This window comes from Leucobacter sp. cx-42 (genome assembly GCF_014529985.1).
Taxonomy (GTDB): Bacteria; Actinomycetota; Actinomycetes; order Actinomycetales; family Microbacteriaceae; genus Leucobacter.
This window is the reverse complement of the sequence record NZ_JACVMU010000006.1, coordinates 283,814-336,841: the sequence shown is the minus strand read 5'-3', so window position 1 is coordinate 336,841 and position 53,028 is coordinate 283,814. Positions and strand designations below refer to the sequence as shown.

Sequence of the window (53,028 nt, the reverse complement as noted above, 5' to 3'; positions counted from 1 at the left end):
TGGAGACCGCCGTCAGGGTGGCTACGGTGATCGTAACCGTGATGATCGTGGTGGCGAGCGTCGTTTCAACGACCGCGGTGATCGTAAGCCGTTCAACCGCGATGACAACCGTGGTGGTGACCGTCGTTTCAACGATCGTAATGATCGTGGTGACCGCAAGCCTTTCAACCGTGATGGCGATGATCGTCGTTCGTTCAACCGTGACGATCGTGGCGATCGTAAGCCGTTCAACCGTGAAGGTGGAGACCGCCGTCAGGGTGGCTACGGTGATCGTAACCGTGATGATCGTGGCGGCGAGCGTCGTTTCAACGACCGCGGTGATCGTAAGCCGTTCAACCGCGATGACAACCGTGGTGGTGACCGTCGTTTCAACGATCGTAATGATCGTGGTGACCGCAAGCCTTTCAACCGTGATGGTGGAGACCGCCGTCAGGGTGGCTACGGTGATCGTAACCGTGATGATCGTGGTGGCGAGCGTCGTTTCAACGACCGCGGTGATCGTAAGCCGTTCAACCGCGATGACAACCGTGGTGGTGACCGTCGTTTCAACGATCGTAATGATCGTGGTGACCGCAAGCCTTTCAACCGTGATGGCGATGATCGTCGTTCGTTCAACCGTGACGATCGTGGCGATCGTAAGCCGTTCAACCGTGAAGGTGGAGACCGCCGTCAGGGTGGCTACGGTGATCGTAACCGTGATGATCGTGGTGGCGAGCGTCGCTTCAACGACCGCGGTGATCGTAAGCCGTTCAACCGCGATGACAACCGTGGTGGTGACCGCCGTTTCAACGATCGTAATGATCGTGGCGGCGACCGTCGCTTCAACGACCGCAACGACCGTAATGATCGTGGGGGCCGCCGCCCTTTTGACCGTGACGGCCAGGACGAGCGAGGCGGTGATTACGGCCGCGGTGGCACCCGCGGTGGTAACCGCAGCGACCGTGGTGGCGCGGATCGTGTCTTCACCGAATCAGAGCGCCTCCAGCACTCGCTGCGCCCCGTTCGTGCGGAGCACGAAGATCCGCAGATCCCTGACTCGATCACCGAGCGCGATCTGCACCCGGCAGCACGCGTTGAGCTGAAGACCCTCCAGGCGGAGACCGCCGAGAAGGTCGCGCGACACCTCGCAATGGTTGCACTGCTGATTGACGATGATCCTGCGCTCGCTCACGAGCACGCGATTTCGGCAAGCCGCCGTGCAGGCCGTATCCCGGTTGCGCGTGAGACCCTCGCGATGACCGCATACCGTACTGGCGATTTTGCGCTCGCGCTGCGTGAGATCCGCACCTTCCGTCGCCTCAGCGGCCGTGATGATCACATCGCGATCCTGGTTGATTCGGAGCGCGGCATGGAGCGCCCCGACAAGGCGATCGAGGCTGGCCTCGCGGTTGATGCAAGCAAGCTCGATACCGAGCAGCGCGTGCACCTCGCGATCGCAATGTCGGGCGCACGTCTCGATCTCAACCAGACTCAGCAGGCACTGCTCGAGCTGGAGATCCCTGAGCTCAACCCGAACCGTGCGTTCTCGTGGAGCCCCGAGCTCTTCGGTGCGTACGCAACCGTCCTCGAGGATCTTGGCCGGGCTGAGGAGTCCGCGAAGTGGTTCGCTTATGCCGACCGCGCAGCAGCTGCTCTGCACGAGCATGCTGCCGGCTTCGACCAGCTCGAGGTCTTCGAGATCGTTGAAGAAGAGCCCATCGAGTTCGATGACGACGATGCGTACGCAGCAAACGACTCGGAAGAGGGCGCGGATCGCGACAGCGACACCGATGCTCCAGCCGATGACGCTGACGATGCTGACGAAGCAGACTCAGCGGCTGACGCCGAGGCCGCACCCGCTGTCGACGCTGACGCTGATGTTTCTGCAGACAACGCTTCGGCTGAGGCCGAGGAAGAGGCTGAAGCTGAGACCGAAGACGACTCGATGAGCATCGAGGACGAGGTCGCTGAGCTTCTCGCTGAGGCTGGTATCGTCGACACCGCTGGTGACGACGCCGAAGCTGACGAGGACGACGCCGACGAGGCATACGCTGAGGCGTACGTCGAGGCCGAGGCTGAACCGGCTGCAGAGCCCGCAGTTGAAACAACGGAAGAGGAAGCGGCTGAGCCCGTAGCTGAGGCAGCTACTGAAGCAGCAGCTACCGAAGCGCAGAACGACTAACGAGTCGCCTGACTCCTAGGAAGGGTTATCGTGGGGATGTTTAGCCGACGCGGCAAGATGATTGACGCGCCAATTACTGGTCGTGATGCGATCCTGACCGATCTCGACGGTGTCGTGTACCGCGGCGCTGGCGCGATCCCTGGCGCGGTTGAACACCTCAATCGTGCGGCTGAGTCGATGCAGATCGGCTACCTCACGAATAACGCTTCGCGCACTGATCGCGACGTGGCAGCACACCTGCAGAGCCTTGGTCTCAAGGCCGCTGTGGATCAGGTTGTCACGTCGCCGCAGGCTGCAGTGACCGTGCTGCGCGAACGCGTAGCGCCTGGTGCGCTCGTGTTCGTGATTGGCGGCGAGGGCATCATGGATGAGCTCGCGAAGGCGGGCTTCCGCACGACGCGCAGCGCAGACGATAACCCCGATGCCGTTGTCCAGGGCTTCGCTCCCGAGGTGGGCTGGACCGAGCTGGCGGAGGCCGCATTCGCGCTCGCTGATCAGCCTGGTCGCGATCCGCTCCCGTGGGTCGCAACTAACACCGACTGGACGATCCCGGTCGCCCGTGGTCTCGCGCCAGGTAACGGTACGCTCGTCTCGGCGGTACACACCGCGGTCCAGCGCCTTCCTGAGTTCGCTGGAAAGCCAGAGCGTCCCATGTTTGAGACCGCTGCAAATCGCTTCGGTGCGAAGAATCCGCTCATGCTCGGTGACCGCTTGGACACTGACATCAAGGGCGCGCACGAGGCTGGTATCGCCTCGCTGCACGTGCTGACAGGGGCGGATCGCCCGAAGCAGCTCGTTGCCGCCTCGCAGGACATGCGACCCAACTACATCGTGGCTTCGCTCGCGGAACTGTTCGAGCCGTATCCCGCGACGGAGATCCGCCGTGATGGTTCCGTCAGTGTCGGTAGCGCTCGCGTGCGCATGGACGGCCACATAGCGAGCGTCGTCGACGAGGGCGACAGTGCAATCAATCTGCTGCGTGCGGGGTGTGGTGCGATCTGGAACTCGGGGCTCGCGATCTATGGTCTGAAGGTTCCCGAGATCATCTACGAGGACAACTGGCGCTTTTAAGCTGTAATGACAAGAATCCCGCTGGGGAGGCTACCAAATTCGGTAGTGTCCCCAGCGGGATTTTTGTGTTTTACGGGTGAACCCGAAGTGTGAGCTAGGCCATGCCGGCGAGCTCGAGCACAATCAACGCACCGTTCAGCACGACGATAGCGGCCGCAATGACGATACCTGCGATCCGCAATGGAAGCTTGTTTACGTACCTGCCCATCAGTTCGCTCTTTCCGGTGAGCGCAACGAGCGGGATGATCGCGAACGGTAGGCCAAAGGAGAGTATGACCTGGCTGATGATGAGCGACCAGGTTGGGTCGATACCGAAGCCCAGAATGATGAGGGCAGGCAAGAGTGTCACGATCCTGCGGACGAGCAGGGGGATCCGCACCCGAAGCAAGCCAGCCATGATCTCGGCGCCAGCGTAGGCGCCGACCGAGGTTGATGCGAGGCCGGACGCGAGGAGCCCGATGCCGAAGACAATCCCGACGCCAGCACCAAGGTGCGTTGAGATAACGTTCGCGGCGCCGTCAATCGTGTCAGTGCCATCGACACCTTGCAGGCTTGCTGCAGCGAGTACGAGCATGGCAATGTTCACGCCACCAGCAAGAATGAGCGCGAGGAACACATCGACCTTTGACGCCTTGAGCAAGCGCTTGATGAGGCGCGGATCATCACCAGACTCGGCAATCGTTGCGCCGTGGCGATCGCGCGACAGCGATGAATGCAGGTAGATTGCGTGCGGCATAATCGTCGCACCGAGCATGCTCGTGGCAAGCAGGAGCGACTGGACGTCAGCGAAGCGGGGAACGAGACCAGCGACAAGCTCGGTCGGATTGATGTTGACGAAGAGCAAGCCGCCGACGAAGCCAACGGTGATCACGATGAGCATGAAGATCATCACGCCCTCGAACTGGCGTTGACGCTTGCCCTGCAGCATGAGGATGAGGATCGACAGAATGCCAACGAGGATGCCGCCTGGCAACAGCGGAATGCCAAAGAGGATGTACAGCGCAAGTGCACCGCCAATAACCTCGGCGAGATCGGTCGCGGCCGCGACGAGTTCGGCCTGCAGCCAATAGAGACGCCGACTGGCGTTTGACAGACGTTTGCCGAGTAGCGCGGGCAGGCTCTGCCCAGTGACGAGACCGAGCTTCGCGGAAAGGTACTGCACGATCGCTGCCATAGCGTTCGCAAGCACCAGCACCCACAGCAGCAAATAGCCATACTCGGCGCCAGCCGACATGTTGGCCGCGACATTGCCAGGATCGACATACGCGATCGCCGCAACGAACGCGGGGCCAAGGAGCGCGAGCAGTCGGTTCGGTGATGTCCGAATCTCGACCGAAGATGTGCGAGGCATGCACCAAATTGTATTCCATAGTGAAAAGTTCATTGTTCGGTTCGACGAACTTATTTTCCGTATGGCGGAAATTGGCCGCCTTCTGGCGCAACACATGCCCAGTGTCAGTGGTCAGAGATAGTCTGGAACACATGAGTACGCAGCAAGAATCCGGGGTCGTAGACACGGCCGAGGCTGTCGAGCAATGCGCCGAGCAGGTCGCGGTCATTGAAGCGATGCCGCTTGCCGAACGAGCAGCCGGGTTTGAGCAGATGTATAGCGCGCTGGTGACGGAACTTGAGCGTAGTGATGTGGGTGCTGAGTAATGACTGACGGAACAACCAATCTCCAGCGCTCTGCTGTGTGGGAGGGTGACGAAGCGCGCCTCGATCGCGTCGTAGCCGAGCTTGGCCTCGCACGTTCGCGCAGCCGGGCTGGTGAGCTCATTGCCGAGGGTGCGGTGGCGTGCAACGGAGTGCAGGCACGGAAGGCCGGCCTCAAGGTTGCGGCGGGTACCGAGGTGACCGTGACCGGCGAAGACCGCTTCGTGAGTCGTGGCGCGCATAAGCTCGTTGCGGCAATCGCTGAGTTTGGGCTGGAGCCCAAGGGCCGCGTTGCAATGGACCTCGGTGCGTCGACCGGCGGCTTCACGCAGGTACTCCTCGAACACGAGCCCGCGGTCGTGCTGGCAATCGATGTTGGGCATGACCAGATGGTTCCTGCGATCGCAGCTGATCCACGAGTGCGATCAATCGAGGGGTGCAACGCTCGCGAACTCACCGCAGCGAGCCTTGCCGAGCTTACGGGCGAGACTGAGCAGCCGAGTCTCATCGTTGCAGATCTGTCATTCATCTCCCTGACGCACATTCTGCCGGCCATTGCACGCTGTGCGAGCGATGATGCAGAAGCTGCCGTGCTGGTGAAGCCCCAGTTCGAGGTTGGGCGCGTGCGCAATGGCATTGTGCTTGACCCTGAGCAGTGGAAATCTGCGATTCGCAAGGTGATGAGTTCAGCGGCAGAACACGGCTTTGTTACGCGGGGAATCGCGCACTCACCGATTCTGGGTGGCGAAGGCAACCGCGAATTTCTTTTGTGGATCGCGCGCGGTACGCCCGGCGATCAGACAGAATGGGATGCGCGGATCACCGAGCTGTGCACGGTGGCCGCTGATCGCAGTGAAGCGGCAACCGGGAGGGCCAACTGATGACACAGGCACCAGTGCGACGTATGTTGATTGTCTCGCACACGTTTCGTGAAGAGGCAGTGAGTGCGACGGTAGAGACGGTGCGACGACTTCGCGAGCGCGACGTCGTGCCCGTGCTCACCGCAGATGATCAGGCAGAGTTTGCGCCGTACCTTGCCCCCGCGCGCACTGAGGTACTCGGTGTTGACGCCGAGATCGAAGACCTTGAGGTTGCGATCGTGCTCGGTGGCGACGGCACCATTTTGCGTGCGGCTGAGGTGCTGCGCGACTCGGCATGCCCCATCGTTGGCGTGAACCTCGGCCACGTCGGGTTCCTCGCTGAGATGGAAATGCACGACCTTGAGTTCACCATCGATTCGGTGTTGCAGCGTCGCTATACCGTTGAAGAGCGACTCACCCTTGACGTGCGTGCTGAGCACGAAGGCGAGACGATCGCCGCGACCTGGGCGCTCAACGAAGTCAGCGTTGAGAAGCGCCGTCGCATGCTTGAAGTTGCCACCGGAGTTGACGGACGTCCCCTGACCTCGTTTGCCTGCGACGGCGTCGTGGTGGCAACTCCCACAGGGTCAACCGCATACGCGTTCTCAGCTGGTGCGCCAGTCGTGTGGCCCGGCGTGCAGGCGCTCCTCATGGTGCCGATCGCTGCCCACGCACTGTTCAACCGTCCGGTGGTCACCGGGCCAGACTCGACGATCACCGTCGAGATCCTGCCAGAAAACATTGGCCCTGGCGTGATGTGGTGTGACGGGCGTCGACGCACCGAACTGCCCGCAGGCTCGGTGGTGATTGTGAGCCGATCCGCGCAAACCGTGAAACTTGCTCGCCTTGACGAATCACCCTTCTCTGAGCGTCTCGTGCGGAAGTTCCACCTGCCAGTAGAAGGCTGGCGCGGCCATGGAGGGCGAGCTGCATGATTGAAGAACTGCAGATCCGCGATCTGGGAGTTATCGCAGAGACCGTCCTGCCGCTCGGGCCGGGCTTCACCGCCATCACTGGTGAGACGGGTGCCGGTAAGACCATGGTGGTCACCGCGCTCGGTCTGCTGATGGGTGAGCGCGCAGATGCGAGCAGCGTTCGTGCAGGCGCATCGCAGGCGCGCGTGAGCGGTATCGTACGCGTTGACGCAGCTGAGTTCCCAGACGTTGCATCGATCGTCGACGAGGTCGGCGGTGCGATTGAAGACAGCGAGCTCGTGCTGAGTCGCACCGTGAACGCCGAAGGACGAAGCCGCGCGGTCGCTGGCGGAGTTGGCGTACCGGTTGGTGCGCTTGGACGCCTCGCCGAGCAGCTCTTTGCCGTGCACGGCCAGTCAGAACAGTTGCGATTGAAATCAACGGCCGCTCAGCGTGAGACGCTCGACCGCTTCGCGGGTTCGGCGCTCGCCGCAGTCGCCAAGAAGTACCGTGCTGCGCACGATGAGCGCACCAACCTTGAGCGTCGCATCACTGAACTCCGTGAGACGCGTGACGCCGTGACTGCTGAGGCGAATCGACTGCGCGAAGAGCTTGAGCTCATCCAAGAGGTCAACCCTGAGCCAGGCGAGGAACGCGAGCTTGCCTCCCGCATCGAGGTGCTCGCCAACGTCGAAGCACTGCGCGACGCCGCAACCGCTGCGCAGAACGCCGTGGCGAACGAAGGCGACGATCCGATGGCGCGTGACGCAGCAGGCCTGATTGATGATGCGTTGCACCATCTTGATCGAGTGACCGGCGTTGATCCGCGTCTCGACGCCGTGGCAAATACGCTGCGTGAGGCACGATTCCAGCTTGCTGACGCTGGCCGTGACCTCGCTGAGTACGCAAGCGATCTCGACGAGGAAGGCCCCGCAGAACTCGAACGGGCGAACGATCGCATGTCGGCGCTCAAGCGAGTGCTGCGACTCTTCGGTGAAGACACGGAAACGGTCCTCGCATACGCTGAGACGGCAGCACAGCGGCTGGCTGACATCGAGGGTGAGGGGAGCTCTGAAGAGGCGCTCACGGCGCTTCTCGACGAATGCCGCGTCTTGGAAAGCGAGCTGGCGGCAAAGCTAACTGAACTCCGCTCGAAGGCCGCAACGAAGCTCCGTAAAGGAGTCACCGCAGAACTGCGGCAACTCGCCCTCCCAGACGCAGACTTCATCGTGACGGTCGAGCCTCTCGGCTCGTTCGCGGGACACGGTGCTGATGAGGTGCAGTTCCTACTGAGCCCACATCCGGGTGCGACGCCGCGACCGGTCGCGAAGAGCGCCTCTGGCGGCGAGCTCTCACGTGTCATGCTTGCGCTTGAAGTGGTGTTGGCAGGCGCAGATCCCGTGCCCACCTTCGTGTTTGACGAGGTCGACGCTGGCATCGGCGGCGCGGCCGCAATCGAGATTGGGCGCAGGCTCGCTCGTCTCGCGCAGACCTCGCAGGTCATCGTGGTGACGCATCTTGCTCAGGTCGCAGCGTTCGCGAACAACCACCTACAGGTCGTGAAAGACTCCTCCGGTGGGTTCACAGAAAGCAGCTGCACTCGACTTTCAGGCGAAGCTCGAATCGATGAAATGGCGCGGCTGCTGTCGGGGCTTTCGAGCTCCGAAAGTGCCCGCGAACATGCGACAGAGCTCCTCAATCTTGCCCCTTGAGTCTCGCAAGTCCTCTGATAATCTGACGCTATGAGCAAGCTATTCGGACACAAGAACGAAGACGCAACTTCGCCGAGCGAAGAGACGATCGTGGAGCCCACGTCCGAGGCAACGCCGGGCGTCGTACATGCGAACATCGAAGAGATGGACGCAGATACGCGTGAGCTGTACCGTGACGCACGCTCGGCTGCGGTTGAAGCGAAGGCAGACTCAGAGGACAAGCGCAATCGTTTTGTCACGATGCGCAGCCCCTTTGTGCTGGGGTTCACGATCACCCTCGGTGTGCTCGTCGCGATTCTCGTCGGAGACATGTTTGGTCAGCTCAGCACCATCATCATGTACGTCGTTGCGGCGCTCTTTATCGCGCTCGGCCTCGACCCCGTAGTTCGTAAGTTTGAAAAGCGTGGCATGAAGCGCCCCGTCGGCATCGCCGTCGTGTTCCTGGGGTTCATCGCGATTATCGCGACCATCCTGGCAATTGTGATTCCGATGCTTGCGCACCAGGTGAACCTGCTGATTCAGAGCGCACCTGAGCTGGTGACAGACATCACCGCCAAAGCCTGGTACAAGGACATCAACGAACGCTTTGGTCAGTACGTTGACTTCCAAGCACTGCTGAAGTCAGGTCAAGACCTGATTAGTAAGCCTGAAAACTGGACTCAGGTCGCCGGCGGTGTGTGGCAGGCCGGCATGGGCATCGCGAATGGTCTCACGGCAGCGCTCATCATTCTGATCCTGAGCCTCTACTTCCTGTCCTCAATGCGTTCGATCAAGCGTGGGTTCTACACCCTCGTACCGCGCAGCAGCCGTGCAAAGGTGATGGACATCACTGAGCAGGTTGCGGGCTCAGTAGGTGGTTACGTCAACGGCATGGTGCTGCTTGCGCTCATGAACTCAATCCTGGGCTTCATCATGATGCTCATTGTCGGCGTTCCGTTCGCAGGACTGGTGGCCGTTGGCGTATTCATCCTCGCGCTGATCCCACTCATCGGCTCGGTTATGGCGACCGTTCTTGTCGGAATCGTGGCGTTGTTCAACTCGCCCATGACTGCACTTATCGCCGTAATTTATTACCTCGTCTACATGCAGATTGAGTCGTACGTGTTCACGCCGAAGATCATGAACCGCGTCGTCGCGGTTCCCGGCGCACTCGTCGTCATTGGTGCCCTTGCGGGCGGTACTTTGCTTGGTTTGCTTGGCGCACTGATCTCGATTCCGGTGACGGCATCGATCCTCATGATCATCAAACAGGTCTGGGTCCCGCGCCAAGAAAACCGTTAATTCGCACAACTGTCCAGTACTCCCCAGAATCAGCTGATAGGATCAAAGCCCGTGGAAGCAGAGCTAAACGCGGAACAGCGTAAAACGACCAAGCACATCTTTGTCACCGGTGGCGTCGTATCGTCACTCGGCAAGGGTTTGACGGCAGCTAGCCTGGGCAACCTGCTCACCGCGCGCGGTCTGCACGTGGTTATGCAGAAGCTTGACCCCTACCTGAACGTCGATCCGGGCACGATGAACCCGTTCGAGCACGGCGAGGTATTCGTTACCGACGATGGCGCAGAGACCGATCTTGATATCGGCCACTACGAGCGTTTCCTCGGTATCAACCTGTCGCGTGCCGCAAACGTGACGACCGGCCAGATCTACTCGGACGTCCTCGCAGCTGAGCGTCGCGGCGACTACCTTGGCGCAACCGTCCAGGTCATCCCGCACATCACCAACGAGATCAAGCGCCGTATGCGTCTCCAGGCTGAGCAGGATCCCCAGCCCGACGTCATCATCACCGAAATTGGTGGCACCGTCGGCGACATCGAGTCGCAGCCGTTCCTTGAGTCGGCACGTCAGGTTCGCCACGAGCTTGGCCGCAAGAACGTCATCTTCGTACACGTTTCGCTGGTCCCCTTCATGGGTGCATCGGGCGAGCAGAAGACCAAGCCGACCCAGCACTCGGTTGCTTCGCTCCGTTCGGTGGGAATCCAGCCTGACGCGCTCGTCCTTCGCAGTGACCGTCCCGTCACCAAGGAAAACCTCTCGAAGATCGCACTCATGTGTGACGTCGAAGAGGGCGCAGTGGTGAACGCGATTGACGTCAAGAGCATCTACGACCTGCCGAAGCTGTTCAACGACCAGGGCCTCGACCAGACCGTCGTTGAGCACCTCGGCCTCGCTGATCGCGCACCCAAGGTCGACTGGGCAGCATGGCAGCCCGTACTCGACGCGGTACACAACCCGAAGGGTGAGGTCACGATCGGCCTCGTCGGCAAGTACATCGATCTTCCTGACGCGTACCTGTCGGTGACCGAGGCGCTCCGTGCAGGCGGCTTCGCTCACGCGACCAAGGTCAACATCAAGTGGATCCCGTCTGACACTTGCGAGACCCCCGAGGGCGCTCGTGAGCAGCTCAGCGGTATGAACGCAATCTGTGTGCCCGGTGGCTTCGGTATCCGCGGCATCGAGGGCAAGCTTGGCGCACTCCGTTTCGCTCGCGAGAACGGCCTGCCCGCTCTCGGCCTCTGCCTCGGTATGCAGGCAATGGTCATCGAGTACGCACGGAACGTTGCTGGTCTCGAGGGCGCATCGTCCACCGAGTTCGATCCCGACACCGCAATTCCCGTCATCGCAACGATGGCAGAACAGCACGCACACATCGACGGCGGCGACCTCGGTGGCACCATGCGCCTCGGTCTCTACGATGCGAAGCTCGCTGACGGCTCGCTTGCGGCCGACCTGTACGGCTCGACCATGGTCGAAGAGCGTCACCGTCACCGCTACGAGGTCAACAACCAGTTCCGCGATCAGATCGCTGCTGCTGGTCTGAGCTTCTCGGGCACCAGCCCCGATGGCGAGCTCGTTGAGTTCGTCGAGCTGCCCCGCGAGGTGCACCCGTACTACATCGCAACCCAGGCTCACCCTGAGCTGCGTTCGCGTCCGGGCAAGCCCCACCCGCTCTTTGCTGGCCTGGTAGGCGCAGCTATCGAGCGCCGTGAGGCGACGCACCTCTTCGAGGTGGAGAACAACGGTGGCGCAAACGCCTAACCCCGAACTCGGGGCGTCGTTCGACGGCTCGCTCGTAGACGCACCCGCACGTGATGTGCGGGTGCTCTCGAGCGAGCTCGTCGCGAACGGCTATGTGTGGGATCTGCGCCGAGATCGATTCGCCTATGGCGATACCGAGCTCGTGCGGGACTACATTGATCACCCCGGCGCTGTCGCAGTCGTTGCACTCGATGACGCCGGACGGGTGCTGCTCATCCAGCAGTACCGACATCCCATCGCGCACCGCGACTGGGAGCTTCCCGCAGGTCTCATGGACGTCGCGGGGGAGCCCGGCCATCTGGCCGCCGCCCGCGAACTCGCAGAAGAAGCCGACCTCGCTGCTGAGCGCTGGGACCTGCTGATCGACCTGTTCTTGACCCCTGGCGGATCATCGGAGGCCATGCGCATTTTCCTCGCACGAGATGTGCACCCCACCGAGCACACCTTCGAGCGTGAAGCCGAAGAGGCCGACATGCTCACGGTATGGGTGCCGCTCGAGGACGCCGTCCCTGCGGTGCTTGAGGGGCGCGTCAAGAACGCGGTTACCGCAGGCGGCATCTTGGCTGCGGCAACCTCACGCTCACTCGACTGGTCGACGCTGCGTCCTGCCGACACCGCATGGCCCGCGCGCGACACCGTGCGCGGCGAACGCTCGAAGTAGCACCGATGGCGGTCACCTTTGACGCGGCGGCCGAGCGTTGGTTGCGCCATCTGGTCATTGAGCGTGGCCTGTCCGAGAACACGTTGAAGGCGTATCGTGCCGACCTTGCTGCGTATGGCGACTGGCTCACGTCCGAACAGATCACCGATCTCGCGCGGGTGACGCCAGCGCTGCTCTCTGCCTTCGTGGTCAGCCTGTCTGCCGGCGGAGCAGGCGATGCCGGGGGATCCGCGCCCCTGTCGCCAGCGACCGTCACACGCCGCACGTCGACCGTGCGTGGGCTCCATCGGTTCCTCTTCGAAGAGGGGGTGCTTGCGGAGTTTGCTGGCCGCGGAGTTCGCACGCCGAAGAAGGCCCAGCGGCTGCCGAAAGCGCTCACGATCGATGAGGTCACCGCGCTGCTTGAGGCGACGGGCGGTGACGATCCCGTTGCGCTGCGCGATCGGGCCCTGCTTGAGCTGTTGTATGCGAGCGGTGCGCGAGTGAGCGAGGTTGCTGACCTTGATCTCGACGATCTCGTTGGTGGGCATGCCGCTGGTGACGCGTGGGCGGACCCGACCCGCGTACTCAGCGAGGGCGGCTTCTTGCGTGTGACGGGCAAGGGCTCGAAGCAGCGGATCGTGCCGTACGGCCGCCATGCCGGTTCAGCGCTGGCTGCCTATCTGGTGCGCGCGCGTCCGGCGATGGTTGAGCGCGGCAAGGGGACTCCTGCGCTGTTCGTTGGCCCCCGCGGTGCCAGGCTGTCGCGGCAGAGCGCCTGGCTGGTCATTCGCGCGGCGGCGGATCGTGCCGAAATCACTGCAGAGGTCTCGCCTCACACGCTGCGTCATTCGTTCGCCACCCACTTGCTTGCGGGCGGCGCCGATGTGCGCACGGTCCAGGAACTCCTTGGGCATTCCTCGGTGACAACCACGCAGATTTACACGCAGGTGACTCCGGATACGTTGCGGGAGCACTACGTGATGTCGCATCCGCGGGCGAAGTAGATGCTGAGAATGACCATTTCTGGCGGATCGAACTGGTTCGCGACACCGAAATACACGCCGTGATGCAACCTTCAAATGTCAGTGGCCAGCGATAAGCTGGAGCCGAATCACGACCCCCAAGGAGAGTGCACGATGGCGAACAAAGGCGAGCTTGGACCAACCGGCCGACCGGTGCGTGTCATTACGCCGCCTGAGTTCCTTGAGACGCACGGTCCCGCGCGCATCATCGCGATGTGCAACCAGAAGGGTGGCGTCGGTAAGACAACAACGACCATCAACCTGGGTGCGGCGCTCGCGCGCTACGGCCGTCGGGTGCTCGCGGTAGATTTCGACCCGCAGGGTGCACTGTCTGCAGGTCTTGGCGTACCCGCCCATGAGGTCCCAACGATCTACGACCTCATGCTTGGCAAGATCAAGAACCCGCACGAGGTCATCCAGAACACGGCAACGCCCGGCCTTGACGTGATTCCCGCAAACATCGACCTGTCGGCTGCAGAGGTGCACCTCGTGAGCGAGGTCGCCCGCGAGCAGATCCTCGGTTCGGTACTGCGCCGCGTTGCTGATGACTACGACGTTATCCTCATCGACTGCCAGCCTTCGCTCGGCCTGCTCACGGTGAACGCGCTGACTGCGGCGCACGGTGTCTTGATTCCGCTCGCGTGTGAGTACTTCGCACTCCGTGGTGTCGCGCTGCTCATCGAAACGATTGAGAAGGTGCGTGATCGCTTGAACCCCGCGCTCGAGCTCGACGGCATCATCGCGACGATGTACGACCCGCGCACACTGCACGCACGTGAGGTGCTCGAGCGCGTGGTCGAGACCTTTGGTGAGAAGACGTTTGACACCGTTATTGGCCGCACAGTCAAGCTGCCTGATGCTTCGGTCGCGGCCCAGTCGATTCTTGACTATGCACCCTCGAATGCGGCAGCCGAAGCGTATCTCACGCTGGCCCGTGAGATCGTGCAGCGCGGCATAGTCGCATGACCCAGACTGGCGCTCACATGGACACACACGCTGAGACGCCAGACACTCTTTTGCCGGGCGCTCAGACGGGCGCAGCAACGTCGCTGCCGGCAACTGCAGATGATGGCGGCTTCCGGGTAAGTCTTGAGGTTTTCGACGGCCCGTTCGACCTGTTGCTCAGCCTGATCGGTAAGCACGAACTCGACATCACTGAGGTTTCGTTGAGCCTCGTCACCGACGAGTTCATCTCGTACCTTGGCACGCTCGAAGGGCAGGGGCTCATCGAGCTTGATCAGGCCTCCGAATTCTTGGTCGTCGCGGCGACCCTGCTCGACATGAAGATCGCGAGCCTGTTGCCACAGGGCGAGGCCGTCGATGCCGAAGACATTGCGCTGCTTGAAGCGCGCGACCTGCTGTTCGCACGGCTGTTGCAATACCGTGCGTTCAAGCAGGCGAGCGCATGGTTCTCGGGGAAGCTCGCGACTGAGGCCGGGCGGCACCCACGGCAGGTGCCCCTTGACGCAAAATACCGAGGCAAAGGCCCCGAGTTGCTCTGGACTTTGACGGTGCAAGACTTCGCCGCAGTCGCGACGCTGGCGTTTACGCCGCGGGCAATTCCCGTTGTCGGGCTCGACCACCTGCATGCTCCGCTGGTGTCGATCCGGGAGCAAGCAGCAATCGTTGTGGCAATGCTGCGAAGCGACGGAGCACTGAGCTTCCGCCACCTCATCGCGGGGATTGACACATCAACTGAACGTGGCGTGATTGTGGCACGGTTCCTCGCGATCCTTGAACTGTACCGGCGCGGTTCGGTGCTCTTTGACCAGGCAGAACCCCTTGGCGACTTGCACGTGCAGTGGGTCGGCGAGGAGTGGAGCGACGACGAACTCGCTACCCTGGGAAGTGATTATGACTGACGAACACCAGACCCCGACGGAGCTCGCAGCAGCTCGTGAAACGCACACGCTTTCACAGCAGCTGGAGGCGCTGCTCATCGTGGCCGACAGGCCGTTGTCAGCAGTCGAGCTCGCGGCCGCCACAGATCACCCTGTGCGGCTCGTGCGATCCGCGCTCGCGGCCCTCGTGGCCGACTACAACGGCACAGATGAGACGCTCGCAAGCAGCGGCACACCTCGCGGCTTCGAACTACGCGAGACGGCAAACGGATTCCGGTTGTACGTGCGAGAAAGCCTCGACCCGATCGTGGCCGACTTCGTGCAGCAGTCAACCCCGGCCAAACTGTCGCAGGCGGCACTCGAAACGCTCGCTGTGATCGCGTACCGGCAGCCCATTACGAGGGGTGCAATCGCGTCGATCCGCGCAGTAAACGTAGACTCGGTAGTACGCACCCTGCTGGGCCGCGGGCTCGTGGAAGAGGTAGGGCTCGAGCCCGAGACCAACGCGACCCTGTATGGCACAGGTGACATGCTGCTCGCGCAGCTCGGAATTGATCACCTGTCACAGCTCCCGCCGATCGCGCCGCTCCTCGAAGACGGCACTGAAGGATTTGACCATGAAGAACTCTGACCGCAACGACTCGAACGACTTCGGTGGCTCGTTCACCGTCGATGGCGAAGCTGTCGAGGTCGACCTGGCCGAGTTTGGCTGGGAACCCCGTACGCCAGCAACGCCCAAGCCGGTAGATGAGCGCCCGCGCCTCCAGAAGGCACTTGCGCACGCTGGCATCGCATCACGTCGCGCCTGCGAGACGCTCATCACCAGTGGCCGTGTGACCGTGAACGGCGAGGTTGAACTCGAACTTGGCTCGCGCTTGAACCCGGGCGATGAGGTGCGCGTCGACGGTGTCGTCGTGCAGCTCGACGTTTCGAAGCGCTACTTCGTGCTCAACAAGCCGACCGGTGTCGTATCGACGATGGCAGATGAAGACGGCCGACCCGACCTGCGCGAGTTCACCGAGAAGATCGGCACCGCGCCTGCTGACCGCCTGTACAACGTCGGCCGCCTCGACACCGACACGAGTGGCCTGCTGATCCTCACCAACGATGGCGACCTCGCGCACGCGCTTTCCCACCCGAGCTTCGGTGTGCAGAAGACGTACATTGCGAAGGTGCGCGGGCGCGTGCGCCCCGGCACCGTGCAGCAGCTGAAAGATGGCATCGAGCTGAAAGATGGGCCGATCAAGGCGGATCGTGTCAAGCTGCTCCCCGATACGTCGAACAGCACGAACACGCTGATCGAGCTCACCATTCACTCCGGTCGCAACCGCATCGTGCGCCGCATGATGGCAGAGGTAGGCCACCCCGTACTCGAACTCGTGCGCCGCAGCTTCGGCCCGCTCAACCTTGGCACCCTTGGCCTCGGTGAACTGCGTGAAATGTCTGCAGCTGAGCGCGGCGCGATTCTGTCGGCCGTTGAAGACGGCGGCCAGAAGGAAACCGCGCGCAACAGCCGCGACAGCGAGAACACCGCAAAGCAGCAGGTGCGTAACAAGCGACGACCCATCACCGCTGGGCGCCCAGGCGACGGCGCAGGTGCGCGTGGCATGCGCGGCATCGCAGCGAAGGGCAACCCGCACGGTCGCGGCGGCGCAGGGCGCGGCAACAACGGTACTGGCGGCAACAACGGCGGCAAGAACACTGGCGGTGGCTCAGGCCGCCGTGACAACCGAGGAGGACCGCGATGACTCCAGCTCCCCACACCTTCGTGACCCGTGTGACGGGCACCGTGCACATCATTGGCGCGGGCCTGCTTGGCGCGAGCATCGGACTCGGGCTGCGCGAACGCGGCGTTGAGGTCACTCTCGAAGACCAGTCGCCCACCGTGGTCGCGCTCGCCGCAGACTACGGCGCGGGCCGTGCACGGGTTGAGAGCGATCCGCATCCCTCGATCGTGATCGTCGCGACTCCGCCCGATGTCGTCGCAGATGTCGTGGCAGGAGCCCTGGCACGCTTCCCTGAGGCAGTCGTCACTGACGTTGCCAGCGTGAAGCTTGCGCCGTTCGTTGAACTCAAGCGCCGCGGTGTCGATCTCACGAACTACGTTGGTTCGCACCCGATGGCTGGCCGCGAACGCGGCGGCGCGATCATGGCTCGCGCAGACCTGTTCACCGCTCGTCCGTGGGTCATCTGCCGTGACGAAGAAACCCCAGCGAGTGTGCTTTCTGCCGTTGAAGCGATTGCGCTCGACCTCGGCTCGGTGCTCCTCGAAATGACGCCAGAAGAACACGACCGTTCGGTCGGTCTGGTCTCGCACGTTCCCCAGGTGGTGTCGAGCCTGCTTGCTGCACGGCTCGTACCAGCACCTGAGCTGTCGATGAACCTTGCTGGCGCCGGCGTGCGCGACACCACGCGCATCGCGGCAAGCGACCCCGAACTCTGGGTACAAATTCTTGGCGCAAACAGCAAGCCGATCGTTGAGGTGCTCGACGCCTTCGTTGCAGATGTGCAGCAGTTTGCAGACGCACTGCGAGAAATTGAGGCGCCAGGCTCAAAGCGCCAGGTCGCAGACCTAATGGCGCAGGGAAATCTCGGCGTAAAGCGCCTCCCAGGTAAGCACGGATCGAGCGAAAGATTCACCGCAATTACGGTGCTCATCGACGATCAGCCTGGCGAGCTTGCCCGCTTGCTCACCGAACTCGGAGATCTGGGTATTAACATGGAAGACTTGCGCCTTGAGCACTCGCCGGGCGCAGAGATCGGATTCGCGGAGATCGCGGTGCTGCCAGAAGTGGCAGAACGCGCGACGACCGACCTTACTGAGCGCGGATGGAGGACGCTGTAATGACCGAAGCAATGCTCGTCGCAATTGACGGCCCCGCAGGCAGCGGCAAATCTAGCGTCGCTCGCAAGGCGGCGGATCGCCTCGGCTTTGGCATCCTCGACACGGGCGCGGCCTACCGCACGCTCGCATGGTCTGCGTTGCACACCGGTACCGATCTTGAAAATGAAGCCGCCGTGCTCGAACTCATGGATGCGTGGTCGTACCAGACCACGCTGCAGGGGGAGCAGCGCATTGGGGTCGAACTGTCGAGTGCTGACGGATCCGCGACCCACGACGTCACCAGTGAAATTCGCGAGCCTGCCATCAGTGGTCAGGTGAGCCGGGTTTCCAAGCACCCGCAGGTACGTGAGCGGTTGAACGAGATGTTCCGCGACATCGTTGCGAAGTCGGGTCTGCCCGGCGTCGTCATCGAGGGCCGTGACATCACCACTGTCGTTGCTCCGAATGCGCCGGTTCGCATTCTGATGACGGCGTCACCCGAGGTGCGCGCAACCCGGCGAGCAGGCGAACTGCCCGGCGCGACGCACGAGCAGGTGCTTGCAGACATCACCGCGCGTGATGCGAAAGATGCGCTCGTGGTGGACTTCCTTAACCCCGCTCCCGGGGTAACGCTCGTTGATACGAGCGATCTTGACTTTGAACAGTCGATTCAGGCTGTGATTGACATCGTAGAGGCCGTCCGTGCCTCGGAACAGGACCCCCGATGACGACCCAGAACGAACAACTGGATCCGGCAGGCGAAGAATTCGACGCCACCGAGATCGACGCAACCGAGGTCATCGTTGGTGAAGGCTTCGACTCGGAGCTGACCGACGAGGAGCGCCTGCGCAGCATGCGTTCGACCCTCGACACGTTTGACCTCGACGACGACGACAAGGAGGTGCTCTTCGGTGAGGACGGCGAGTTCCTCGGCTTCCAGGAAAAGCTTGCTGAGGCACTTCCCGTTGTCGCGATCGTTGGCCGCCCGAACGTGGGCAAGTCGGCACTGGTGAACCGTATTCTCGGCCGTCGTGAGGCAGTTGTTGAAGACATCCCCGGTGTGACCCGTGACCGCGTCACCTACACCGCTGAGTGGTCAGGCAAGCGCTTCTCGCTCGTCGACACCGGTGGCTGGGAGCCCGACGCAAAGGGCATCGACGCTTCGGTCGCAATGCAGGCTGAGATCGCTATCGAGCTCTGCGACGTTGTGCTCTTCGTCGTTGACTCGCGCGTTGGCCCGACCTCGACCGATGAGCACGTTGTGCAGCTCCTTCGCCGCACCAACAAGCCCGTCTTCCTCGTCGCAAACAAGGTCGACGACGCGGTGCTCGAGCCCGAAGCTGCTCAGCTCTGGTCGCTCGGCCTTGGCGAGCCCCGTGCCGTCTCGGCACTGCACGGCCGCGGCGCAGCTGACCTGCTCGACGACGTTGTGAAGGCGCTCCCTGAGGAGTCGGCTGTCGCAACCCCGAAGCTCGCAGGCCCCCGCCGCGTTGCGCTGCTCGGCCGTCCGAACGTTGGCAAGTCGAGCCTCCTCAACAAGGCTGCGGGCGAAGAGCGCGTTGTCGTCAACGAGCTCGCTGGTACGACTCGCGACCCCGTCGATGAGCAGGTTGAGATCGCAGGCCGCGTCTGGACCTTCGTCGATACCGCAGGTATCCGTCGCCGCGTGCGCCAGCAGAAGGGCGCTGACTTCTACGCGACCCTCCGCACCCAGGCTGCGCTCGAGAAGGCAGAGGTTGCCGTCGTTCTGATCGACGTCACCACTGAGATCTCCGACCAGGACCTCCGCATCATCGACCTCGTTCTCGAGTCGGGCCGTGCGCTCGTACTCGCGTTCAACAAGTGGGATCTGCTTGATGACGAGCGTCGTCGCTACCTCGAGCGTGAGATCGAGGCTGACCTCGCTCACGTCGATTGGGCACCCCGAGTCAACATCTCGGCACGTACCGGCCGTCACCTCGAGAAGCTCGTACCCGCGCTCGAAACCGCGCTGGACTCGTGGGATTCACGTATCCCCACCGCAAAGTTCAACGCGTTCGTCGCAGAGCTTACCCAGGAGAACCCGCACCCCGTGCGCGGTGGCAAGCAGCCCCGTATTCTCTTCGGCACCCAGGTGCAGAACCGTCCGCCCACGTTCGTGCTCTTCACGACCGGCTTCCTGGACCCCGGCTACCGCCGCTTCATCCAGCGCCGTCTGCGCGAGACCTTCAACTTCGAGGGCAGCCCGATCGTGCTGAACATGCGTATTCGTGAGAAGCGTCCCCGTCCGTAAGTGACGCGGCCGCGCCTCGTGCGCACATGAACAGAGCGGGTGCCTCAGCGATCAAGCTGAGGCACCCGCTCTGTGTTGTTTGTGGGCGCGTGCCCAGCGACGGGTATCCCGCTAGCTCCACAGCTCAGAGAACGCCACTTCACGGTCGAGGATGCGCTCCGCCGCGCGATGCCCCGACATGAGCGCAGCGGTCACGGTCGCTGGGTCATCAGTCCAGGTGGCCTCGCCGGCGAGGTGCAGCACATCGCCGACTGGCGTTGCAAGCAGATCGTGTTCTTCCGGGCGTGCACCTGGCGTCATGTATGCGTACGAGCCACGAGCCCACCGGTCGTCCTGCCAGCGGGTAACGTTTACCTGCGTTGGCTCGGCAACACGATCACCGTAGAGCGCGCGCAGCTCGGCCAACACGGCCTCGGCGATCCGCTCATCTGACCACTCCCGCGTCTCCTGCGCGCACGGCCCAGCCGCGAACGTCAGGAGCGTCGGTTCGCCCGCCACCGCGGTGAGGTCGTACCACGAGTGCCACCAGTGGCTCTCTGGGCCTTGGCGTCGAATCGCATAAACATCGTCATCCCAAAACTTCTCGGTGAACCTGATGAACACTTTCTCAAACGCGTTCATGCGCAGACCGGCGAGCGCACGGGCATTGGTTTCCGGGAGGGGCGGATCGATCACAAACTCCGCAGACTGCAGCACGCCAACAGGCACGGTGATGATCACGCGGTCAGCGGTGAAGATGCCGCGGTTGCTCGTGACCTCGACGCCCGATCCGCCCCATCGCACCGCGGTGACCTCGTGCTCAAGTCGGATATCGAGGCCCCGCGCCAGATGGGTCGCGAGCGCGTCATAGCCCTCAGGGAATACGACCTCGTCACCGTCGATCGCATCATCGTCGAGACCGTGCGCGTCGAGGTCATCGATCCACGCCCCGTACTGTTCTTCTGAACGGTGACGGAAGTACTCGCGCGCCCGTTCGGTGCGCTCGGCGTCCCAGCCGAGGCTCGTAAGCGTGCGTTCGACGACATCTCCGTACGATTCACCGGGCTGCGAAGCAGCGATCGTGTGCACGAGCTGCGCATCAACCGTGTGGAGATCGTCAGTGAACTGCTTTGCCGCTGCGGCGGGTAGCCGCTCATTGTCGGGGCCGTAGTAGGCCAGGGGGCGGCTGTCTGGTTGGTATCCGCCGACGGTGAACTCCGCCATAGGCATTCCACAGGCCCGCGCGGCCTCGTAGACGGGGCTGTCGACGATACCATGAATCCACGAAGCGCCGAGATCGGTCACCTTGCCGGCAGTGCGCTCCGAGTGCACGCGGCCGCCGATACGATCGCGCGCCTCAAGCACCGTGACGCTGCGGCCAGCACGCGTGAGCAGGGACGCTGCGGTGAGGCCGGATACTCCGGCACCAATGATGAGGGTATCAACGTGTGTCATACGACGCTCCAATGCGGGAAATGACAAGAATCTGTAGGCAAGGACAGTGCAGGGACAGCGGAAGCGGCCTACTCGTCGGGGACGAGCACGGGGGTATCGCGGTTGAGGCTCTCGCCACGGAAGAACGGGCGTGAATTCGGGCGCATTGCCCACAGTCCCATGAGCACGAAGCCCAGTCCGATTGCGCCAACACCGATGACAAAGGCGCCGCCAATGCCGAACAGGACGGTGTTGCCGTAGTCGGTCGCCCACATGTCAATTGCCGACTGGATGAAGGCATAGGTGAGCATGAGGCCGCCGAGCAACGGCAGGATGCCGCGCATCCACAGGTTCCGAGCGTTGTCGCGCAGGGTGTCACGGAAGTACCAGACACAGGAGAACGAGGTCAGCGCGTAGTACAGCGCGACGGCGAGACCCATCGACGTGAGTGAGTCGGCGAGCATATCTGTCGAGACGAGCGACATGACCACGTAGTAGAGGATCGAGGCGATACCCATGACGAGCGTGGAGAACCACGGCGTCTTGAACTTCGGGTGCACAGACGCGAACTTTGCGGGGAGCGCACGATAGACCGCCATGGAAAGCGTGCCGCGTGCGGTGGGCAGGATGGTGGTCTGGGTCGAGGATGCTGCCGAGACCATCACCGCGAGAATCAGGAACCAGCCCCACGGGCCAAAGAGAACGTCGCGGAGCACGATGAACACGTCGTCGAGGTTCTCTGCGTTGGTGAGGCCGAAGCCGGTGTCCCCAAAGCCGGCGAACATCATGACCGCGATGGAGACGCCTACGTACACAACAATGAGCACGACAATGCTCGAGAGCGCGGCACGGCCGGGGGTCTTACGCGGGTTCTTCGTCTCTTCGTTGAGCGCGAGGCAGGTGTCCCAGCCCCAGTAGATGAAGAGCGCGAGCAGGACGGCCTGCATGAATCCGCTCCAGCTGCCGAGCTCTGCGGGGTTAAACCAGCTCCAGCTGAACGCAATCGAATCAGGGTTGCTGCCGTCGAGCGCATGCACGAGTGCGAGCACTCCAAAGAGGAGGAGTGCGCCCATCTGAATGACCATGAGCACCATCTGCATGCGGTCGCCGATCTGCACGCCCAGCATGCTGATTCCCGACATAAGCGCGATGAAGACGACCGAGGTAATGACAACAATGGTCTGGTCATTTGCGTATTCCTCGTTCCCGAGGAGGTACCAGAAGTAACGGCCGGTGATCTCGCCGACGTTGGCCATCACCATGACGCCCGCAACCGCGACGGCCCAGCCGCCAATCCAACCGGTGACCGGACCGAAAGCTTTAGTGCCCCATACGAAGGTGGTGCCGCAGTCAGGCGCGACACGGTTCAGCTCTTGATAAGCGAACGCGGCAAACACCATCGGAATGCACGCAACGACGAACACGAGCGGAGCCTGTGCGCCAACCGCGACAATGACGTAGCCGAGCGTCGCAGCGAGCGAGTACAGCGGGGCTGTCGATGAAAGGCCAATGATGGTTGACCCAACGACACCCAGGGTGCCTTGGCTTAATCCCTTGCCAGTGTGAATGTGGCCAGTGTCGGTTGCATTATCAAGTGTGTATTTAGACACGTAGGGTTTCCTCGTCATCGTGGAAATTAAGACGTGTTCATCCTAGGGGTGTAAGTAGACACACACGAAACGGGGCGCGGATCGGGGGTGGTGATCCGCGCCCCGTTAGCGGGGGAGCTTGGCGCGTTAGACGATGGTGCCCGCGACCAAGCCGAAGACCAGCAGGCCGATGCCGAAGACGAGCATGATCGCAACGAGCGAGAGGATCGCGGCGTTCATCCAGACGCCCCAGAGCGCGAGCGTGCGTTCCTTGGTGTCGCGGCGAAGGGCCAGCACACCGAGGATGAGGCCGACGATCGGAGCGACGATGGTCCAACCGGAGACGATCGATGCGATGCCGACGACGAAGCTTGCGATTGCGAATGCGCTGCCGTCGTTTTCCTTCTTCGCCGCGAACTGATCTGCCGTGGGTGCGGCGGGTGTATCGGTGCGCGTAGCGGTGGTGTCCAGGCCGGTATCAATGTTGGTTGCCTGGGTGAGGTGCATGGTGTCCTGCATGATGTTGCCTTTCTCGGACGGTGGCTTGTGTGCCTGATAACTACAAAATTACGGGGCATAGCGCCGCCTGCCATCCTGCTGAAGTATCGCCGTTCTCATACCTGGGTACCTTCACGCGGGGGTCGCGCGATACCGGGGTCGGGGGTAGCGTGGAATGGTGCGCGTTCGCAGACGCACGCGCCGGAAGGAGGGGTCTCGTGGACCTCATCAGCACAGCAGATCTCTATGACGAACATGGCGACGCGCTGCAGTCCCTTGCAGTGCAATTTCAAGATCTTGGGGGCATGACATGCTTCGACGGCCCGGTTCGCACGGTCCGCTGTTTCCAAGACAACGCGCTGCTGAAGAGCGTACTGTCATCGCCCGGTGACGGGGCCGTGTTGGTCATTGACGGGGGCGGATCGCTGGAGACCGCACTCGTCGGCGACATGATTGCAGGGCTCGCAGTCGACAATGGCTGGGCAGGCATCATCGTGAACGGCGCGATTCGTGATCGAGTGGCCATCGGCACGCTTCCGCTGGGTGTGAAGGCACTCGGATCGAACCCAGCAAAATCGACAAAGACGGGCGCCGGAGTACTCGACGTTGAACTCATCATCGGGGGAGTGAAATTCCGCCCGGGTGCCCACGTGTGGTGCGATGCAGATGGGGTGCTCGTCGAACTGTGATCAGTTCCAGTCGTTCGGTGACGATTTGGTATCGGCGGTGCCTTCCCTCAGGCTTCGCTGGATAGGCTTTCTGCTTAACCAGCCCGTCAGATACCGCCGGCGACGCTCGAAAATTGAGGACCAGCATGAATCCCCAGACCAGCCGTACACGTTCGATTCTTGGAATGCGCATTGGTGCACCTGCCCTCGCGCTCGCCGCAGCAATGCTGCTGAGCGGCTGTTCTGGCGACGGCGGTAAGCAGGCCGCCGAGGTCGAAGAGACTCCGCTGCAGAAGTACTTCGCTGCCCTGTCGGGTGAGGAGGAGTACACGCAGGAGATGTTGGACGCCGAGATGGCGAAGACTGAAGAGCTCGTTGCGCAGTGCATGACGAAGGAAGGCTTCGAATACATCCCCAACTCGTCTGGTGGCGGCGTAGTGATCTCGAACACGACCGAGGACGAGGGCGATAGCGGTCCAGAGTGGGGCAGCATCGAATTCGCCGAACAGTACGGGTACGGCATCATTGACTGGCCAGGCATGGATGAGGCTGATGCTGAGGAGCCAGACGACGGCACTGATTACACAGACCCCAACGAGGAGTACATCAACTCCTTGAGTGAGTCTGAGCAGCAGGCGTTCTACGACACTCTTTACGGGCAGGGTCCTGACGAGAGCGAGATGAACGAGGACGGCTCGTACGAGTACAACTGGGAGACCGCTGGCTGCCAGGGCTGGGCGGAAAACCAGGTGCGTGAAGATTCAGGCGGAATCATGGCTGCATTTGAGGACCCTGAGTTCGCTGATCTGTTTGAGGGCATGAACAACCTGTCCATGCAGTTCTACGATGCAGAGCAGGCGAGCCCCGAGATGCAGGCAATCAATACTTCGTGGAATGCATGCATGACGAAGTCTGGCATCAGCGAGTTTGATAACCCCAACCAGCCGTACGATACGCTCATCGAGGAGTACAACGAGCTCATGCCTGAGGACGGCGACATGTCAAAGGCAGATAAGAGCGCTGTTGACGCGTTTAAGTCACGCGAGATCGAGACCGCAGTGGCTGATGCGACCTGCAAGAAGAACATCAAGTATGACGAGCAGGTACTCAAGCTCTCGAACGCCGCAGAGCAAGAGTTCGTTGATGAGAATAAAGCGCAGCTTGATGCGCTCGTCGCCAAGTACGGTGCGAAGAAGAACTAACGAATGCGGGACCGAAAGCGCCGTCACGAACAAGCGGCGTTGAACGAAGAAGTGTTGACCGAAGAGAGCTCATCGACCGAGGAATTCTCGACCGATGACCCCACAATCAGCGCAGAGCTGACCGGCGAAGCGTCGATCGAGAAGCCCGAAAAATCGGGTGAGCGCACAGGCTGGACCGGGCGACGGCTCGTCGCACTGATCGCTGGCGTCGCCGTGGCATCGTTGCTCGTTGGTATCGGCGTGATGCAGTTCATCGTGTCGCCTGCCGAGCTTGCCGCTCGTACCGAGGCTCCGGAGCCAGGGCCAATCACGGCTCCCGTTGAAGAACGGCGCATCGAAAACACCATCATCACGCGTGGCGAGGTCACCTACGCTGACGCGGTTGAGGTGAGCATTGACGCAGGCGCAGCAGCAGAGCGGCCGGTGGTGACGGGCCATGTGCCTGAGGCTGGCACGATTTTCAACGCTGGCAATATTGCGCTCGAGGTTGCGGGTCGTCCCGTCATCGTGTTGCCCGGTGATCTGCCTGCGTACCGCACATTGAGTATTGGCATGCGGGGGCCCGACGTCGTACAGCTTAAGGCGGCCTTGAACGCAATGGGGTACGCCGCAGGCGACTCCGGAGATGACACTTTCACCTGGGACACCGCAACCGCGGTTGGCGCGCTCTACGAACAGATTGGCTACTCGGCAGCAAACGGCGGCGACGAAGCACAAGAGGCACTGCAGAATGCCGAACGCGGCGTGCGCGACGCAAACATCGCCGTGTCGCAGGCCCAGGCAGCGCTGAACCAAGCACGAGCCGCGGGCAGTAAGAACACCGCAGGTGAAGAAGCCACTCTGACCGCAGCAAACGATCAGCTCTCGGATGCGCAAGATGCGCTCGGCCTTGCGCAGGAGCGTGTGCTCCCGACGCTGCCTTCGTCAGAGGTACTGTTCCTGAACAATCTTCCGCGACGCGTTGACGATGTCTCCGTCAAACGTGGAGACGTATTGCAGGGTTCTCCGATGTACGTTTCTGGCGCTGAGCTCACGATTGTGGGAACCGTCTCCAAACAAGATGCAGAACTGCTCGTTGCGGGTGCCGAGGCGACATTCCCCGCCCCAGACGGTACCGAACTGAAGGCCAAGGTTGCCAAAGTCGAAGCGCCAAAGGCTGGCGCAAAGCCAGAGGGCGGCGAGAACAATGGCAATACGGGTGGCGATAGTGCAGGTACCGGCTCGAGCTCGCGTTACACCGTGAGTTTTACGCCTGGTGATCTGACGAAAGACCAGATTGAAGCGTTGCGCGGCACAAACGTACGTGTCCGTGTGCCGGTCGCCAGCACCGACGGTGATGTGCTTGCCGTGCCGATCGCTGCGCTTTCTGCGGGTTCAGGCGGACAGGACCGCGTTGAACTGTTGATCGATCTGAAGAGCGGTCCCGATGCGGTCACCGAACTCATTGACGTCACAGCCGGGCTCGCAGCAGACGGCTACGTGGAGATCGAAAGCGACGACCCCCGCTTCACCGCAGGCGCCAAGGTTGTGGTCGGTCGGTGAGCGAGGTCGACGGACTCCTCGAGGAAGCGCGTGAGGCGGCTGCGAACCGCAAATCGCTGTCGAAGCGTGCCCTCGCCCGAGAGTACCGACAAGGCGACCGCGAAACCGTACGCGAAGCCAAACGGCGAGCGAAGCTGCACGGAGCTGCAGCGCTCAACACCTTGGGAGAATCTCACGTTGGCGTCGGCAACCCGCACTACGCAGGGCCGCTTATCTCCCTCACAGATGTCACCAGGTTTTTCCCTGGCCCGCCGCCAGTGAATGCGCTGCGCGGTGTTGACCTCACGGTTGACCGCGGGGAGTATCTCGCGATCATCGGCCCGTCTGGCTCAGGCAAATCAACGATGCTCAACACCCTCGGCCTGCTCGACCGGCCGAGTACCGGCACGTTCCTGTTCGAGGGCATCGATGCGGGAGAACTCGAAGACAATGCTCGCGCTGCGTTGCGCGCGAGTGCAATCGGCTTCGTGTTTCAGTCGTTCCATCTCATGCCTACGCGGACAGTGCTGGAGAACACGATGCTTGCTGGGACGTACGCTGGCATTCCGCGCGAGGAACGTGAGGAGCTTGCCCGATCCGCGCTCGACCGAGTCGGACTCTCGCACCGAGTCGACTTCTTCCCACGTACCCTCTCCGGTGGTGAACGACAGCGAGTAGCGATCGCCCGCGCCGTCAGTACCTCGCCGCGCCTGCTGCTTGCTGATGAGCCGACCGGTAACCTCGACCGCGAAAACTCGCAGGGCATTATGCGCCTGTTCGAAGAGCTCGGGGAAGACGGTCTCACGATCATCATGATCACCCACGACGCCGAGGTCGCTCAGGCCGCCCGCCGCCGCGTGCGTATGCATGATGGCTCACTCACGGAGGTCGACTGATGGGCCGCCTCATGAACACCATTCGTCAGTGGCGCGGATCCGGCAAACGGTCGCGTGCCGCACTTCCACCCGGCGTCTCAACGAAAGATCTCCTGCGCGAGACCTTCGAGGGAGTTGGGGCGCGACCGTCGCGCCTCATCATTACCCTGGTTGGCACTGTGCTTGGCATCGCCTCGCTCGTCGCAACGATCGGCTTTGCACAGACGGCATCAGGCCAGATCGCGCAACAGTTTGATGCGCTCGCCGCAACACGAGTGACAGTTGAACCGGGCACGGTGAAATCCGCGAAGGGGAAAGAACAAGCGAAAGCTTCCCTTCCGTGGGACGCAGTCGACCGAGTGAGTGATCTCGCTGGCGTCGAGCACGCTTCACTGATTGCCCGCCCGAAGTCGGCTCCGCGCGTCGAAGCAGTGCGGGTGCAAGACCCTTCGGCAGCACAGCAGTCGTCACCGAGCATCGTGGCGGCGTCGCCTGAGCTCCTCGAAACCGTGAACGGTGAGATCGCCACCGGCAGGTTCTTTGATCGCGGTCACGATGAGCGCGGTGATCGCGTTGTCGTACTCGGGAAGAACGCAGCGGCCAAGTTGGGTGTGAACCGCGTGACTGGTCAGCCTGCGGTATTCATCGACGATCGTGCATACACGGTCATTGGCATTCTTGATTCAGTCGGTACCCGAAAGACGTTGCTTGATTCGGTCATCGTGCCCCTGCAAACTGCCCGGGCACAGCTCGACATTGCGGCCGCTGAGAACCTCGACATCCGCATCGCGATTGGTGCAGGGCCAGTGGTGGCCCATCAGGCTCCCATCGCGCTGAATCCCAATGCGCCAGATGGCTACAAGGTGAAAGCGCCGTCGAACTCGAACGAACTCCAAGAAGACGTACAGGCGGACGTGAACGTGCTGTTCCTCGCTATTGGCGTCGTGGCGCTCATTGGTGGCGGCATCGGTATCGCCAATGTGACACTCCTGTCGGTTGCGGAGCGGCGCGGTGAGATCGGTCTACGCAGAGCGCTTGGCGCCCGCACGCGGGACATCGCGGCCCAGTTCATGCTTGAGTCACTCACGACCGGTGTGCTTGGTGGGCTGATGGGCGTTGTGGTCGGCCTGTTTGCCCTCATCGGGGTCTGCATTGCTCAGCAGTGGACGCCAATCATCGCGCTGTGGGCTGCTCCGCTCGGCGTGCTCGTGGGCGCCCTCGTTGGACTCGCGGCTGGCTCGTACCCTGCGCTCAAAGCAGCGCGGATCGAACCAGTCGACGCTCTGCGCGACTAACGCCGTGCGGTGACGAGCGACCGCACGGCGTACGGTGCGCGCCGTGCGGTTACGCCGCCGCGGGTTCTTCCGGCAGCAGCAATAGCAGCTGTGCGCCGCCACGGAAATTGCCAGCGCCGGAGACCGAGCAGCGAACGCGCAGCTCGTCGTCGTTGGTGACGACCGTGATGGTGTTGCCGTTGAGCGCTGCAGCCCTCACCTGGTCGACGATCGTGTCGTCACCGGAGTGGACGGCGTCGACAGCGGTGACATGATCAACTGAAGCCACACCACGAGCGGTGCTTTCAGTGACAAAAATCCATTCGGGGAAGACGAGGTCAAGCCCGGGCGCCTCAGTCGGCGGCAACCCGATGAAGCCGGGGCGGATGCCGCGCGGTGCGGCCTCGTTAATGCGGTCGCGCAGACGCTCTGTCGCGCCTTTGCGGTCCCGCCACCAGGTGCCAGACATGGTCAGCATGACGTTTGCTGCGTCGACAACGACGGTCGGTGTCGCGCGTACCAGCGTGCGCAGCAGTGGCCAGCTCTGTGCAAAGCCGGGGTGAAGCGCGAGTCCATCGACCTCATCAACGTGCACCCACTCGAGTGCGTCGCTTTCAGCGTCGGTGATGACCGGCTCGAAAGGAAACACTGTCTCGGCGATGACGGTGGTGTACGACCACACCTCGCGGTTGAGCACGTGCGTGTAACGTGGCTGCACGGAGTCGTCGGGAATGCCCGCCTCTTCCTGCGATTCACGGATTGCACCTGCGATTGCCGACTCACCCTCGTGGAGTGCGCCACCGGGGATTCCCCAGGTGCCACCGTGATCGCTCCAGCTTGCGCGGTGCTGCATGAGCACCGCATCACGGGCGCGGTCGTAGGTAAGCAACCCGGCAGCGCCGAATTTGCCCCAGTATCGAGTCCCGTCGGGGGCTTCGACCCAGACATCTCCGGTGTTCCGAGTATCGCTCATTTTCCCAGCGTATCGGAGGCCTCTGACATTCGAATGGAGATTACGAATTACCACAATTTCGACCCGAGATACGGCAAGATTGGGGACATGAACACTGAAGTCCCCATCACCGCACTGAGCGAAGACGCTTGCTGGGAACGACTCGCAACGCAGCGTGTCGGTCGTATCGTTACAAACGTCGCGGGCTTGCTCGACATCGTTCCCGTGAACTACGTGGTTGACGAGCGGAGCATTGTGTTTCGCACGGCTGAGGGGACAAAACTTTCTAGCCTCGTCGTGAATCATGAGGTGCTGTTTGAGGTTGACGAGTACAACGACAAGAACGGGTGGAGCGTCGTGATCCGCGGCAACGCACACCGCATCCAGAAGCTCAGCGAGATCGAACGTGCCGAGGAACTGCCGCTGAAGCCCATGGTGGCCACCGTCAAAATGGAGTTCGTGCGCATTGCGGTCGCGTCGCTGACCGGCCGTGACTTCATCTTCGGCGAAGAGCCAGATCGCGACGCCGTCCACCCCGGTTTTTGAGCCGCGAAACGCGCGGCTGTGTTCTTGGCGTTGGTCACAAGATCCGCAGAATCACGCGGGAGTATGGGTGTGAGTCGCGCTCGAATCGGCGAAACGAAGATTCCTCGCTATTATTGAGTGGTTGCTTGGTGAAAGCCAGATAACAACGGGCTGTGGCGCAGTTTGGTAGCGCACTTGACTGGGGGTCAAGGGGTCGCAGGTTCAAATCCTGTCAGCCCGACAGATTGTCCCGGAAACCTGAGGGTTTCCGGGACTTTGTCGTTTGTGGGGCCGCGCTTCGAGCTATCAGCTGTCTGATTAACCAAGGATGCCTATCCCGGTTGAGGGTGGGGATCAATCTACATTGATCCCCACCCTCAACCGCGCGGTCAGTTCAAGGAACGGCTATCGAGAGTGCGCGGCCGGATCAGTTGATGGTGACAGGAATCACCGCGATGGGCTGCGAATAGGCGTCGATCCGCGCAGATATCTGGATCTGCCAGGTACCTGAAACGGGCAACATCAGTTGTGCTTTGTATTCGCCGGTCTCTGGATTGAACTGCGGGCTCGCGCTAAAGGGTCCGAGCTGTTGTTCCGGCAACCGCGCTTCGAGGCTCACCTCATCGCTTGTGACGGGCTCGCCATCATACTCGAGTCGGAACGTGAGAGCGTTCTCACCTCCTGCCGCCGGGATGACAGAACCGTCGACCGTCAATCCCTGAGAGCTTGCATCAAGACGAACTTCCTTGGCGGCGGATCCCGCGATGCTTCCTCCCTGCTCGCGCTCGGGTGCTGAGTTCGGGCTGGTGTTCGTGAGGAACCCGGTGACCGCAATGACTGCAATGAGCAGCACCGCTTCGCCTGTGAGCGTGCGACGCAAGCTGGTCCATTGCTGGCGTTCGCTTGGCTGGCTCGTGATGCGCGGCAGGACGCGGAGCCTGTTCCACGCAGCAAGCACGACCACCACTGCGACGATGCCGAGTTTGATGAGCAGCAGACACCCATACCAGCTGCCGAAGAGTGCGCCCCAAGAACCTACGATGAGGAACGCCATGACGGTGCCGCTGACCGCGAGCACGATCACGCTGATCAGCGCATACTGTGAGAATCTGGCGACTACTTCGAGAAGCGAGTTCGATGGGATCCCTGGCAATCCCTGAGACGATGCTGGGCGTGCTGCGGCGAGCACACAGAGCAGCCCAATAGTGCCGCCGACCCAGAATGCGCCAGTCATCAGGTGTCCGAGGTCGGCAAGGAGCATCGCCCATGTCGGCTGCACCGTTTGCGTATGTCCGATCAACACCGGAGATGCGAGCGCACCTACCGTGCAGAGAACCCCTAAATGCTGCCACAGGCGTGCATTGGCACGAGTCTGTGAGATCAACGCCGCGAGCCCGAATCCGAGCACTAGGCCTGCCGTGACGGGGAGTTGCCAAGAAACTCCTGGCAGCCATGTCTGCGCGGAGAGGAGAACAAGTTCACCGGTCTCGGGGAGATACGTGATGAATTCATTTCCCGTCACTCGTGCCCCTGAAACGGGGATCAGTAGCAGTGAAGCCACGACCGCGGTCCCGTATGAGATGCGACTGAACCTGCGGATACGCGATTCGGCACCGTTGGGAGAGCGGATCACCAAGCGGTTGAAGAACACAAGCCCTGCGAGGGCGAGCAACCCGAGGTACTGGGCGACTGTCAACACGGAGACGATCATTTCAGCAACGACAGGATCAGCAGAGGCCACACTCGAAACGGGGGTTGCGTAATCGCCATCGCCAATTTGGAAGGTGAGTGCACCACCAATGGGGTGACCATCGGCAGATACGACGCGGTAGGCGAGCGTATATGCTCCGTTGCCCAGCTCATCTGGAAGATTGATGATGACCGCGGTGTTGCTGGTGCGGGCGGTGAGGGTCGCCGGAGCACCGTCTCCGGGGAACAATCGCATCGCGTCGTCAACGACCCGAACTGGCTCGTTGAATCGCAACTCGACCGCTTCTGGCGCGATGTCGAGTACTGCGCCGTCCTCTGGTGTGGTTTCCAGTAGCTCGGCGTGTGCGAACGCCGGTGAGCTGCCGACACCGAACGTGAGTTGCAGCCCAACCAGGGTGGCCAGCAGGGCAAGGATACTGACCCACTGCCTGCGCGCGGATCGTTCCCCGGAGACGGTCAATTTCACGCCTGCTTGCGGCCGCGGATGAGGGCGATCACGCCGGCGACGAGTCCGGCCGCGCCGACGATGAGCGAGGTGATCACGAGCGGCGTTTGACTGCCGCTTGCGGCCTCGTCGGCGTTATCTGCAGCAGCTGACCCGGAAGCGTGGCCGCTGTGGCCGTCAGCGCTTGCCGCAACTACCTCGAAACTCGGCGCTGGGAGTTCAAGCTCGTGCGGATCCTGCCCGTCTGCAGGAATCTGCACCCACGCTGATTCTCCTTCTGCACAGGTCTGAACGGTCGGGAAGTACAAGACTTCACCGGCTGCGTCCTCAGGAAGCTGCAACGACAGTTCGAAAACGTCACGCTGATCAGCGGGTAGCGGTGTGGTCGCAGTGTAAACGACCTCCGCGACTCGTTCGGTTACCTCGTTCCCGTGGCTGTCAGTGAGCGGGGTATCCAACGCCTCCATGACTTTCTCTACAGTGTAGAAAGCGTTCCGGGTTGGCGTCACTGCGTTAATGCCAGCAGGAATTTTGAGTGCGACCTTCGTCGTAGGTGAGACGTCGCACCCGTGGGGGACGCTGACAGACACGACCGTGTACGAGCCTGCTTCATTGGTGTCTGTGGTGGCGCCGACGTGGGCGCTAGCTGCTGTCGCGCCGCCAAGCGCAAGCGCGATCGCGCCGAGTGCAGCTGCACCAGTAAGCATGAACGGGCGTCGTGATGATGTGGTGAGATTCATTTTGCGTTCTCGAATATCTTTCGTGTGTTTCGGCGCATCGTATGCACCGAGCAAGGTGTGTGCCGTGCGAGACCCGGCTGAGCGAAATGGGGTCGCCTGCACAGGCGTTGTCAGCTCTTGCGGGCTGGCACGCGTCATACACATGACTGAGGATGTGTGGGTGGGCGGATCGCTGATGGTCTGCTCAAGCTCAAGCTCAGGCTCAAGCTATTGCGACGCTGTGTTGGCGCGCTGAAGCGTCGACAGACACTCCAGCTCCGCAGCTCTCAATTCGCGACAGGCAGACGTAAGCCACTCTCCACGCAAACGATGAATCTGTCGTAGAGAGCTATGAAGCGATCCGGTGCACAGCCGGCGGACCACGACGGCTCAGCGTCGAAGCGTGAATCTGGGACAGCACCGTCCAGCCCTTGGCTTCGGCCGGTTGTACCGGTGCAGGGGCCGGTGCCCAGAGTGCAGGAACCTGAATGGTCGGCGTGAAGCGGTGCCGCACCCAAGCAATGAACTGTTCCGTGACTCGATGCAGATGGTGGATGGCTCGCTCGCCTCGATAGAGGAACGCGATGGTCACAACCGCACCGACAAGGTGTGCGATCCACATTTCAAAGCCACTGTGCATCTGAGTCATTGAGTGCTCAGAAAGCATCGGCATCGGCATCGGCATCGGCATCGGCATCATCCCGTGTGCGTGATGAGGGCTGGGAGGTTCGCTCTGCGAAGCTGCCCCGGAAGCTGGCGTGCCGAGCACGAACAACGAGTGGAACAGTATCTGACTCGTTACTACAGACACAGAGAGGCGTATCAGCGAAAGTTTTCGTCCAGCGAGCAGAACCGACACCATCAGTGAGAGCAGCAGCGGGACTACAATTCCGAGCGGTCCAGGCATCGCGCCGCCACCGAGCACATGCGAGAAAAGTGCCGCAAACGTCGCAATCGCAGCTGCGCTCGATCCGCGCACCAAGTGCGGAAGGCGCGACAACGACTGCATGGGGCGATTATTGCATATCCGGTTGCGCGCAAAATCTGGAAAGCGGAAAGCGGAAAACGCTCGGCAGGCACTCGAGTGTGCCCGCCGAGCGCTCAAGCGTGCGAGGAGCGCAGTACGCGATAGGTGATCCGCACGAGGCCATCCGCTGCAACGTGGGTGCCCCTGACCGCGAGTTCTGCCTGATCGCCGTCGCCAAAGAGTCGTGATCCGCCGCCGATGACCATCGGCAGAATTGAGACGGTGAGTTCGTCGATCAACCCGAGTGCGAGACAGGCCTGCACCGTGCGGCCGCCGTCGATGTACACCTCACGCGCGCCAGCGGCATCGAGTGCTTGGTGCAATTCGGCGAGCGAGCGCACAACGGTCACTCGTTCGTCGGCTGTTGTGAGCGTTGTGCTGAGCACAAACACTCGCAATGTGGCGTATGGCCAGTCGCCGAACGTCAGCACCTTTTCGTAGGTGGTGCGACCGAGCACGAGGGTGTCGATGGTGGGGAAGAATGTCTCCCAAGTGAATGCGGGGTGCGCGCTCTCGACGGTGACATGTTGACCTGCGCCAGGGGCGGATTCGAGAAATGAGAGGTCGCCGTCAGGACCTGCGATGAATCCGTCGAGACTCATGCCAAGAAAGGCACGTCCGTGCCAGGTGCGTGTTGTCATTTTCTGAACAGCTCCAAACAGGTGTCGAGGGTGTGCACTACTGAGGTTGTATCGCCGCTTGCGGTTCTGAGGAGTATGCCGGAGCAAGCGTCGAGCAATAGCTCGGCCGCCGTGGCTGCTGGGATGCGCAGTGGTGGATCCGCGAGTGCGAGCAGCTGGGCCACATATCGCGCTTGACGAGCCTGGCCCTCGCGCAGGGTTGCTGCTGCGGTCGGACGTGAGCTGTCGCGCAGGAGCTCGGTGAGGCTCGCTGTGGCTGCAACCGCCGTGGGTGCTGCAAATGTGTCGAGGAGAAACGTGCGAAGCTCGCTCACCGGGTCTGCACCGGAACGGGGTTGCTCGGGGATGTGTGCGAGCCAGTGGGAGCCGAGCGCATCAAGGATGCCATCGCGTGAGCCAAAACGTTTCATGAGTCCGGCCGGACTCAGGCCTGCGGCCGGTGAGATTTCGGCGAGGCTCCAGGTCGCGGTTGGCCACTCGCGTTCGGCAAGGAAAAGCGCGATGCGCGAGATGATCTCGTCTGTGGAGGATGTTCGTGGTCGCGCCATCACATTAGTGTATGACCGTTTACTAATTCGGCCAAGCGGTCAGATTGCGCGCCGCTGTGTATGCCTCCCACAGGTCATTGCCGCGATACTGCATGCTGCTGCGTGCGCACAGCGCTTCGCTTGCGTTGATCGCGACCGTGCGGGTGAGCGTGGCAAACAGTGGCATGTCTGACAGTGAGTCGCCGTAGGCCATGCAACTCGAACGATCGAAACCATAGTGTGCGAGCAAGTCGTCAGTGATGTGTACCTTCGACTCGGGTACGAGGATACGATCAGGGTTCGGTGCCTGCACCAGGGGGAGCGAGGGGAACACTGAGCCTGCGATGTGGTCGAAGCCGAACCTGGAAAGGCGATCCGCAAAAAATGTCGGAGTCATGGTGATGAGAGCAGATCGTTCGCCACGTGCCGCAATATCGGCGACCACGCGCTCGATTCCCGACATAAACGGGGCAGCGCAGAATGCTGCTTCGACGGTGGCATCATCAAGCCCGCGCCAGAGCGCACCGATTGCCTGTGCGAAGCCTTTCGTGTCGAGCGCACCCGCAGCAAAATCAGCTTCGAGTGCGTGAAGATCACTGAGTGTGCCATTGGTCCGCGCAATCTCGATGCTTGCGGTTGTGCCGCGGAGGAGCGTCCCGTCGAGATCAAATACGTGCAACAAATGGAGCTCCTTCTGCGTGCCTGCGTCCCTGTCATTGCCACGGCAGCATTGGCACGGCTGCGCACCATGCTACTCACTGCATCAGCCGTGACAGATACACTGCGGGGATGCTCGAACTTGCAGGCGCCCCCAAAGGACCCATCGACGTACCTGAAAGTGTGTACGCTGCGCTTGCCGATGAAGGTATTCCCAACCCCGGGCTGACTCCAGTCTGGGAAAACTCGGTGGGTGGTCTCACCTTCGCTGTGCGTCGAGCAACACAGGCGGGGGACGCGGCGCCCGAACTATTTGTGAAGTGGAACCCGTTGAGCTCGGGGGAGTCACTCGCAGCCGAAGCTGATCGGCTGGGGTGGCTCGCTGGCATTCACCCGGTGCCACAGATTGTTGCGCTCGCGGCGACCCACGAGGATGAAGTGTTGATCACGCATGCGCTACCTGGCGTATCGGCGGTTGACCCGCGTTGGCAGGCTGACCCGAACGTGGCGCTTCGTGCGCTCGGCACTGGACTTCGGCAGCTGCATGAGCTGCCAGTGGATGACTGCCCGTTCGACTGGGGCGTTCGGCATCGCATGATTTCAGATGGAATCGCTGATGACGCTGTGCCAGAGGCGCCCTCGATTGATCAGCTGGTGGTGTGCCACGGGGATCCGTGTGCACCAAACACGTTGCTCGATTCGACAGGGGCTTTTCTTGCGCACGTTGATGTTGCTCGCGTCGGGGCTGCGGATCGATGGGCGGACCTCGCTGTCATGACGCTCTCCTTCGAGTGGAACTACACACGCTATGACGAACGGGTGTTCTGGGACGCCTACGGGGTCTCACCTGACGCCGAGCGAATCGCCTACTATCGCGCACTGTGGAACGCCGGTGAGTGAGGACAACGTCAGGGTGGCATAAAGACGGAACACGATGTCCGTACTGCGATACTGGCTCTGCGTACGGTTGGAGGGTATCTATCCACGGCGGTGCTGTAACGACTGAGGCGAATGACTCATGTGCCGTCCCGTGGATTCGCACGCAGCAGCGCATGATGCGCTGCAAGAGTTACGCAGGACTTTTGTTATGGCTATTCCATGTTCCCCGGCTCGTGTGGTGAGCATCACCCAGCTTTCTCCGCACATGCGCCGCATTGAGTTCGAAGCGGTCGGTGAGTGGCGTTGGTTCCTGACCGGCATCGGGGATGAGCGCGTCGACATTGCTATTCCACGTCCAGGCGAGACCGTCGCTGAGCTTGCAACGTTCAATTCACCCGAGTACGGACATGGCTGGGAAGGTGAGGAACCACCCTGGCGGCATTACACAATGCGTGCGGTTCGTGACGGTGGGAAACGATTCGACATTGACTTCGTGGTTCACGAAGGAGGGGTCGCTTCTGACTGGGCTTCTCGAGCCGAGGCTGGTCATGTCATAGGGGTATTCACAAGCAGTGATGAACCGTCCTCGTACTACGGACCAGCTGACGATACCGAATTTCAGTTGCTCGTCGCTGATGCAACTGGTCTTCCAGGCCTCGGGCGAATCCTCGAACAGCTTCCCTCAGACGCTCATGCCAGAGCGATTGTCGAAGTAGCAACCGAAGCTGACGTGCTCCCGCTCAAAACCGACGCAACAGTCGAGGTTACCTGGCTTATTGGTAGCGGAAACGGAGTTGCGCCAAGCGCCCTCGCCAAGACCGTCGCGCAATTCCAGCAGCCAAGCCGAGCTTGGTATGCCTGGATCGCATGTGAAGCCGCAACGAGTCGTGCCATTCGCTCAGACCTGCGTGCACGGCTGGGTCTCGCTCGGAACCGGCATCATGCAATCGGCTACTGGACACAGAATCTCTCAGGAGATCGCCCAGCAGACGTCGGTTGAGCATGGCCCAATTGTCTGAGCGAGGGCAAACAGGCCAGAACGTGAGTACACCGCGTGTGCCAAACCTCTTGCGCATCGCCCTTGCGAACGACCGTCGCGATCGACGACTCGCAGCGGCAACGTTTGGGCTCATGCTGCATCAGGCGGCGGAAGCCGCGGTACCGATCCTTATCGGCATCATCATCGACCGCGCGATTGAGCCCGGCAGCCTCACCCAACTGCTGCTCTGGATCGGTGTGCTCGGTGCGACATTCCTGGTGCTTTCGCTGAGCTATCAGCGATCCGCCCGCGCCATGGTGAGCGTGTTTGGATTCGGCGAGCACGATCTCAGGCAGCTTGCGGCGTCACGAGTGCTGCATCCGCGCGGCGTGCTCGGCAGAAGGCACCCTGGCGAACTGCTGTCCATCGCGACGAGTGACACCGGCCGAGTCGCTGGCATCGCCTGGAGTATCGCACAGCAAGCGGCGACGGTGACCGCCGTACTGTCAGCGACCATTGCCCTGCTCATCATCTCGGTACCCCTTGGCGTCGGCGTCGGAATCGGCGCAGTACTCGTATTGCTGCTCATGCAGTGGCTGGCGCGGCCGTTGGAGCGCGCCGGATCCGCCGAACAAGCCGCCGTTGGCCACGCGAGCGAAATCGCCACCGACGCACTCGCAGGGTTGCGAGTCATCCGCGGCCTCGGCGCGCAAGCAGAGATGCAGCGTCGATACGGTCGTGCGAGCACCACATCACGCGATCGGGCAATCACTGCCTCGCGTCTGCTGGTGACCTATCAATCCGTGAGCACCCTCATCTCGATTGTGTACCTCGCGGTTCTCGCGCTCGCCGCAGGATGGCTTGCACTTCAGGGGCGGATCACGCCGGGGCAACTTGTCACCGTCGTTGGTCTCGCCCAGTTCTTGCAGGGCTCGCTCGCGCACGTCGGCACCTTCGGCGCCAACTGGGCCCACAAGCGGGCGTCAAGCAAACGCCTGCGTGAGCTGCTCGAAACCGGATACGCGCTGCCGGCCGGGGACGCGGATCTCGGCGCAGGCGCCTACAGGGGTTCCTCCACAGGGGTGAGTGCTGGTGGATCCGCCCACACACCCGTACTGCTCAGCTGGGCGCCGCCGCAGGGAGCGCCGCTCGAGGTGCACGCGAGCGACAGCCTGGTCGGGGTGCGCGTTGATACCCCAGCTGAGGCGCGGACGATCTCAGCAGCCCTCGGCTTCCGCACGTCACTCGCCCCAGGCGAATTACAATTCTGCGGAACCGATGCGTGCACACTCGGGCCAGAACGCATGGCAGCCTGTGCGCTCGCACCCCCGCACGACGCAGCGCTGTTTACCGGAACACTGCGGGAGAACGTGGTGCGAAGCGGATCCGCCGACCTCTCAGACCGTGCGCTCGCCGCAGCCGAACTCGACGAAGTGCTTGACCACCTCGGCCATGCCGACGCACCAATCGGTGCTGGCGGTCGACGGCTCTCTGGCGGGCAGCGTCAGCGCGTACTGCTTGCACGAGCACTGCACTCAGACGCCGATGTGGTCGTACTTGATGAGCCAACGAGCGCGCTGGATCCCATCACCGAACAGCGCGTGGCTGACGGCCTGCGCGGACTCGGACGGCCGATCGTGGTCGTCACCTCGAGCCCAATTCTCCTGGCCGCGTGCTCGCGCATTGTGGATGGCCGCGCAGATGCTGGCGCGAATCCAGACTCCAACGAACCTCACGCAAAGGATCCGTCATGACGCCCGCAGCGAGCTCCCCTGACCAGTCGCCTGGCGCTGGACCAGGAGGAGGCATGAAACCGACACCGAACCTCATGCCAACTGCGAGCACTCGAGCTGCTGCGCGGCTCGGCCTTCGGCTCTTGTGGCGTCGGCGCACGATGCTCATTCCAGCGGTCGTGCTCTTGCTCGCTGGTACTGCCTCGATGCTGCTGATCCCAAGACTGCTCGGCGCGATCGTCGATGCTGTGGTTGCGGGGGAGCCGTTCTCTCAGGTGCTCTGGCTTGGCGGTGCGCTTGCTGGCGCTGGTGTCGCGGCTGCGGCGCTCGAAGGTACTGGCGGCGTCTTGCTCGTACGGTGCCTGCAGTCAGCACTCGCTGAACTGCGAGAACTCGTCTTTTCTGCAGCTCTCGGGCTGCCGCTTCGTCAGGTCGAAGACGCAGGTGATGCTGATCTTATCTCGCGCGTGACAAATGATGTCGAGGCGATCACCGAGGCGATTTCTGGCGTCATCCCACTCTGCGTACGCTCGCTCTTCACCATCGTGCTCACCGTCTTCGGCCTCGCATTGCTCAACCCTTGGCTCGCGCTTGCAGCGCTTGCCGCCGTACCGATTCAGGTCGTGAGCACGTTCGTGTTTATGCGCCGTTCGCGTCTGCTGTACGCCAGACTGCGGCGGGAGGAGGCCGAGCGCGGCCGCGTCTTTGTCGAAGCGGTGTCAGGGGCAGATACTGTTCGGGCTTACGGTACGCGCGACTCGCACCTCGACCGCATTGCTCACGCGAGCGAAACGGCGGTACACACGCATCTGGAGACCGCGCGTGCACGGAATATCTTCATCGGTGGGTTGAATGCCGCTGAGTTTGTTGGACTCGCGGCGGTGCTCGCTGTCGGCTTCGTGCTCGCGACAACGACCGGGCTGTCGGTGGGCGCTGTGACCGCAGCCGCGCTGTACTTCCACCGGCTGTTCGGCCCCATCGGTGATTTGCTCGGCAGTATGGACGATCTGCAGCGTGCACTCGCCGGGCTGCAGCGCCTCGCTGGCGTGGTGCAGGCGGTTCCTGAGCCGACTCCAGGGGTGGCCGGCGGGAGGCGCGACCCCGACTTCACGAATGTCATCGATGCATCGGTCGAACTTCAGGCCGTGGGCTACCGCTACGGCGGCGATGCTGTACGTGACGCTTTGCAAGAGGTGACGCTCACGATTCCCGCGGGCGATACCGTTGCGCTCATCGGCAGCTCTGGCTCCGGCAAGAGCACGATTGCGCGGCTCATTGCTGGTTTTGATAATCCGTTGCGCGGATCCGTGAGCATCGGCGGTGCCCCAGCAGGCGAGGCGATGCACTCGGGCAGACCCGCAGTGATGCTCGTCGCACAAGAGACATACCTGTTCTCCGGCACCATCGCAGACAATGTGCGGATCGCAGCGCCTCACGCCTCAGACGCGGAGCTCGTCGCAGCGCTTGCCCGCGTTGGTTGCGATGTCGCGCGCTTCGACCGCGGACTCGACGCCACACTCAGCTCATCGGTCAGTCACCGGGACGCACAGCAGATTGCGCTTGCCCGAGTGCTGCTCGCTGATCCGCCAGTCGTTGTGCTCGACGAAGCCGGGTCGCAGGCGGGTGCCGACGGTGTGCTCACACGCGCAATCGCAGAGGTGACACGTGATCGCACCGCGGTCGTGATCGCGCACCACATGGAGCAGGTGGCAGGTGCAGACACCGTCGTCGTGTGCGCGGACGGTCGGATCGTGGAATCAGGTGCGCCCGCAGCGCTTCGCGAGCGCGAAGGCGGGGCGTTCGCCCGGTTGTGGCAGATGTCGCGCGGTGGCCAGGGCTGATGCGCTTGATCGCTGTGCGCTGGTGAAATTGATCGCGCTGATGCGATTGTTGCAATCAGGCGCAGGTCTCAGATCTGCCGTGAGTATGTATTAAAAGGAGGATTCGCTTCGGCAACGGGCTGTGACGCTGGTGCCGGGCGCCGGTTTTTCGCTCACTTCACATTCGGTTTCCCGTTGGGAAGATGCAATAGCTGCGTTGACATGATTTGCGGGATACATTGTGTGCATGAACAGGAGCACCGCTGCTCAGATCGAAGGACTGCCTGAGCGGTCGATCACTGACTACGCAGATAGTGACATACGGCGCACCGGCGTGCGCAATGCCGGGGGAGATCTTGGCATGCAGGCGCGGGTCACCGCGTTCGGCATGCTTATGGCAATCGAAGCGTGGGGGACCGGCGGTGAAGTCGAACGGCGGCCGCTGCGGCCTGGCCTGCCAACGATCGATATTGTCTTCGTGCAAGAAGGATCTTTTGAGTACCTGCAGGGAGGGGCCTGGCAGCGATCTTCGAGCGCGCTCATGATCGCACCGAGCGGCCTCCCGCACCGCGTGCGATTTGTTGAACCGTGGCGATTCCACGTGCTGCGCATTCCGCGAGAGGCTTTGCTCGCGTACGTGCCAATGCTCATCGACCAGGTCATGCTCTTCGACGAACTCTCTGTCTCGGAGCGCGCGATGCTGGCGTTTCTCGAGCAGTCCATCTCGGTCACCGAAGACACCTCGGAGCGTGAACGCTTCACCGTCGACCGGATGCTGCTCGAGATGGCCGGTACGCTCATTATCGGACGACAGGGCGACCCGCAGCAGGCCGGTAGCCCGCGTTCCGCACTGCGGGAAAAGGCATTGCAACACATTGCTGAGCATCGGGCCGAAGTACAGCTGACCCCGCAGATGGTGGCGCAGTTTCTTGGGGTGTCGCTCCGACGGCTGCAAGCGGTGTTTGCTGAGGTGGAGAGCTCAGTTGCAGGCGAGATCCGCCGGGAGCGTGCCCGCGTGGCGCGGTCGATGCTGCAGGACGCTCGGTTTGACGAGGTCGACGTGTCGACGATCGCGGAGCAGACCGGATTCGGCACGAGCGCGAGCATGCGTCGGGCACTAAAAGAGCTGTACGGCCTCGCCCCGCGGGAGCTGCGCAACGGACGTTAGCTGGCGGGCGCGGATCAGCAGGCGCAGCGTGCGAGCTTGGAACGATCCGCGCACCGAGCGTGCAGTTTGCGAAGCAACCGAGGAATCCATACGAAAAGTGGGAAATCTGGCATAGGTTTTTCCCGTGCGTCTCTGGCTTGGGAGAAAGGCCTCCCCGGGCGCGCTTAGGAGAAGATATGCGTCTGAGATCCACGTCTTTACTCTCGGCGTTTGCCGTAGTCTCGCTTGTCACCATGGGTGGTGTTTCGGTTGCGGCCTCGGCAGAAGAGCCGATTGAAGTGACAACCTTGGATACGCTTTCCGACCGCATTGCGGCCGTTGCCGAAGGGGGAGCAAGCCCCGAAGAGATCAGTGAGGCAGCCTCGCTCCCGGTCGAGGGCGGCGGCAGTCTGTCCTTCGACGCTGATCAGCGCGTGAGCGCGACGGTGTTCTTTGACGGTGCGCCGACTGCGGCAACGCTCGCTGCCCTCGGTGAGATCGCCGAAATCGATCAGCTTGTCGAACGCTTTGCGGCTGCTGAGATTCGGGTGGCGCCGGAGGCTCTTCCCGCGGTTGCGGAAATTGACGGTGTCCTCAGCGCTACTCCGTCCCTCGCACCGATTGCGGGCCGTGAACGGTCAGCAGCAGCAACGGCCGGCCTGCGCGAGAGCCTCGCTGCGAACGGCGCGATTCGTACCGCTGCGGAGCAAGTCTCGGGCGAGCAGTGCGGACCCGTGCCGATCGAGGCAGACGTTCCGCTGCGCGCAGACCTCGCCAGGGGTGAATACGACGTCGACGGTACCGGTGTCACGATCGGCATCATCTCTGACTCGTTCGGGCAGCTCGAAACACCCAAATCGGTGGCGGAAGACATCGCGGCTGGGGCTCTGCCCGGCCCCGACAATCCTTGCGGCTGGCAAGAACCAGTAACGATCGTGTCCGACGAGAAAGACGATGGAAGCGATGAAGGCCGAGCGATGGCGCAGCTCGTGCACGGCATTGCCCCCGGAGCGAAGCTGCTGTTCGCAGATTCAGGCAGCAGCGAGATCGGGATGGCGCTCAACATCGAAGCGCTCGTGGAAGCTGGCGCTGACATCATTGTCGACGACATTTCCTACCTGTCCGAGGCCTACTACCAAAAGGGGATCGTTTCGGCCACGGTTGAGGAGGCGAAAGAGAACTACGATGTTGCCTACTTCACGGCGGCAGGAAATTCGACCGCAATAGCGTCTACTGGCCCGAGTGCGGGGCTGCCAAACAGCTCATGGCAGACCAACGAGTACCGGCCGATGGAATGCCCGGCGTGGACTCAAGTCACCGTGCTGCAGGACGGCGAGGAGGTGCAGGTTCCGGCGTCAGAAGCCGGGGTTGACTGCATGGACTTTGACCCTTCCGAATCGTCGGAGGTCGGGTTTGACACGCTCAAGACCATGCAGGCTGCAGGTGGCAACGCATTCAAGCTGCTCTTCTATGGCGCGGTTGGTGAATCACTCTTCGGTGTGACGAGTGACTTCCAGGTGCAGTTCTACAAGGAAACGGACGGTGCAGCCGAGCCGGAACTCATTGATGAGATTGGAATGATCGGCGGCCCGTTCACGACACTGGTCGGTGAAGCGACGCTGCCCTTGGCCTCCAACATCAAGATGGTCATTGTGCGTTCGGGACATGACACCGCGGCTCCGTTGCCAGCGCTCTACACACTGTTTATGCAAGGTGGTGCAGCGATCACTGAGCGGCAGTTCATGGGCGATAACACCCACGACTGGGTTGGCGAATCATTCTTCGGGCACGCGGCTGACGGATCAGCGATCAGTGTTGGTGCGATGGACTGGGAAGACCCCACCATCATTCGCAACTATTCCTCGCTCGGCCCTGGCACGCTGCTTTTCGAGCCGGTGGCACCTCCGACGCCATCAGCGCGTCTGGCCGCACCGGAGATTGTAGATACGCCGCATATCGTGGCCGTTGACGGCACCCAGACCACGTTCTTCAACGAAACAGACGAGGAAAACGTGTACCGATTTGATGGCACGTCTGCGGCAGCCCCCAATGCAGCGGCAGTTGCGGCACTCGGGCTTTCCTATCGACCCCAGCTGACGGGCGCTGAACTCACCGATCTCACCATCAACACTGCCCGCGATACTGTCGAAGGCGCTCCGCTTGTGAACCCGTATGCATCGCGGTTCGCTGACGAGCACGTGTTTGGCAATGGCCTCGTTGACGGGCTGGCGCTCTTGGAGAAGATTGATGAGCTGCTGCCGGCCCAGATCCCTGCGGCACCCACCGGCCTGAAAGCTGCGGATCGCGCCGTTGACTCACTCACGTTCACTTGGGACGCCCCAGCTGCCGCTGCCGTGACGCGCGCTGCCGGATCGGATGTCCCCGTTGATCACTACGTGATTGCCCTCTTCGAAGGGGACGCGGATCCAGAGAACGCCGTCGAGGCCAGCCAATTGAGTGACGCGCAGCTTCCGACGAGCTATCGCTTTGACGGGCTGAAGGCTGGGACGACGTACACGGTCGAGCTGACCGCGTACGGACCGAACGATCGCGATGGCGCGTCGGCGGATCTTGTCACGAGCACGCTATCGAAGACCCCGGTGAAGCCAGAACCAAAGCCCGACCCGGCCAAGCCGAAGCCCGGGCCAGCGAAGACGGGCAGCCTGAGCAACACCGGTGACGAGTTCGCTCCGTGGCTCGGGGCTGCTGGCATCGCTCTGCTGGCCGCTGCGGCTGCCGCGTTCGCGGTCTCGCGTCGCGCGCAGCGCAAGTAACACAGGCAAGCAACGAAGAGGTGGCTGAGTGCGAGAGCATCCAGCCACCTGTTCGCCGTTATGACACCTGGTAGGTCCGGTACCGCACGGTCGCAGCCTCACGCACGCAGGTCGCAACGAACAGTGACCGCTGCAACCAGGCGAGATCCGCGCTCCCGGTCTCAATGGATACGGTCGTGCGGAAATAGTATGCGCCCGGATCCACCGCGTCGCCACGGCCGAGCGCAGCGAGCACCTCTGGTGGCCCCGTGCGGATGCCGGTTGCAGAGAGATACAGGAGCTCGCCGTCTGCGGTGCGCGCGGTGTAGCGGCCATCGATCTCGAGGGTGCCATCTGCGCGCACGCGCTGCCAGTCAGCGCCGCCGCTGAGGATCGTCGCGTCGAGACCGTTCGAGATGGTGCCGCCGACAATGGGAATGATGCGTCGCGTGCCAGCGCGTGTGCTGCCGAGTTCGAGCGGGCGCTCAAGGTCAACGCGCACATCGAAGACAGGCGTGAGCTGAGGCACTGCGAGCTGGTCGAGGATCGGTGTGGTCATGCGCGTTCCTGTTCGGTCTGGGCGGTGTGGGTGGTCTGTTCGGTGGAAACGGACGAAGGCGTGTGTGTTCCGCCGCGGGTGAGCACGAGTTGCCCCGTGAGGCGTTCAAAGGCTTTGGCAGCGGCGATGAGGGCTGCCTGATCCGCCGCGGAAAGCTGCGCAGCAGCCTCCGTCATGATCGCGGAGGTCGCCGCGTCGAACCGGGCGAAGTAGTCACGTGCGGCGGCGGAGACGTTCACAACGATCCGGCGGCCATCGTGTGCATCGCGTCTCCGGGTAATGAGTCCAGCGGATTCCATCGTGGCAAGCAGGTTGCTCACCGTCGGGCGACCGGCGCCGAGCGCGAGTGCGATCGAGCTGGGCGTTGCTTCGCCACCGGTCTCAATGAACCGGATGATCTCGATCTGCGCATCTGGAATCTCTGGCAGCGCCTCACGCTCGCGAGCAAGCGCGCTGAGCGCTCGCCGCATGGGGGAGACTTGCGCAGCAAGCGTGGACAGCGATGCCGAGCTCACGCGCGTGCCTCGACAGTGAGGGAGCTGCGTTCCGCGAGCATTGCCGGATCAAACCCCGCCGCCTGCTTGTAGCTCAGTGCGATCTGCTCTCGCTCCGCCAGCGGAATCACATCGTTGATGTCGGCAAATCCCTCTGGGGCGCGCTCGCGGGCAAGCAGCATCACGCGCTCGGGCCCGGTCTGACGCGTCATCTCGAGCAGCGTTGCGGTGGCGGGGCGTCGCTTCGCCTCGTAGCGCTCGAGGGCACACGCGATCGCGGCGGCGCGACCTGCGCGGTCATCGGTGATGGTGGGGGCGGATCCGCGCACCGCAGTCGCCAGCTCCCAGGCGAGCGTGCGCGCATCGAGGATGGCCTGCGATCCGCCGTTGGATCCGTTGGGGTACATCGCGTGTGCGGCATCGCCGACGAGGGTGGTCTGGCCGAACGTCCACTGGGGGAGTGCGTCGCGATCAACCATGGGGTACTCGAGGATTTCCTCTGCGGCAGCGATGGTTGCTGGGACATCGAGCCAGTCGTACCGCCACTCGCGGAACAGTTCGACGATGGGGGCGGGGTCGACGGTGCGGTTCCAGTCTGCGCCTGGCGATCCGGGGGCGCGATGTTCTGCAATGAAGTTGACGCGCTGGGTGCCGTCTGCGGCGGGGGCCTCGAGTGGATACGCGACGAACTTCTGATCGCCGTCACCCGTCATGACCATGGTCGCGCCGTCGAGGAACTGGGGGATGCGAGCGGTCCCGCGCCAGAGGGTGAGTCCGCTCCACGGTGGGGCGCCCTCGTCGGGATACCGCAGTTGGCGCAGCGAGGAGTGGATGCCGTCGGCGCCGATGATGAGGTCAGCGGTCGCGGTGACCGGGCCGGTCGCGGTCTCGAAGGTGGCGGTGGTCTCGTCCCCGTCTGCAACCTCGATGAGGCGGTGACCCGTGCGCACGATGTCACCGAGGCGCTCGGTGACCGCATCAAGCAGCAAGAGCTGCAGCTCGCCGCGGTGTACGGAGAGCTGGGGCCAGATGTATCCTGCCGCGGTGCCGCGGGGCTCCGACCAGATCGGCTGGCCGAAGCGGTTGAAATAGGCGAGCGCGGTTGGTTCGACGCCGAGTGCCTCGATGCGGTCTTTGAGGCCGAGCTCGGTGAGCTCGCGTACCGCGTGGGGGAGGAGATTGAGACCGACGCCGAGCCCGCGCACCTGGGCGGTGCGCTCGTAGATGGTGATGTCGGTGAAGCCCGCAGCTTCGAGGCTGAGGGCGGTCGAGAGGCCAGCAATGCCAGCTCCCACGATGATGATGCGCATGTGTGACTCCTGTGTCGATCCGCGTCACTGTGCGTGCCGCGCCGGTGCGTGAAAGTAGTTTTGCATATGAACTATTTTTCGTCCAGCACGAAATCTGGTCGCTGCAGGTGACAGATCCGCCCACCGTGCCGAGTGACATGGTGGGCGGATCGTGACCGCACGAACCTCTTGGCGCGTTAGCGCGCTCCGGCCAGCGACGCAGCTGCCTCGGTGAGCACGCCTGCGGCCCAGTCGAGGGCGGCCTCCGATGCTGGCACCGGACCGCCAGCATCGTGCCGGCCATACTCGCCGATGCGCGTCGCTCCGCACGCGGTGAGCGCCTCATCGACGAGTTCACTTCCCCGTGAGTACGTCTTGTCGTACGAGCGATCACCCATGCCGAACATCGCGTACCTGACGCCCGCGAGCGACGGCGCCGCACTGCTCGAGTCACCCGCGCCGCTTGCGACACCAGCCCCACCCGCGCCCGTCAGCGCCGCATGGAACGGCTGCACCGAGGTCGGCACCTCGCCGTCACCGTAGGTGGAACAGACAATGAGGTAGAAGCGGTCTGTCCCCAGCTCAGCCGGGGCCACCTCGGCGAGGTCACGCACGTCGACGTCGCCAGCTGAGCCGAACATGCGATGCAGCTCTTCTGCGACGAGCTCGGCCCCGCCTGACTCGGTGCCAAAGAGTACGGTGACGGGCACCCCAGCGGTCAGGGCCGCACCGTGCTGCGCAACGGGCACCGCAATAGACGTGTCAGCTGCCGTTGCGAGCAGCTGCGCGTGGGTGCGCAGCTTGGCACGCTCCCGGCCGGGTGCCGCGGCCGACCGCTCGTGCAGTTCGATGCGCTGCCAGCCAGTGAAGTCAGTCTCACAGCTGCGCAGCGTGAGCCCAGCCGCCCGCGCGCTCACCGCACCCGAGCGGATATCGTCCACAATGAGCTGCGCAAGCCCCTTCGCATCGGTGCGCTGATCGGGGATGGTGCCGCGCGGCCCACGCCGCAGCCAGCCAGCAACATAGAGACCTGGCTCGACCCTGCCATCGACATGCGCTGCGGCTGGCACCGGGCTGTCAACGTTTGCCGTGAAACCGACCGCGGTGATGACGTCGGTCGCCGGGATGCGCACCGGCTCGCCAGTCGCATCGGTGAAGACCACCGCGCTCGCCGCCGACCCTGCAGCTTCGCTGGTCCCAGTCGCATCGACTTCGATTTCGCGAGGGGTGAGACCGAACCACCAGTGCATGCGGGCGCGGATCGGTGCCCCCGGCGCGCGATGAGCCTCGAGGAGGCTGCGTACGGCGTCGATCCGCGCATCGCGACCGTCATCGGCGAGCTCGCCAGCGCCGTGCAAGATGTGCTCGATCCCGGGAAGCCCCGCGAGTTCGCGCACCATGACCGGGTCGAACTTTGCGGCGCCAGGCAGGCTGCGGCCCACAAGGTGGATCGTGCGCACCGCACCGGCGAATGCTTGGTGGGTGGCGTCATCGATGTCGGAGCCAGCGAAGCCAGCAGCATCGCGGGTGAGGAGGCGGGCGATGTCCATGGCGACGTTGCCCTGACCGATGACCACCACGTCAGTGCCGAGCGGCTGCGACTCATCCTCATCGGGGTGGCCGTTGAGGAGCCGAGTGACGCTGCCCGATCCGCGCGCCACCTGGCTGCCAGGGATGTCGAGCACCGCGTCGCCGTGCATACCGGTCGCAAGTACCACAACGTCATACGCGGCACGGATCTCCTCAAGCGTGAGCGTGCTCCCGAGGTGGAGGTTGCCGCGGTACGTGACGTCTTCTGACGTGAAGAGTCGGTCGAACTGGCGCGCGACCGCCTTCGTGCCCTGATGATCGGCGGCGACGCCGTAGCGCACGAGGCCGTAGGGCGTCGGGAGCCGATCGATGACGTCGATCGGGGCGGCAGGGAACGCACGACGCACGGCCTGCGCCGTGAAGCAGCCCGAGGGGCCGGAACCGACGATGGCGACCCGTGGCGCCGGTGTCGCGTCAACGTTGCTCACAGCGCGTCCGGGTGTGGTGGCGGATCGATCCGCACTGCCGCCAGTCACCTCCTGCGCGGGCAGCGCCCGGTCCCAGGTGACCGGCATCTTGGTCATTCCGCGGAAGACCCAGCCACCCATCTCAGCGGGTTCATCCTCGATGAGACGGAGCCCCTCGAGTCGCTCGAAGAGCATTGGGAGTGCGATGTCGGCAACCTCGGCACGTGCAACCCACGCGCCGAGGCAGACGTGCACACCCTTTCCGAAGGCGAGGTGCGGTTTCGGCTCACGGCGAATGTTGAAGTCTGCAGCGTCCTCCCACACCGAGGCGTCGCGGTTGGCTGACAGAATGCAGATGCCGAGTCGCGCGCCAGCTGGCAATGTGAAGCCAGCGAGCTCGGTCTCGCGGGTAGCCTGGCGAGAGTACATGCCGATGGGCGCAACCCAGCGGATCGTCTCGTCGAAGACCGTGTGCCAGAGCGACGGGTCGGCCTGCACCATCGCGAGCTGCTCAGGGTTCTGCAGCATTGCGAGCGCGGCGACGCCGATCGCGTCGCGCGGCTCGTTGAGGCCGCCGCCAATCGTCATCTTGAGGTTGGCGCGAATGCGCTCAAGCGGCATCTCGTAGTCAGGAATCTGCAGCAGCTGCGAGATGAGCGAGTGATCGGGGTGCTCGGAATGCCAGGCAAGCATCTCGTCCAGCGATGCGTCGACCTCATTGAACGACTGCTCACCGAGGCGCCACACCTCAGGGTCATCTGCGTAGTTGCCTGTTGCGTCAATCATGGTTTGCGACCAGCGCTGCAGGTCGGCCTGGTCGGCGTTGTAGAGTCCGCAGACCTGGCGCAGGCACTCGGCGGCATACGGGGCAGCGAAATCCCACACGAGGTCGGCACCGGGTCCCTTAGCGATGAAATCGTCGAGCAGATGCGAGGCGGTCTCACGAAAGACCTCGGTCCACACGCGCTTCACCATACCCGGCCGCAGTGCCGGCTGCCACGCCTTGCGTTCGACGTAGTGTTCGGGATCATCGCGCCGCAGCATCGAGTGACCCATTGCGCGGATCTGGAGCGAGCCCTGCTCGTTTGCGGAGAAGATTTCCTGGTCGAGCTCGGTCGCGTGCACTGCTTCGTAGGACGTGACGAGGTAGCGGTTCACCGCCGGCACCCAGTGCACGCCGCCCTCGGCTCGCAGCCGCTCATAGATGGGGAACGGATCACGGTACAGATCTGGAATGGTCACCCAATCGGCGACCGGAACCTCTTTGCGCGTCATTGCACACCTCGCGTTTGAAAACGATGATTTGCATCTGAGTATGAACGCTTAAATTGCCCGAGAAAAGCGGAATTAATCGCAATGGCTATTCGGAAATGTGTAATAGTAATCGCATGGTAACGAAGCCTGTTCTCGCTCTCGAGTGGTCAATGAAACGTTCTCTGGTGACCTATGTCACCGGGATGTCCGATGGGAGCGTGACCGCAACAGCTGGCGCGATGGTCGGCGGTGATGGGTTCATCTTTCCTGGCGTCGCGCCGGAGGCTGACGGCGAGCAGACCAGCGACGGCCAACCCTGGTCGCACCACCGCACGCTTCGTTTCACGGGCAGTGTGAGCTTTGCCGGCCACAGCGGGATGCTTCGCCTGATGATCGCCGAACCATGGCTCGAGCAGGACCCCTCGGCGCATGGCGTCTGGCACCTCACGATCACCGACCCGTACGATCCGGGCCAGCGCTTGTCGTTTGCCCAGGTCGCTGGCTTCGACCCAGACGGTGCTGCACTCAGCTGCACGCTTTCCGCAGACGGAGCTGACCTGTTCATGGCGGGACCGTATGAGTCGGGAACGCCGCTTGACCTGCCGAGGATCCGCGCAAATGACTGATCGACCCGTACGCTCACTGCCCCCGTTCTCCCTGCGCCAACTCGCATATCTGGTGACGGCCGTCGACGAGGGGACGCTCACGCGCGCCGCTGCGGTGCTGCACGTCTCGTCATCTGCCATGTCAGATGCCATCACCGAGCTCGAGTCGGTGATGGGGGAGCAGCTGTGCATCCGCCGCCGCGCGCACGGCATCACGCTCACGCCCGCAGGGCAGCAGCTCGTGGCGCACGCGCGCAGTATGCTCGCGGAGGCCGAAGAATTGCAGCGCGCGGTGGGCGGATCGGGCAGCCTCACCGGCCCAATCGCGATCGGGTGTTACCCCACGCTCGCGCCAACGATCTTGCCACCGCTGCTGCAGGACTTTGCGGAGTTGCATCCCGGGATCGAGCTTTCGATTCACGAAGCGACGCAGGACCAGCTCGCAGAGCGCCTGCGCTCCGGCCGCATCGACGTTGCGTTCGTCTACGACATGCTGGTTCCCGCGGCGACCGCGCGCTCGCGCCTGTACGCGTTGCAAGCGCACGTGGTCTTGGCGGCGGATCATCGCTTCGCTCACCAAGACTCGATCAGACTCGAAGACCTGGTCGACGAAGACCTCATTTTGCTCGATGCAGCGCCCTCGAGCGAACACACGCTGTCCATATTTGCGGAACGCGGACTGCAACCGCGGGTGCGCCATCGCACGACAAGTTTTGAGGCGGTGCGAACCCTGGTCGCGCGCGGCATCGGCTACGGTGTGCTCGTGTCGCGCGTCGCCAACGCCGCGAGCTACGAGGGGCTGCCGCTCGTCAGTAAACCGATTGCGCCAGCAGTGCGGCCCGTCGCCGTCGACATGATCTGGTCACATGAGCGACCGGTTACCGCACGAACCAAAGCGCTGATCGAGTACTCGCAGACGATTGCGTGGCCAGAGTAAGGCGTAGTTCGCTGGCGTAGCGCGCGATAGAGTGAGCAGGTGTTCAACGACGTGCTCCAGCCCGATTTCTTATGGACTGTGCTGGCGCTCGCGGGCATCGCAGCGGTCGCTTCGTACGCGCAGGCGGTCTCCGGCTTCGGGTTCGCTCTGCTCGCGGTGCCTTTTGCGATGCCGCTCGTGGGCGTGCAGCAGGCGGTTGTCGCGGTAACGCTACTCGGATTCATCCTCACTTTTGCGGCTTCTCTCAAGCTACGGACACAGGTCTCTTGGAAACCGGTGGCATTGATTTCTGTGTCCGCGATCGTGGGCATGCCTATTGGCCTGCTG

The 53,028-nt window shown here is 62.6% G+C and carries 46 protein-coding genes, 1 tRNA gene and 1 pseudogene (1 of these 48 running past the window's edge); 33 read left to right on the top strand and 15 right to left on the bottom strand.

Annotated elements, in window-relative coordinates; all coding sequences use genetic code 11:
* Positions 1 to 2,161: hypothetical protein (locus ICM05_RS12760; protein WP_251364551.1), on the top strand; the 2,161-nt coding region annotated here is incomplete at its 5' end.
* Between the two features lie 36 nt (positions 2,162 to 2,197).
* Positions 2,198 to 3,232, top strand: coding sequence for an HAD-IIA family hydrolase (locus ICM05_RS07555; protein WP_188023984.1), 1,035 nt, complete (start codon positions 2,198 to 2,200; stop codon positions 3,230 to 3,232).
* 94 nt (positions 3,233 to 3,326) lie between these two features.
* Here ICM05_RS07555 and ICM05_RS07550 read toward each other — a convergent pair whose 3' ends face one another.
* A complete protein-coding gene (locus ICM05_RS07550) occupies positions 3,327 to 4,583 on the bottom strand; it encodes an Nramp family divalent metal transporter (protein ID WP_188023959.1) in 1,257 nt (418 codons plus the stop codon).
* Between the two features lie 131 nt (positions 4,584 to 4,714).
* Between ICM05_RS07550 and ICM05_RS07545 the strand changes: the two genes are divergently transcribed.
* The 15 genes and pseudogenes from ICM05_RS07545 to der all read left to right on the top strand — a co-directional run bounded on the left by ICM05_RS07545 (position 4,715) and on the right by der (position 20,012).
* Complete coding sequence (locus ICM05_RS07545) at positions 4,715 to 4,888, top strand: hypothetical protein (RefSeq protein WP_188023985.1); 174 nt, start codon at positions 4,715 to 4,717, stop codon at positions 4,886 to 4,888.
* Positions 4,888 to 5,766 (top strand): TlyA family RNA methyltransferase, encoded by an 879-nt coding sequence (locus ICM05_RS07540; RefSeq protein WP_188023958.1) that lies wholly within the window; start codon positions 4,888 to 4,890, stop codon positions 5,764 to 5,766. The genes ICM05_RS07545 and ICM05_RS07540 overlap by 1 nt, the downstream gene beginning before the upstream one ends.
* Positions 5,766 to 6,680 carry an NAD kinase gene (locus tag ICM05_RS07535; RefSeq protein ID WP_188023957.1) on the top strand — a complete coding sequence of 305 codons (915 nt, stop codon included), beginning with the start codon at positions 5,766 to 5,768 and terminating at the stop codon, positions 6,678 to 6,680. The genes ICM05_RS07540 and ICM05_RS07535 overlap by 1 nt, the downstream gene beginning before the upstream one ends.
* Positions 6,677 to 8,371: a DNA repair protein RecN gene (recN, locus tag ICM05_RS07530; protein ID WP_188023956.1), complete on the top strand. Its 1,695-nt coding sequence runs from the start codon at positions 6,677 to 6,679 to the stop codon at positions 8,369 to 8,371. The genes ICM05_RS07535 and recN overlap by 4 nt, the downstream gene beginning before the upstream one ends.
* A 30-nt stretch (positions 8,372 to 8,401) precedes the next feature.
* A complete protein-coding gene (locus ICM05_RS07525) occupies positions 8,402 to 9,652 on the top strand; it encodes an AI-2E family transporter (RefSeq protein ID WP_188023955.1) in 1,251 nt (416 codons plus the stop codon).
* A 51-nt stretch (positions 9,653 to 9,703) separates the two neighbouring features.
* Positions 9,704 to 11,410: a CTP synthase gene (locus tag ICM05_RS07520; protein WP_188023954.1), complete on the top strand. Its 1,707-nt coding sequence runs from the start codon at positions 9,704 to 9,706 to the stop codon at positions 11,408 to 11,410.
* The gene (locus tag ICM05_RS07515) at positions 11,394 to 12,071 is read left to right on the top strand and encodes an NUDIX hydrolase (protein ID WP_188023953.1); all 678 of its coding nucleotides are present in this window, start codon (positions 11,394 to 11,396) and stop codon (positions 12,069 to 12,071) included. The genes ICM05_RS07520 and ICM05_RS07515 overlap by 17 nt, the downstream gene beginning before the upstream one ends.
* A 5-nt stretch (positions 12,072 to 12,076) precedes the next feature.
* A complete protein-coding gene (locus ICM05_RS07510; protein ID WP_188023952.1) occupies positions 12,077 to 13,057 on the top strand; it encodes a site-specific tyrosine recombinase XerD in 981 nt (326 codons plus the stop codon).
* A 132-nt stretch (positions 13,058 to 13,189) separates the two neighbouring features.
* Positions 13,190 to 14,041 carry a ParA family protein gene (locus ICM05_RS07505; RefSeq protein WP_188023951.1) on the top strand — a complete coding sequence of 284 codons (852 nt, stop codon included), beginning with the start codon at positions 13,190 to 13,192 and terminating at the stop codon, positions 14,039 to 14,041.
* 17 nt (positions 14,042 to 14,058) lie between these two features.
* Positions 14,059 to 14,937: a ScpA family protein gene (locus ICM05_RS07500; RefSeq protein ID WP_188023950.1), complete on the top strand. Its 879-nt coding sequence runs from the start codon at positions 14,059 to 14,061 to the stop codon at positions 14,935 to 14,937.
* Positions 14,930 to 15,547 carry an SMC-Scp complex subunit ScpB gene (gene scpB, locus ICM05_RS07495; RefSeq protein WP_188023949.1) on the top strand — a complete coding sequence of 206 codons (618 nt, stop codon included), beginning with the start codon at positions 14,930 to 14,932 and terminating at the stop codon, positions 15,545 to 15,547. The genes ICM05_RS07500 and scpB overlap by 8 nt, the downstream gene beginning before the upstream one ends.
* A 64-nt stretch (positions 15,548 to 15,611) precedes the next feature.
* A pseudogene (locus tag ICM05_RS07490) lies at positions 15,612 to 16,388 on the top strand (pseudouridine synthase); the annotation flags it as partial.
* A gap of 272 nt (positions 16,389 to 16,660) precedes the next feature.
* Positions 16,661 to 17,761: a prephenate dehydrogenase gene (locus tag ICM05_RS07485; RefSeq protein WP_188023948.1), complete on the top strand. Its 1,101-nt coding sequence runs from the start codon at positions 16,661 to 16,663 to the stop codon at positions 17,759 to 17,761.
* Positions 17,761 to 18,468 carry a (d)CMP kinase gene (cmk, locus tag ICM05_RS07480; RefSeq protein ID WP_188023947.1) on the top strand — a complete coding sequence of 236 codons (708 nt, stop codon included), beginning with the start codon at positions 17,761 to 17,763 and terminating at the stop codon, positions 18,466 to 18,468. Before ICM05_RS07485 ends, cmk begins: the two co-directional genes overlap by 1 nt.
* A 125-nt stretch (positions 18,469 to 18,593) precedes the next feature.
* Positions 18,594 to 20,012 (top strand): ribosome biogenesis GTPase Der, encoded by a 1,419-nt coding sequence (gene der / locus ICM05_RS07475; RefSeq protein WP_251364577.1) that lies wholly within the window; start codon positions 18,594 to 18,596, stop codon positions 20,010 to 20,012.
* Positions 20,013 to 20,123: 111 nt separating this feature from the next.
* On the opposite strand, the gene ICM05_RS07470 is transcribed toward der, so the two are convergent.
* The 3 genes from ICM05_RS07470 to ICM05_RS07460 all read right to left on the bottom strand — a co-directional run bounded on the left by ICM05_RS07470 (position 20,124) and on the right by ICM05_RS07460 (position 23,533).
* Positions 20,124 to 21,446, bottom strand: coding sequence for an NAD(P)/FAD-dependent oxidoreductase (locus ICM05_RS07470; protein ID WP_188023945.1), 1,323 nt, complete (start codon positions 21,444 to 21,446; stop codon positions 20,124 to 20,126).
* 68 nt (positions 21,447 to 21,514) lie between these two features.
* Positions 21,515 to 23,035, bottom strand: a complete 1,521-nt coding sequence (locus ICM05_RS07465; protein WP_188023944.1) for an APC family permease — start codon at positions 23,033 to 23,035, stop codon at positions 21,515 to 21,517.
* A gap of 126 nt (positions 23,036 to 23,161) precedes the next feature.
* A complete protein-coding gene (locus ICM05_RS07460) occupies positions 23,162 to 23,533 on the bottom strand; it encodes a DUF4190 domain-containing protein (protein WP_188023943.1) in 372 nt (123 codons plus the stop codon).
* A gap of 197 nt (positions 23,534 to 23,730) precedes the next feature.
* On the opposite strand from ICM05_RS07460, the gene rraA reads away from it, so the two are divergent.
* The 5 genes from rraA (at position 23,731) to ICM05_RS07435 (ending at position 29,073) form a co-directional block, all read left to right on the top strand.
* Entirely contained in the window at positions 23,731 to 24,201 is a 471-nt protein-coding gene (gene rraA, locus ICM05_RS07455; RefSeq protein ID WP_188023942.1) for a ribonuclease E activity regulator RraA, read from the top strand.
* 125 nt (positions 24,202 to 24,326) lie between these two features.
* Positions 24,327 to 25,382 carry a hypothetical protein gene (locus ICM05_RS07450; RefSeq protein ID WP_188023941.1) on the top strand — a complete coding sequence of 352 codons (1,056 nt, stop codon included), beginning with the start codon at positions 24,327 to 24,329 and terminating at the stop codon, positions 25,380 to 25,382.
* A gap of 3 nt (positions 25,383 to 25,385) precedes the next feature.
* Positions 25,386 to 26,924, top strand: a complete 1,539-nt coding sequence (locus ICM05_RS07445; RefSeq protein ID WP_251364550.1) for a hypothetical protein — start codon at positions 25,386 to 25,388, stop codon at positions 26,922 to 26,924.
* Complete coding sequence (locus tag ICM05_RS07440; RefSeq protein ID WP_188023940.1) at positions 26,921 to 27,799, top strand: ATP-binding cassette domain-containing protein; 879 nt, start codon at positions 26,921 to 26,923, stop codon at positions 27,797 to 27,799. Before ICM05_RS07445 ends, ICM05_RS07440 begins: the two co-directional genes overlap by 4 nt.
* A gap of 11 nt (positions 27,800 to 27,810) precedes the next feature.
* Positions 27,811 to 29,073 carry an ABC transporter permease gene (locus ICM05_RS07435; protein WP_188023939.1) on the top strand — a complete coding sequence of 421 codons (1,263 nt, stop codon included), beginning with the start codon at positions 27,811 to 27,813 and terminating at the stop codon, positions 29,071 to 29,073.
* Positions 29,074 to 29,122: 49 nt separating this feature from the next.
* On the opposite strand, the gene ICM05_RS07430 is transcribed toward ICM05_RS07435, so the two are convergent.
* Positions 29,123 to 30,025, bottom strand: a complete 903-nt coding sequence (locus tag ICM05_RS07430) for an NUDIX domain-containing protein (RefSeq protein ID WP_188023938.1) — start codon at positions 30,023 to 30,025, stop codon at positions 29,123 to 29,125.
* Between the two features lie 87 nt (positions 30,026 to 30,112).
* Between ICM05_RS07430 and ICM05_RS07425 the strand changes: the two genes are divergently transcribed.
* Both ICM05_RS07425 and ICM05_RS07420 read left to right on the top strand, forming a co-directional pair.
* Positions 30,113 to 30,550: a pyridoxamine 5'-phosphate oxidase family protein gene (locus ICM05_RS07425; protein ID WP_188023937.1), complete on the top strand. Its 438-nt coding sequence runs from the start codon at positions 30,113 to 30,115 to the stop codon at positions 30,548 to 30,550.
* A 146-nt stretch (positions 30,551 to 30,696) separates the two neighbouring features.
* Positions 30,697 to 30,770: transfer RNA gene (locus tag ICM05_RS07420), tRNA-Pro, on the top strand.
* A 186-nt stretch (positions 30,771 to 30,956) separates the two neighbouring features.
* Here ICM05_RS07420 and ICM05_RS07415 read toward each other — a convergent pair.
* From ICM05_RS07415 to ICM05_RS07390, 6 genes are all read right to left on the bottom strand, one after another.
* Positions 30,957 to 32,699, bottom strand: a complete 1,743-nt coding sequence (locus tag ICM05_RS07415; protein WP_188023936.1) for a copper resistance protein CopC — start codon at positions 32,697 to 32,699, stop codon at positions 30,957 to 30,959.
* Between the two features lie 2 nt (positions 32,700 to 32,701).
* A complete protein-coding gene (locus tag ICM05_RS07410) occupies positions 32,702 to 33,424 on the bottom strand; it encodes a YcnI family protein (protein ID WP_188023935.1) in 723 nt (240 codons plus the stop codon).
* 328 nt (positions 33,425 to 33,752) lie between these two features.
* Positions 33,753 to 34,412 (bottom strand): hypothetical protein, encoded by a 660-nt coding sequence (locus ICM05_RS07405; RefSeq protein ID WP_188023934.1) that lies wholly within the window; start codon positions 34,410 to 34,412, stop codon positions 33,753 to 33,755.
* Between the two features lie 92 nt (positions 34,413 to 34,504).
* Complete coding sequence (locus ICM05_RS07400) at positions 34,505 to 35,071, bottom strand: dihydrofolate reductase family protein (protein WP_188023933.1); 567 nt, start codon at positions 35,069 to 35,071, stop codon at positions 34,505 to 34,507.
* Positions 35,068 to 35,619 carry a TetR/AcrR family transcriptional regulator gene (locus ICM05_RS07395; RefSeq protein ID WP_188023932.1) on the bottom strand — a complete coding sequence of 184 codons (552 nt, stop codon included), beginning with the start codon at positions 35,617 to 35,619 and terminating at the stop codon, positions 35,068 to 35,070. The genes ICM05_RS07400 and ICM05_RS07395 overlap by 4 nt, the downstream gene beginning before the upstream one ends.
* A 22-nt stretch (positions 35,620 to 35,641) precedes the next feature.
* The gene (locus ICM05_RS07390; protein WP_188023931.1) at positions 35,642 to 36,280 is read right to left on the bottom strand and encodes an HAD family phosphatase; all 639 of its coding nucleotides are present in this window, start codon (positions 36,278 to 36,280) and stop codon (positions 35,642 to 35,644) included.
* A gap of 107 nt (positions 36,281 to 36,387) precedes the next feature.
* Between ICM05_RS07390 and ICM05_RS07385 the strand changes: the two genes are divergently transcribed.
* The 6 genes from ICM05_RS07385 (at position 36,388) to ICM05_RS07360 (ending at position 45,587) form a co-directional block, all read left to right on the top strand.
* Positions 36,388 to 37,155 (top strand): aminoglycoside 3'-phosphotransferase, encoded by a 768-nt coding sequence (locus ICM05_RS07385; RefSeq protein ID WP_188023930.1) that lies wholly within the window; start codon positions 36,388 to 36,390, stop codon positions 37,153 to 37,155.
* 187 nt (positions 37,156 to 37,342) lie between these two features.
* Positions 37,343 to 38,134: a siderophore-interacting protein gene (locus ICM05_RS07380; RefSeq protein WP_188023929.1), complete on the top strand. Its 792-nt coding sequence runs from the start codon at positions 37,343 to 37,345 to the stop codon at positions 38,132 to 38,134.
* 41 nt (positions 38,135 to 38,175) lie between these two features.
* On the top strand, positions 38,176 to 39,867 hold the full coding sequence (locus ICM05_RS07375) for an ABC transporter ATP-binding protein (RefSeq protein WP_215401757.1): 1,692 nt from the start codon (positions 38,176 to 38,178) through the stop codon (positions 39,865 to 39,867).
* A 53-nt stretch (positions 39,868 to 39,920) separates the two neighbouring features.
* Positions 39,921 to 41,687: an ABC transporter ATP-binding protein gene (locus ICM05_RS07370; RefSeq protein WP_188023927.1), complete on the top strand. Its 1,767-nt coding sequence runs from the start codon at positions 39,921 to 39,923 to the stop codon at positions 41,685 to 41,687.
* A 226-nt stretch (positions 41,688 to 41,913) separates the two neighbouring features.
* Complete coding sequence (locus ICM05_RS07365) at positions 41,914 to 42,834, top strand: helix-turn-helix domain-containing protein (RefSeq protein WP_188023926.1); 921 nt, start codon at positions 41,914 to 41,916, stop codon at positions 42,832 to 42,834.
* 176 nt (positions 42,835 to 43,010) lie between these two features.
* On the top strand, positions 43,011 to 45,587 hold the full coding sequence (locus ICM05_RS07360; protein WP_188023925.1) for a S8 family serine peptidase: 2,577 nt from the start codon (positions 43,011 to 43,013) through the stop codon (positions 45,585 to 45,587).
* 58 nt (positions 45,588 to 45,645) lie between these two features.
* Here the strand turns inward: ICM05_RS07360 and ICM05_RS07355 are convergent, their stop codons facing one another.
* From ICM05_RS07355 to ICM05_RS07340, 4 genes are all read right to left on the bottom strand, one after another.
* Positions 45,646 to 46,125 carry a DUF3237 domain-containing protein gene (locus ICM05_RS07355; RefSeq protein ID WP_188023924.1) on the bottom strand — a complete coding sequence of 160 codons (480 nt, stop codon included), beginning with the start codon at positions 46,123 to 46,125 and terminating at the stop codon, positions 45,646 to 45,648.
* The gene (locus tag ICM05_RS07350) at positions 46,122 to 46,640 is read right to left on the bottom strand and encodes a MarR family winged helix-turn-helix transcriptional regulator (RefSeq protein WP_188023923.1); all 519 of its coding nucleotides are present in this window, start codon (positions 46,638 to 46,640) and stop codon (positions 46,122 to 46,124) included. Before ICM05_RS07350 ends, ICM05_RS07355 begins: the two co-directional genes overlap by 4 nt.
* Positions 46,637 to 47,929, bottom strand: coding sequence for a flavin-dependent oxidoreductase (locus tag ICM05_RS07345; RefSeq protein WP_188023922.1), 1,293 nt, complete (start codon positions 47,927 to 47,929; stop codon positions 46,637 to 46,639). Before ICM05_RS07345 ends, ICM05_RS07350 begins: the two co-directional genes overlap by 4 nt.
* 176 nt (positions 47,930 to 48,105) lie before the next feature.
* Positions 48,106 to 51,180, bottom strand: coding sequence for a cytochrome P450 (locus tag ICM05_RS07340; RefSeq protein ID WP_188023921.1), 3,075 nt, complete (start codon positions 51,178 to 51,180; stop codon positions 48,106 to 48,108).
* Between the two features lie 95 nt (positions 51,181 to 51,275).
* On the opposite strand from ICM05_RS07340, the gene ICM05_RS07335 reads away from it, so the two are divergent.
* The 3 genes in view from ICM05_RS07335 to ICM05_RS07325 are tightly spaced (at most 39 nt apart) and all read left to right on the top strand, a layout consistent with a single transcriptional unit that may run on beyond the window.
* Positions 51,276 to 51,785: an HtaA domain-containing protein gene (locus tag ICM05_RS07335; protein ID WP_353055845.1), complete on the top strand. Its 510-nt coding sequence runs from the start codon at positions 51,276 to 51,278 to the stop codon at positions 51,783 to 51,785.
* Entirely contained in the window at positions 51,778 to 52,701 is a 924-nt protein-coding gene (locus ICM05_RS07330; protein WP_188023919.1) for a LysR substrate-binding domain-containing protein, read from the top strand. The genes ICM05_RS07335 and ICM05_RS07330 overlap by 8 nt, the downstream gene beginning before the upstream one ends.
* A gap of 39 nt (positions 52,702 to 52,740) precedes the next feature.
* Positions 52,741 to 53,028: the 5' end (the start) of a sulfite exporter TauE/SafE family protein gene (locus ICM05_RS07325; protein WP_188023918.1), read on the top strand. It continues 477 nt past the right edge of the window; only the first 288 of its 765 coding nucleotides appear in the window; the start codon lies at positions 52,741 to 52,743; its stop codon lies off the right edge, out of view.

Coding starts and splice junctions, on each gene's coding strand:
- ICM05_RS07410 (WP_188023935.1), bottom strand. CDS start 33,424: ATGAATCTCACCACATCATCACGACGCCCGTTCATGCTTACTGGTGCA.
- ICM05_RS07535 (WP_188023957.1), top strand. CDS start 5,766: ATGACACAGGCACCAGTGCGACGTATGTTGATTGTCTCGCACACGTTT.
- ICM05_RS07405 (WP_188023934.1), bottom strand. CDS start 34,412: ATGCAGTCGTTGTCGCGCCTTCCGCACTTGGTGCGCGGATCGAGCGCA.
- ICM05_RS07555 (WP_188023984.1), top strand. CDS start 2,198: ATGTTTAGCCGACGCGGCAAGATGATTGACGCGCCAATTACTGGTCGT.
- ICM05_RS07450 (WP_188023941.1), top strand. CDS start 24,327: ATGAATCCCCAGACCAGCCGTACACGTTCGATTCTTGGAATGCGCATT.
- ICM05_RS07485 (WP_188023948.1), top strand. CDS start 16,661: ATGACTCCAGCTCCCCACACCTTCGTGACCCGTGTGACGGGCACCGTG.
- ICM05_RS07435 (WP_188023939.1), top strand. CDS start 27,811: ATGAACACCATTCGTCAGTGGCGCGGATCCGGCAAACGGTCGCGTGCC.
- ICM05_RS07430 (WP_188023938.1), bottom strand. CDS start 30,025: ATGAGCGATACTCGGAACACCGGAGATGTCTGGGTCGAAGCCCCCGAC.
- ICM05_RS07330 (WP_188023919.1), top strand. CDS start 51,778: ATGACTGATCGACCCGTACGCTCACTGCCCCCGTTCTCCCTGCGCCAA.
- ICM05_RS07385 (WP_188023930.1), top strand. CDS start 36,388: ATGCTCGAACTTGCAGGCGCCCCCAAAGGACCCATCGACGTACCTGAA.
- cmk (WP_188023947.1), top strand. CDS start 17,761: ATGACCGAAGCAATGCTCGTCGCAATTGACGGCCCCGCAGGCAGCGGC.
- ICM05_RS07425 (WP_188023937.1), top strand. CDS start 30,113: ATGAACACTGAAGTCCCCATCACCGCACTGAGCGAAGACGCTTGCTGG.
- ICM05_RS07470 (WP_188023945.1), bottom strand. CDS start 21,446: ATGACACACGTTGATACCCTCATCATTGGTGCCGGAGTATCCGGCCTC.
- ICM05_RS07445 (WP_251364550.1), top strand. CDS start 25,386: ATGCGGGACCGAAAGCGCCGTCACGAACAAGCGGCGTTGAACGAAGAA.
- ICM05_RS07365 (WP_188023926.1), top strand. CDS start 41,914: ATGAACAGGAGCACCGCTGCTCAGATCGAAGGACTGCCTGAGCGGTCG.
- ICM05_RS07540 (WP_188023958.1), top strand. CDS start 4,888: ATGACTGACGGAACAACCAATCTCCAGCGCTCTGCTGTGTGGGAGGGT.
- der (WP_251364577.1), top strand. CDS start 18,594: ATGCGTTCGACCCTCGACACGTTTGACCTCGACGACGACGACAAGGAG.
- ICM05_RS07525 (WP_188023955.1), top strand. CDS start 8,402: ATGAGCAAGCTATTCGGACACAAGAACGAAGACGCAACTTCGCCGAGC.
- ICM05_RS07370 (WP_188023927.1), top strand. CDS start 39,921: ATGAAACCGACACCGAACCTCATGCCAACTGCGAGCACTCGAGCTGCT.
- ICM05_RS07340 (WP_188023921.1), bottom strand. CDS start 51,180: ATGACGCGCAAAGAGGTTCCGGTCGCCGATTGGGTGACCATTCCAGAT.
- ICM05_RS07460 (WP_188023943.1), bottom strand. CDS start 23,533: ATGCAGGACACCATGCACCTCACCCAGGCAACCAACATTGATACCGGC.
- ICM05_RS07345 (WP_188023922.1), bottom strand. CDS start 47,929: ATGCGCATCATCATCGTGGGAGCTGGCATTGCTGGCCTCTCGACCGCC.
- ICM05_RS07505 (WP_188023951.1), top strand. CDS start 13,190: ATGGCGAACAAAGGCGAGCTTGGACCAACCGGCCGACCGGTGCGTGTC.
- ICM05_RS07550 (WP_188023959.1), bottom strand. CDS start 4,583: ATGCCTCGCACATCTTCGGTCGAGATTCGGACATCACCGAACCGACTG.
- ICM05_RS07380 (WP_188023929.1), top strand. CDS start 37,343: ATGGCTATTCCATGTTCCCCGGCTCGTGTGGTGAGCATCACCCAGCTT.
- scpB (WP_188023949.1), top strand. CDS start 14,930: ATGACTGACGAACACCAGACCCCGACGGAGCTCGCAGCAGCTCGTGAA.
- recN (WP_188023956.1), top strand. CDS start 6,677: ATGATTGAAGAACTGCAGATCCGCGATCTGGGAGTTATCGCAGAGACC.
- ICM05_RS07395 (WP_188023932.1), bottom strand. CDS start 35,619: ATGGCGCGACCACGAACATCCTCCACAGACGAGATCATCTCGCGCATC.
- ICM05_RS07400 (WP_188023933.1), bottom strand. CDS start 35,071: ATGACAACACGCACCTGGCACGGACGTGCCTTTCTTGGCATGAGTCTC.
- ICM05_RS07510 (WP_188023952.1), top strand. CDS start 12,077: ATGGCGGTCACCTTTGACGCGGCGGCCGAGCGTTGGTTGCGCCATCTG.
- ICM05_RS07545 (WP_188023985.1), top strand. CDS start 4,715: ATGAGTACGCAGCAAGAATCCGGGGTCGTAGACACGGCCGAGGCTGTC.
- ICM05_RS07355 (WP_188023924.1), bottom strand. CDS start 46,125: ATGACCACACCGATCCTCGACCAGCTCGCAGTGCCTCAGCTCACGCCT.
- ICM05_RS07500 (WP_188023950.1), top strand. CDS start 14,059: ATGGACACACACGCTGAGACGCCAGACACTCTTTTGCCGGGCGCTCAG.
- ICM05_RS07360 (WP_188023925.1), top strand. CDS start 43,011: ATGCGTCTGAGATCCACGTCTTTACTCTCGGCGTTTGCCGTAGTCTCG.
- ICM05_RS07335 (WP_353055845.1), top strand. CDS start 51,276: ATGTGTAATAGTAATCGCATGGTAACGAAGCCTGTTCTCGCTCTCGAG.